This is a genomic window from Cupriavidus sp. 8B, assembly GCF_054589115.1.
Map to the genome: position 1 here is coordinate 58,700 of NZ_BAAILO010000036.1, position 57,265 is coordinate 115,964.

Below are 57,265 nucleotides of genomic sequence, written 5' to 3' on the forward strand. Positions count from 1 at the left end.
GGGCGTGCGCCTGTTCGTGCGCTCCACGCGTAGCATCCGGCTGACTGAAGGTGGCAAGGAATACTTCGAGCAATGCCGCGCCGCGCTCAATCAGCTGGTCGAAGCCGAGCGCAAGGTCACCGGCGAGCAGGTGCAGCCCTCGGGCACGATCCGCATCAGCGCGCCGACCACTTACGGGCACCATCGCCTGTTGCCGCTCCTGCCCGCGTTTCGCGCCAAGTACCCGCTGATCAAGGTGGAAGCACATATCAGCAACCGCAACGTCGACTTCCATGAGGAAAACTTCGACGTGGCGATCCGCTTCCGCGCGCAGCCGGACTCGCTGATGGTCTCCCGGCACCTTGAAGACGCGGCACTGGTGGTGGTCGCGAGCCCCACCTATCTGAAGCGCGCAGGGATACCCAAAACGCTGTCGGACCTGGACCAGCACGAGTGCATCCAGTTCGATCTACCGAGCAGCGGGCGGCAGATCTCGTGGCTGTTCAAGGAAGGGGGGCACGAGAAGGAGATCTTCTCGACGGGCAACTACATGTGCGCGGAAGACGTGCTGGCCGGCGTGACGCTGGCCAAAGCGGGCGCAGGGCTGTTCCAGACCTACCGATTCGTCGTCGAGCGGGACCTGGCGCAAGGCGAGCTGGTCGAGGTCCTGCAAGCTTTTGCCGGGCGCATGCGCCCCGTCAGCCTGATGTATCCGCACGGCCGTTTGCTGCCATTGCGCGTGCGGGCGTTCGTCGAGTTCATGATGGAACAAGCGCGAGGGCCAACTGCTGATCAAAGCGGGGCTCGCCGACGTTGAAGTCCGGCGCAGGCGTAGCAAGAGCGCTCGCGTGCAATCTCGCGCTGGTGTAGCTCTTCACCTTGGGCGAGCGCCCACCCTCTCCCCCGGCCCCTCTCCCATTTCATGGGAGAGGGGAGCAAACCAGCGCATTGCATCGTCTCGCTCTCGCATCGGGCTCGGGCAGCTAGCGCTTTCTCCCGTTTGGAGAGTGGCGCGATGGCGTCCCGGCGACGGGGCAGAACGAGTGTTGGCAGATCAATGGAGCTGGAGCGAGAGCAACCGCCTGGCCAGATCTTTGCATGGGTGCATCAGCCTTTCGTGTGGGTCCTCCATCCGAACGCATGCCGGCCACGCCTCCCAAAACAAATTACACTTCACCCCATCAGATCAGGTCGCGAGGACAGCGGCCACGGGAGACAGGATGGACCTGTTCATGTCGATGGAGGCCTTCGTGCGGGCCGCGGAGGCGCAGAGTTTTGCCAGTGCCGCGCGCCAGTTGGGCGTCGCCAAATCCGTGGTGACCACGCGCGTCAAGCAACTGGAAGAGCATTTCGGCGTGCCGCTCTTTCATCGTTCGACACGGGCGGTGCGCCTCTCGGAACTCGGTGAGACCTATTACCGCGATTGCGCCGAACTGGTCAACAGGGTCCACGATCTGTCGGGGCGCTCGCGCGGCGAGCCCCACTCGCTATCCGGCACGCTCAACATCCACGTGCTGCCCGGTTTCGCTCTTGGGCATTTCTCGCAGACGCTGATCGAATTTCGCGCGGCGTACCCGCGCGTGGAGTTCGTCGTCACGGTCAACGACCGGGTTATCGATCCGGTTCAGGAGGGTTTCGATCTCGCGCTCCAGATCTATCCGCCGGCGTCGAACCTGCTCGTCGAGCGGCGGCTGTTTCCGGTGCGCGGCGTGCTGTGCGCGGCGCCCGGTTACCTGAAGGAAGAGCCCGTGATCGAGACACCGCTCGATCTGCTGCGGCACGACTTTGCGCGCTACTCCTACTACCCGTGGGGCGACAAGTGGCCGCTGATGCGGGGCAACGAGTGCTTCGAAATCGCCCTTAATCCGGTGCTGAAAACCAATAGCGTGCATCTTCTGCTCGAGTTCGCGCGAGCCGGCGCGGGCGTGGTCTATCTGCCGACGATGGTCGCCGCCGCCGATCTGCTCGAGCGGCGCCTGGAGCGCGTGTTGCCGGAGTATGCGGCGCCGCCGTTGTGGCTCTCGGCCGTCTACCCGGCGTCGCATCGCTCGACGACCAAGGTGAAGGCGTTTGTCGATTTCCTGCGCACACGCTACCCGCGCGAGCCACAGTGGGACAAGGCGCTAGGCATTGCGCCGCCGGACGACGAGACGAAGAGCGTCGGCGAGGAACTGGCCGAAGATTGAGCTTCGGCCTGCCTCCTGGGGTTACCCTCTAGGTACTTTCCCTGGGGCCCTTTTGACGCACCCATGGTTCGCGATTCCCGACCCTCGGATCATTGCTGTCCAGCCTGTCGCCACTTAATCTTCGATGCAAGCAACAACGCATTCAAGGATCAACGGAGGCAGACATGCAACAGACCTGGTTCGGCAGCCTGGACAATTTTCGGAAGGGCTCCATCGAAATCATCAAGGGCAAGCCGGAGCATTACGCGATGTCGAACGTGTTCGAAGTCGCGAGCCGCGCGCAGCCCTATCAGAAAGTCGTGGTCGGCAAGAATCTCAAGTACGTGATCGAGACGCTGCGCGCGGAAGGTTCGTCGCCGTGGTTTGCTGCATCGCACGATGAGTTCGCGGTCGTGCTCGACGGCGAGATCGACGTGTACTTCATCAAGCCCTCGGGCGGGCCGCTCGTCGATGCAAAGACGGAAGGCACGGTGCGCCTGGACGGCGAGCCGGCGGGCCAGCCGATGGGCTACGTGCGCCTCAGGCGCGGCCATCAGGCGCTGCTGCCGGCGGGTGCCGCGTACCGCTTCGAAGCGGTGACGAAGGGCGTGCTGCTCGTGCAAACGATCCTTGGGCAATGCTCGGTCGAGAAGTGGGCCGAAATCTGCATCCAATGACCCTTTCTACGCGATCTACGCGACCTATCAACGACTGGAGTCAATCATGGACAAAGTAACCGGGCTGCAAAACGTCACCGCGACCGAGCCCGATCCGACCACCGGCTATCGCGTCTTCCATCTCGGCGATTTCGAGTTCAGCCGCGATGCGTATTTCGCCACCGTCAAATGGCCTGCGAACGGCCAGACGCGTTCGCACCAGATGCACGCCGACGACTTCCTGCGCGCGATGATGCGCGACGTGGCGTGGGGCTTCTTCTACGGCTGGGTCAATTTCGACGAAGTGATCGGCACGCGCAATCACTACGGCAAGGTCGACATGTATGCGGGCTCGTACAACGCGAGCTACAAGGATGCGGGCATCGATCATGCGCAGCAGTTCGATACGCCGCTCATCATGGCAACGTTCAAGGCGATCCTGCGGGACTGGGTCAACGAAGGCTTCGACCCCTTCGCCGCGCCCGAGGAAACCGGCTCCGCGTTCGGCGCGAAACATGGCGACAACATCGCGGCAATCGAGCGCACGCGCATCGCCACCAAGCGCATGCCGGGCCTCGAAGGTGATTCGCCGTTGCGCGACGACCTGCCGGTCAATCGCCAGTTTGCGGACGTGGTCCAGGACGAGCCGGAGATTCATGCGGAGCCGGGCTTCGAGGGCGCGCTGCATGCGTTCAGCCTGTTCAAGTATCTGTCGCGATCGGATGTGACCTGGAATCCGTCGGTCACGTCGGTCTGCCAGCAGAGCCTGTTCTGCCCGACCACCGAGGAATTCGTGCTGCCGGTGTTCCACGGCAACGACCGCGTCGAGTGGTTCCTGCAACTGTCCGACCAGATCATCTGGGACGTCGCCGACAAGGATAGCGGCGAGCCGCGTGCACGCATCACGATGAACGCGGGTGACATCGCCGCCATGCCCGCCGACATCCGTCACAAGGGCTATTCGCAGAAGCGTTCGATGTTGCTGGTCTGGGAGAACGCCACGCCCGATCTGCCGAAGCGCTACGAAAGCGGCGAGCTGCCGCCCTACCCGATCCAGATCTAACTCTCCGGCATTCCCCCGATCGTCGATCGAACGGCGCCAGACCGCTGGCGCCGCGGGGGATGTCACGTCCAGGTTTTACCGTTTTACTGTTTTCCTAGTGCAGGACCAACATGCAAACTCAACTCTTCATCGGCGGCCGCTTCGTGCCGGCTGCAAGCGGCGAAACCCTCGCCACCCTGAATCCTCACGACAACTCGGTGATCGCCGACGTTGCGATGGCCGGAGCCGCCGATGTGGACCGCGCCGTCGCGGCCGCGAAGGCGGCGTTTCCGAAGTGGAGCAATCTCGCCGCGATGGAGCGCGGCCGGCTGCTGCTGAAGCTGGCCGATGCGATCGAGGCGAATGCCGACGCGCTGGCCCGGCTCGAATCGCTCGACACCGGCCATCCGATTCGCGATACGCGCAATCTCGACGTGCCGCGCACGGCCGCCACGTTCCGCTATTTCGGCGGCATGGCCGACAAGTTCGAAGGTTCGGTGATTCCGGTCGAGCAGGGCTTCCTGAACTACCTGACGCGCGAGCCGGTGGGCATCGTCGGGCAGGTGGTGCCGTGGAATTTCCCGCTGATGTTCACGAGCTGGAAGATGGCGCCGGCGCTCGCCGCCGGCAACTGCGTGATCATGAAACCGGCGGAACTGACGCCGCTGTCGAGTCTTGCGATTGCCGAGCTGATGGCGGAGGTGGGGTTTCCCGCCGGCGTCGTCAATATCCTGCCAGGGTTCGGCAATGTGGCCGGTCAATACATCGCGGAGCATCCTGAGATCAGTAAGATCGCTTTTACGGGTTCGACCGCGGTGGGCCGCAAGATTGTGCAGGCATCGAGCGGCAACCTGAAGAAGGTGCAGCTCGAACTCGGTGGCAAAGGCGCGAACATCGTATTCGGCGACGCCAACATCGATGCCGTTGTGCAAGGGTCTGCATTCGCGATCTTCCACAACCAGGGACAGGCGTGCATCGCGGGTTCGCGGATGATCGTGCATGAGTCGATCGCCGACGAGGTGCTGGAGAAATTCACTGCGTTGAGCCGCACGATCAAGATCGGCGATCCGCTCGACCCATCGACCGAGATGGGCCCGCTCACGTCGCGCCAGCATCGCGACCGCGTGCTGTCCTACGTGGACATTGCGCGGGAGCAGGGCGGCCGCGTGCTGGCCGGCGGCAAGGCACCGGAGGCGGCGGCGCTGGCGAACGGCTGCTACGTGGAGCCGACCATCGTCGCGGCGAAGCCAGAACATCGGGTGTCGCAGGAAGAGGTGTTCGGTCCGTTCATGACCGTCACCACGTTCCGCACGGACGAGGAAGCGCTCGCCATCGCGAACGGCACCGAGTACGGTCTCGGCGCGGGTCTCTGGACTCGCGATCTGCAACGCGCGCACCTGGTGGCCCGCGAGATCCGCGCCGGCATGGTGTGGATCAACTGCTACAAGCGCGTCAGCCCAGGATCGCCGTTCGGCGGTGTCGGCGCAAGCGGCTATGGCCGCGAGATGGGCTTCGAAGCGATGCGCGAATACACGCAACCCAAGTCGGTCTGGGTCAACGTGGATGCGCAGATACCGCCTTACTATCCGCGCTAAACCGCGCTAAACCGCGCTAAACCGCGCTGAACCGCCATGAACCCCTTCGTCTACAACGGCTTGCCATCGCGCGTGGTGTTCGGCGCGGGCAGTCTCGACCGGTTGGGCCGCGAGATCGAGTTGCTCGGCGCGACGCGCGCGCTCGTGCTGTCCACCCCGCAGCAGCGCGCGCAGGCGGAAGCGCTGGCCGCGCAACTGGGCGCGCGTGCGGCCGGCGTCTTCGCCGAAGCCGTCATGCACGTGCCGGTCGAGACCGCCCGCCAGGCGCGCGCTTTCGCAGCACAGGTCGGCGCCGACTGCGCGATCGCGATCGGCGGTGGATCGACGACCGGGCTCGGCAAGGCCATTGCGCTCGAAACGTCGCTGCCGATCATCGCCATCCCGACCACTTATGCGGGTTCCGAGATGACGCCGATCTACGGCCTCACCGAGGGCGGCGTGAAGAAGACCGGGCGCGACCTGCGCGTGCTGCCGAAGACGGTGATCTACGATCCGGCGCTGACGACCTCGCTGCCGCCCGCGCTGTCGCTCACCAGCGGCATCAATGCCATCGCCCATGCGGCGGAAGGACTGTACGCGCAGGACGCCAACCCGATCATCAGCCTGATGGCGGAAGAGGGCATCCGGGCACTGGGAGACGGTCTTCCACGCGTGATGGACGAGCCAGCCGATCTCGCCGCGCGCTCGGACTGCCTGTATGGCGCATGGCTGTGCGGCGCCGTGCTCGGCAGCGTCGGCATGGCGCTGCACCACAAGCTATGTCACACGCTAGGCGGCACGTTCAATCTGCCGCACGCGGAGACGCACACGATCGTGTTGCCGCATGTGCTGGCTTACAACCGCGGCGCCGCCCCTGAGGCGATGAAGCGCATCGCCCGGGCCCTGCGCGCCGACGATGCCGCGCAGGCGGTGTTCGATCTCGCGCACAACCACGGCGCGCCGACTGCCCTAAAGGACATCGGCCTCACCGCGGCGGATCTGGACGTGGCGCTCGATCTCGCCTTGAAGAATCCGTACTGGAACCCGCGGCCGGTCGAACGCGCACCGCTGCGAGCGTTGCTGGAAGCCGCCTTCGAGGGGCGACCACCGACGTAGCTGCACGCACTGACACATCGACACATCGACACATCGACACAAAAAAACAGGAGACAACCATGGACGGACATTCCTTCGATGCCGGACGCCGCCGCTTCGTCACGCTGGCGGCGGGCGGCGCGCTCGCCGCCTCGACCTCGGCGCTGTCGCCGCTGGTGTTCGCAGCCGGCCCGCGTACCTTGAAGATCGGCTACGTATCGCCGCAAACTGGCCCACTCGCGCCGTTCGGCGAAGCCGATCGCTTCACGATCCAGCAGATGCAGACGGCGCTGAAGAGCGGCATCGTGATCGGCGGCAAGCCGTACCCGGTATCGATCGTGGTCAAGGACAGCCAGTCGAATCCGAATCGCGCCGGCGAAGTGGCGAACGACCTGATTCTCAAGGACAAGGTCGACATCATGCTGGTGTCGGGTACGCCTGAGACCGCGAATCCCGTCAGCGATGCGTGCGAACTGAACGAGATGCCGTGCGTGTCGACCGTGGTGCCGTGGCAGCCGTGGTTCTTCGGCAGGAAAGGCGATCCGAAGAAGGGCTTTCGTTTTACCTATCACTTCTTCTGGGGATTGGAGGACGTGATCGCCGTCTACACCGGCATGTGGCAATCGGTGCAGACCAACCGTAGCGTGGGCGCCCTGTTCCCGAACGACGGCGACGGCAACGCATGGGGCGATGCCAAGCTTGGGTTTCCGCCCGTGCTGGCGCAAAAGGGTTTCACCCTGAAAGACCCGGGTCGTTTCCAGAGCATGACGCAGGACTTCTCCGCGCAGATTTCGGCATTCAAGCAGGCGAATGCGCAGATCGTCACCGGCGTCGTGATCCCGCCCGACGCCAAGAACTTCCTGGTCCAGGCGCGCCAGCAAGGCCTGAAGCCCAAGGTGATCTCGATCGGCAAGGCGCTGTTGTTTCCGACCTCGATCGAAACGCTGGGCGATCTCGGCGACGGTCTGTCGACCGAGGTGTGGTGGTCGCCGTCGCATCCGTTCAAGTCGTCGCTGACGGGACAGAGTGCGCGGCAGGTCGCCGACGATTACGAGCGCGTGACGTCGAAGCAGTGGACGCAGCCGATCGGCTTCGCGCACGCCCTGTTTGAAATCGCGGTCGATGCGTTGAAACGCGCCAAGGATGTCGACTCGAACGAAGCGATTCGCGACGCGGTCGCGTCGACCAAGCTCGATACGCTGGTCGGCCATGTCGCGTGGGGCAGCGGCCCGGTGAAGAATGTTGCGAAGACGCCACTCGTCGGCGGCCAGTGGGTGAAGGGCCAGAAGCATCGCTTCGACCTGGCGATCGTGAACAACCAGCTCGCGCCGACCGTGCCGCTAAGCGGCCCGCTCAAGCTGATCGCGTGACCTGTGCGTGGAGAACTGCCATGAGCCCTGTCCTGAAACTGACCGGCGTCTCGAAGCGCTACGGCGCGTTGCTGGTCACCGACGATATCAGCTTCGCGGTCGAGCGCGGGGAGACCTACGGCATCCTCGGCCCCAACGGTGCCGGCAAGACGACGCTGTTCAACCTCGTCAGTGGCGACGTGCGGCCCGATAAGGGTGGCATCGAGTTCGACGGTGCCGACGTCGGGCACCTGCCGCCGCATCGCCGCTGCGCGGCTGGCATTGGCCGCTCATATCAGGTGCCGCGGCCGTTCGGCGGCATGACCGTGTTCGAGAACCTGCTGGTGGGAGCGACGTTCGGCGGTCAGCTGACGGAGCACGCCGCTTACGAGGTTTGCGTCGACGTGCTGGAGCGCACCGGCCTCAAGGCCCGCGCCAACCAGCTGGCCGGAACGCTCGGCCTGCTCGATCGCAAACGCCTGGAGCTGGCGCGGGCGCTCGCCACGCAGCCGCAATTGCTGTTGCTCGATGAGATCGCGGGCGGCTTGACCGAACCCGAAACGCATGAACTCGTCGATGAAATCCGCCGGGTGAAGGAGCACGGCGTGACCATCGTGTGGATCGAGCATGTCGTGCATGCGCTGCTCGCGGTGGCCGACAGGCTGTTGGTCATCAACTTCGGCAAGCGGCTCGCCGAAGGACTGCCCGCCGCCGTGATGGAGGATCCAGAGGTGCGGCGGGTGTATCTCGGACTGGAGGCATGACCATGTCGACACTATTGGAGACGCGCGGCCTGACCGCGTTCTATGGCGATTTCCAGGCGCTGTTCGGGATCGACGTGACGGTGGCGCAAGGCGAAGTGATCGCGCTGATCGGCTCGAACGGCGCGGGCAAGTCGACCTTCCTCAAAGCGGTGGCCGGGCTGCTGCGCGCGCGCGCCGACCAGATCCTGTACCGCGGCGAACCGCTCGGCGGGGCGGCTGCGGAGGGCATCGTCGGCAAGGGCATCGCGCTGGTGCCGGAAGGGCGACGTCTGTTTGCGAGCCTCACGGTCGAAGAAAACCTCCTGCTCGGCGCGTATTGCAAGCGGCCCGGACGGTGGAATTTGCAAACCGTCTATGCGCTGTTCCCGGCGTTGCGGGAACGCCGCCACCACGCCGCCACGGCACTGTCGGGCGGTCAGCAGCAGATGGTTGCCATCGGCCGCGCGTTGATGAGCAACCCGGATCTGCTGATGTGCGACGAACTCTCGCTCGGTCTCGCCCCGGTCATTGTGCGCGAGATCTATGCGGCGTTGCCCGAGATTGTCGCGGGCGGCATGAGCGCGATCGTGGTCGAGCAGGACGTGCAGCTTGCACGCCGCGTGTCGTCGCGCTTCTATTGCTTCCAGGAGGGGAGGGTGTCGCTGTCGGGCGTGTCGGCCAACGTCTCCGACGAGGCGATCACGCAGGCGTACTTCGGAGCCGTCGCATGAATACCTTGATCAACATCGTCGTCCAAGGCGTGCTGCTGGGCGCGCTATATGGGCTCTTCGCCATGGGCCAGTCGCTGGTGTTCGGCGTGATGCGGCTGACCAATACCGCGCACGGCGACTTCATCGTGCTGCTGGTCTTCGTGCTGTTTGCGCTGACGGGCCTGGCGCATCTGCCGCTCGCCGCCGCGATCGTGCTGCTGCTCGTGATCGCATTCGGTGCGGGCTACGCGGTGCAATACACCATCCTCAACCGGGTCAGCAGCCGCGACCCGCTGCCCTCGCTGATCGTCACCTTCGGGCTGTCGATCGTGATCCAGAACGTGCTGCAGCAGGTGTTTTCCGCGGACCCGCGCTCGATCGCGACGGGTAGCTTCGAAGCGAAGAGCATCACGCTCGCGGGCGGCATCACGCTCGGCTATCTGCCGCTCGTCGCGCTGGCCGCAACCATCGCGCTGGCGTTCGCGATGCAATGGCTGTTCGGCCGAACGCCGCTCGGCCGGGCTTTTCGGGCGACCTCCGACGACCGCGAGATTGTCCAGTTGATGGGCGTCTCGTACCGCCGCACCTACGCGCTGGCGATGGGCATTGCGTTCGTGCTGATTGCCGTCGCCGCCGCGCTCTATTCGATGCGCACCGCGGTCTCCCCGACGGATGGACCGGCCTTGCTGCTGTACGCGTTCGAGGCCGTGATCATCGGTGGGATGGGCTCCTTCTGGGGGACGTTCGTGGGCGGCATGGCGCTGGGCATCGCGCAACAGGCGGGCTTTTACTTCGACCCTGGCTGGGGCATCTGGCTCGGCCACGTGGTGTTTCTTGCCGTGCTGGTGGCCCGGCCGCAGGGCTTGCTGCCCAAAACCGCATAGAGGTATCGACATGACCACGTACTTGAACAGACCTGCGCCAGGCTTCGAGGTGCAGCGCGCGACCCGCGCGAGCCGGGTGGCCGTAGCCGGCTTGCTGATCGTCGCACTGGCGGTCGCCAGCGCGCCCTGGTGGGCCGGACGCGATGCGTTGCGCGATTTCGTGCAGCTTGCGTCGTATCTCGTCTTCGCGATGATGTGGAACCTGCTCGCGGGGTACGGCGGCATGGTGTCGATCGGCCAGCAGGCGTTCTTCGGCATCGGCGGCTATGGGATGTTGATACTCGCGAACTATTGCGGCGTCTCGCCGTTCATCGCGGTGCCGCTCGCCGCGGGAATCGCCACTGTCGTGGCGATTCCGGTGTCGCTGGTGGCGTTCCGTCTCGAAGGCGGGTACTTCGCGATCGGCACGTGGGTGATCGCCGAAGTGTTCCGCCTGAGCGTGGCGAACGTGTCGGTGTTGGGCGGCGGCTCGGGCACCAGCCTGACCGCGCTGCGGGACGTGCCGCGCGCGCTGCGCGAGTCACTCACGCTCTGGCTCGCGCTTGCCATCGTCGCGGCCGCAGTCGGTCTGCTCTACGTGTTCCTGCGCTCGAAGGCTGGCCTTGCGTTGACCGCGATGCGCGACAACGCGGTTGCGGCCAGCAGCCAGGGCGTGGATGTGAAGCGCGTGCGGCTCATCGTCTATCTGGTATCGGCATGCGGCGCGGCCCTGGCGGGCGGCCTGTATTTCCTTGGCAACCTGCGCATCTCGCCTGACGCTGCGTTCTCGGTGAACTGGACCGCATTCGGCATCTTCATCGTGATGATTGGCGGTTTGGGGACGCTCGAAGGGCCGATAGTCGGCGCGCTGATCTTCTTCGTCTTGAACAAGTTCCTGTCCGACTACGGCACCTGGTACCTGATCGGGCTCGGGGTCCTGGCCATTGTCGTGACGATGTACTTTCCGCAGGGCCTGTGGGGCTTCGTGTCACGCCGCTTTGGCCTGCAACTGTTCCCGGTGGGCCGGCGCGTGGTGTTCGACGAGACCGCGCCGCCGCAGAAGCGATCGCCCGGCGGCATGGCGGACTCGCTCGATACGCCGCCGGCCACGCATCGTGCATGAGGTGAGCGATGAACACGGCCATTTCCGAACGGCAGCCAGGCTTCCTGTGCGCGCTCGACGACATTCCCGACGGCGGAGCGCTGGAAATTCCGGCCGAGCAGGCCGGCGTGCCTGGCATCGTCTTGCTGCGCCGCGGCGATGACGCCTGGGCGTATCGCAACGTCTGCCCGCATTTTTCGATTCCGCTGAACTACGAGCCGAACACGTTCTGGGCCTATGACCCCGGCTTGCTGATGTGCGCGCATCACAGCGCGATGTTCCGCTTCGAGGACGGGCTGTGCGTGGACGGGCCATGCGAGGGCGCGGCACTCACGCCGGTTGCCATATGCATCGAACAAAGACAGATCTTCAACCACGACAAGAGCGGACAGGCCTGAAGAATGCGCGGCGCGCCTCGATATCCGCGGACGCTTGCGGGAAGTGCGCTACGACTTCGTCCTGGCCGGGGAGGGGCAATGATGGGTTACTACTTCGCGGTATTCGCCACCGACAAGCCAGGCATTGGCGCCGTGCGCGAGCGCGTGCGCCCGGCGCACCGGGCCTACCTGCGGGCGCCATCCGCCCAGCGGGTGATCGTGCGGCTGGGCGGGCCGACGCTCACCGAAGACGGTGCCGGCATGAACGGCACCCTGCTGGTGGTGGAAGCCGAGGCGCTGGCCGACGTGGAGCGCTTTGTCAACGCGGATCCCTATGTGCGCAACGGCATCTTTGAGCGCGTTGAAATCCGCCCGTGGCAATGGGGGTTGGGAAATCCGGACAAACCAGCATGAGCGGCACCGATGCAACGCTTCGTACCGTCGCCGAGAGTGCGGCGGCGACGCGCCGCGCAAACCAAAAGAACCCATATCGGGACACCACAATGGAGGAAGCAATGAAGTGCTCACGGATTGAATGGCGCATTGCCTTGCGCCGCGGCGTGTTGGCCTCCACCCTAGCCGCCGCCGCGGGCGGCGCAACGGCCACCGAAAACGGCGGCTCCATCTACCCGATGGGCGCGGAGAACTACATGACCGGCGCGCTGCCGCCGCCGGGCCTCTACGGCATGGTATTCCTGAACCGCTACGAGGCGGATTCACTTCGGGACAACAACGGCAATCGCGTGCCCCTGGACTTCAGTGTCCGCGCCAACGCGATCTCGCCACGCCTCGTGTGGGTGCCCGGCGTGAAAGTGCTGGGTGGCGACGTGGTGCTGCACACGATCCTCCCGCTGGTGAACCTGCGGGTGCAGGCCGGCAACGCCAGCCAGACCAAGACAGGCATCGGCGACATGGTGTTCGGGACCGGCCTTGGCTATCACTACAGCCAGAACCTGCACGCCGTGTTTGGCGTGGACGTGTTCGCCCCCACCGGCCAGTACAACAAGAACGATCTGGCCAATATCGGCCGCAACTATTGGGCCGTCCAGCCGCTGGCGAATTTCTCCTACGTGGATCCCACCGGCCTGAACGCCGATATCAAGGCGATGTACACCTACAACTTCAAGAATCCTGCGACCAATTACAAATCGGGGCAGGAATTCCACTTCGACTACGCATTGGGATGGGGCGTAGGCGGCGGGTGGGTGCTCGGTGCGGGCGGCTATGCCTATTGGCAGGTCAGCGATGACAAAGTCAACGCCCAGACGGTGCCGGACAACAAGGGACGCGCCTTCGCAATCGGCCCCTCGCTCAAGTACGACAGCGGCAAAGGCTGGTTCGTCACGGCGAAATGGCAGAAGGAACTGGGCGTGCGCAACCGGGCGCAGGGCAACGCGTTCTGGGTCAAGGTGGTGTTTCCTTTGTGAGCTTCCATGCAAACGGTGGTGCCCGGTTCCCGTATCAGTCCAAGCTGAGTTGCGACGTTCTGAAGGTTTTCTCCCAGCGTGCACGTTCTGCCGTGACAAAGGCTGCGAACTCCACTTGCGACTGCCCGCCCGGAATGCCGCCGATCTGTTTGATTTGCGCAATCAGGTCGCGATCGCGCATCACTGCAACAAGGTTTTCCTGCAGCTTTCCGGCAATCTCCGGCGGTGTCTTGGCTCCCACGAAGATGCCTATCCAGGCCGTCGACAGGAAGTTCTCCACGCCGGCTTCCGCCATGGTCGGCACATCCGGCAGGCTGGGCATGCGCTGTGCGGCGGTCACAGCGAGCGGACGCAGCTTGCCAGCCCGGATATGCGGCAACGCCTGCGTCAGATTATCGAACTGGAAGGCCGTTTCGCCGGCCAGCAATGCCGTCGTTGCTGGCGTGGAACCGCGATAGGGAACGTGAATGGCATCCGTTCCGGTGCGCATCTTGAAAAGCTCGCCGGTGAGATGGCTCGTTTGGCCAATCCCCGCGGAGCCGAATGACAGCTTGCCTGGTTGCGACTTCATTTGCGCGATCAGGTCGGCTACGCTCCTGATCGAGGATTGCGCGTTGACGACCAGTACATTGGGAAAGGAGATGACATCGGTCATCGCGATCAGATCTTCCGGCTTGTATGAAAGGTTCTTGTAGGCACTGTAGTTGATGGCCTGCGGTCCGACATTCCCGCTAAGAAGCGTGTATCCGTCAGCTGGTGCGCGCAGCGCTGCTTGCGTGCCGATGATGCCTCCGCTACCGGGACGATTGTCAACCACGACTGGCTGACCGAGGCGGGCGCTGAGTTTTTGCGCAAACAAGCGGATAGGAATGTCGATGGTGCCGCCTGCTGCGCCCGGCACGATGATGGTAAGCGGCCGCCTGGGCCAGGCTGCATCGGGCTGCGCTGAGGCGGCCGTTGGAATGACCATCGCAGCAAACTGGGGCAGGATTGCGGCCAGCACGAGCGCCAGATGCCTTATCGAACGGTGTGTTTGCATAACCATTGTCTCCTGTCCGTTTTCTCGTGATTGGACGGGGCTCACGCCCCAGGCTGGCGACCGGCGGCGACAAAGCGCCCGAGGTGCGTGGCCGCATTGCCAAGCAGTGCATCATTGGCCATCAGGCGCTTGCTGTAGTGACTGATTGGGGTTTCGTCCTGTAGCCCCACTGCCCCGTGAAGTTGTAGCGCATCAAGTGCGATGGCGCGGCCGGCATGGCCGACCATATACTTGGCGGCGCTGACGCGACGCGAGCGCTCGGATGGCGGCACCGTGCTCCAGCCCGCCACTGCTTCCGCCACCAGGTGGCGCGCGGCGCTCCAGGCACGATATAGATCAACCACGCGATGCTGGAGGGCCTGCTGCTCCGATAGCGTGCGGCCGAACTGCTTGCGCGTCCGCATATACTCGACCGTGATGGCAAGCGAGCGTCGCATCACCCCGACGCTCTCCGCGCACAGCGCTACGGTGGCCAGCGCCAGCGCATCGTCCAGCAGCGCCTCGGCGCAGCCTGGGCCTGCGAGCAGCGCGGCCGCGGGAAGCTCGAGGCCATCCAGGCGCAGATCCGCCGCGCTGCGTCCATCGTGAAGCTGATAGATGCGCATGCCGGTGCCCACGGCGTCGCCCGGCACGTCGAACAGCGCCAGGCCGCCGCCAGCCAGACTCGCCGCCACGAAAATATGCTGCGCCTGGCCTCCGCCCATTACCAGCCGATGGGTCCCGCTCAGCCGCCAGCGTGTGCCCTCCTGCCGCGCCACCACGGTGGCATGATGGCGGTCGTGACGGCTGTAGCCCTCGCCATGGGCGAGCGCGCAGCGCGCCTCGCCGCTGGCAAGCGCAGCCAGTCTGCGATCGCTTGGTTCGCAAGCCTTCGCGCTCAGCAGGATCTGCGTTCCGAGGACCGCGCTCCAGAGCACGGGCTCTACCACCAGCACCTCCCCGAGCGCCTCCATCAGGGGCATGAGATCGGGCACTGCGCCGCCCAGGCCGCCATCCTGCTCAAGCACAAGCAGGCCAGTCAGGCCGAGCCCGGCAAGTGCGTTCCAGCCAGGCATGTCGAAGCCATCGTGGGCGCCCACGATCTCCCGCCTGCGCTCAAATCCGTAGTGCTTGTCCAACCAGCGGCGCAGGGATGCGGACATGACAGCCTGTTGCTCGTCCAGGTGGTCATCGCGCGGACGGTCGATCTCGGTCTGCCCGCTGAAAATCGCCTTGGCGATAATCTGGCGCTGGATCTCGGAAGACCCGCCGGCAAGCGTGATGCCGCGATAGCGCCAGAAGTGCAGAGGAAAGTTCTCTGAGTACGTGCTGGATATCGGCTCAGCATTTGGCTTGCCATGGATCGCGACCGGGTCAAACGGAAGCGCCTCGCAGCCGAGTGCGTCCATCCTGAACAAGTGCAGGTCCTGCAACAGCAGGTTGCCATCGAGCTTGAGCAGCGAAGCCTCAAGTTCCGGGCTACCGCCTTGCTCGGCAAACCTTACGGCCGGCCACCAGGCGGCTTCGAGCGCGCGCATGCGAATGTCCAGCTCGGCATGGCGGCGCGCCAGCAGCGGGTCCTCGATCTGCGGCAGGGGACCCGAGCCCTGCCTACTGGCGAGGGCGGCTACGCTGGCCAGCTCCGCCTTGCAGTCACCCACTCGGGCAACGAACAAGCGCTCGATCACCAGCAGCCCCTTGGCAATGGACCAGCTGGCGTGTTCGGTGCCGACCAGATTGGCCGCCGGCACCCGCACATCATCGAAGAACATCTGGACGTGGAAGTGCGAACCGTTGATGAAGCGAATCGGACGCACCGTCACGCCGGGCGCGCGCAGGTCCATCAACAGCACCGAAATGCCCTCCTGCTTGCGTGGGGCCGCCGGGTCGGTGCGCACCAGCACCAGCGCCCAGTTGGCCCACTGGCCCAGGCTTTGCCAGATCTTGCTGCCATTGACGATCCACGCGTCGCCGTCGCGCCGTGCAACAGTGCGCAGCGAAGCCAGGTCGGAGCCGGCGTCGGGCTCGGAATAGCCTTGCGCCCAGAAGTCGTCAAACGACAGCATGCCGGGCAGCCAGCGCTGGCACTGCTCGGGCGTTCCGTAGCGGATCAGCGTGGGCCCGATGGTATCGATGCCGAGGTTGTCATAGCAGGGCGCGTCGCTGGCCGCCAGTTCTTCCCGGAAAATTGCCTGCTCCATCAGCGACCAGCCTGGGCCGCCATGCTCTCGCGGCCAGCCGGGAGCGGCCCAGCCTCGCGCATGCAGGATGCGCTGCCACCGCACGGCCTGCTCGCGCGTCACCAGGCAATGGGCGCGCGTGGCGGCGCGGATATCGGCCGGCACGGCGTCGCGAAGAAAATCCCGAACCTCGATGCGGAATCGTTCTAGAGGATCGGTGCGGAAATTGTGTGGCATTGGCAGCCCCTGTTGAGAGCAATGGAAGTTCCGTGTTCCTCGCCGCTGCGATTCGCGCGATGCGCCAGGCATGGTGGATGGCCGGGATCATGCCCACGTCAATCTCCGGGTACGGCGGTTGACTCTCATGGTGTCTCCGCGAGAAAAACATGGGCCGGAACCCGCGCAAGTTGCGCATGGCAGAAAGGACTCACTATGTCTGTGCCAACTCCATAAGTCGAAGACAATTTTTCTATGCCCGGCATATTGTTCGCGTTATGGCCAAAGCGGTCGGGCCCCGACGCACGGTAGTAAGATAGCAACCCAAGGCAAACTATCCGGCGCGCGCCCGTTGCATCAGCATGACCATGAAGATCCTCGAATACATCGGCCTCGATACATCCGGCGTCAAGAGCACCTATCGCAAGATCACGGAAGCCATCAGCCGCGGCGATTTCCGCGCGGCACAAGTCAAGAAGCTGACTGGCCCTACGCATGGCAAGTTTTACCGCGCCCGCCTGGACGATGCGAATCGCCTCCTGTTCTCGCTGGTACGCCACGACGGACAGGCCTGCGTGCTGATGCTCGAGGTGATCGAGAACCACGATTATCGGAATAGCCGCTTCCTGCGTGGCGCGGAAATCGACGAAAGCAAGATTCCCGACATCGATGCGGCCGACGCGGCGCGCGAGGCTGAGCCTGTGCGCTACCTGCATCCCGAACGTACCGACATCCACCTGCTGGACAAGCCGATCTCGTTCGATGATGCGCAGGAGGCGGTGTACCGCGAGCTTGCGCCTCTTGTCCTGGTCGGTTCCGCCGGCAGCGGCAAGACCGCGCTGACCCTGGAAAAGCTCAAGCACGCGGAGGGCTCGACGCTGTATGTCACGCATTCAGCTTTCCTTGCCCGCAATGCGCGTGACCTTTATTACGCCAACGGTTTCGAGCATCCAGCCCAGGAGGCGGAGTTCCTCTCCTACCGCGAGTTCGTCGAGTCGATCCGCATGCCGGCAGGCCGGGAGGCAGGCTGGCGCGACTTCTCGGCGTGGTTTGAGCGCCAGCGCCAGCATTTTCGCGATATCGATGGTCACCAGGCCTTCGAGGAGATTCGCGGCGTGATTACCGCCGGGGCGCACGGTGTGCTGACGCGCGACGCCTACCTCGCGCTGGGCGTGCGCCAGTCAATCTTTGCGGCGGACATGCGCGGGCGCATCTTCGACCTGTTCGAGAGGTATCGCAAATGGCTCTCCGACAGCGGCCTCTATGATCTCAATCTGGTGGCGCGGGAGTGGCAATCGCTGGCGCAGCCCCATTACGATTTCATCGTGATCGATGAGGTCCAGGATCTCACCATGGTGCAGCTGGCCCTGGTGCTCAGGACGCTCAGGAAGCCAGGCCAGTTCCTGTTGTGCGGCGACTCCAACCAGATCGTGCATCCGAATTTCTTCAGCTGGAGCCAGGTCAAGAGCCTGTTCTGGCATGACCCGCAGCTCGCGGAGCAACAGGCGCTGCGCGTGCTTGCCGCCAATTTCCGCAACGGCAGCGAGGCCACGCGCGTTGCCAACACGCTGCTCAAGATCAAGCACAGCCGCTTCGGCTCCATCGATCGTGAGAGTAACTTCCTGGTCGACGCGGTGGGCGGCGACGCCGGCCAGGTGCTGCTGCTGCCGGACAAGGACAACGTCAAGCGCGAACTTGACCAGAGCATCCGCCAGTCGACGCAGTGCGCCGTGCTGGTCTTGCGCGACGAGGATAAGGCCGAGGCGAGAAAGCACTTTTCCACGCCATTGCTGTTCTCCATTCATGAAGCGAAGGGGTTGGAGTACGAGAATATCGTGCTCTATCGCTTCGTCTCCGACCAGCGCGGCGAGTTTGCCGAGATCGCGCAAGGCGTCGACAAGCAGGACCTGGCCGCGGATACGCTGGCCTACCGGCGCGCCAAGGACAAAGGCGACAAGTCGCTGGAGGTCTACAAGTTCTTCGTCAACGCGCTATACGTGGCGCTTACGCGCGCGATCAAGAACCTCTATCTGATCGAGTCCGATACCGCGCATCCGCTGTTCGGCTTGCTTGAACTGACGGAGGGCGGCCAGGCCAAGGTCGAAACGCGGCAGGCCACGCTCGAAGACTGGCAGAAGGAGGCACGAAAGCTCGAACTGCAGGGCAAGCAGGAACAGGCCGACGCGATCCGCAGTGGCATCCTAAAGCAGGTGCCGCCGCCCTGGCCGGTGTTCGACCAGGCCAAGGTGCAGGAGCTGCTGTTCAAGGTGTTCCAGGAGCAGTTCCCCGGCTCCAAGCCCAAGCAGCAACTCTACGAGATTGCCGCCAGCCATGACGAGCCTGTGCTCGCAGCGTGGCTCGTGCAGGAGGCCGGCTTTGCCGCTGCGCAGCATTTTTCCGGGCAACGCAGCGGCCTCGCCCGCAAGAGCTTTGCCTCCTATTTCGCCGGCAATTTCAAGGAGGTCCTGCGGCAATGCGAACGCCATGGCATCGAGCACCGCTTGCCAATGAACCAGACGCCGCTCATGGCCGCGGCTGCCGCCGGCAACGTGGCGTTGGCCGAGGCGTTGCTGGAACGCGGCGCGGATCGCGATAACGTTGACCACTATGGCCGCAATGCATTGCACTACGCGATGCTGGAAGCGTTCCGCTCGCCTCAGTTTGCCGCGGGTCCTTTCGCGGCGCTCTACGAATTGCTGGCGCCGCCGAGCGTCGATGTCAACAACGGTGAGCGGCTGGTGCGCATCGACCGGCATTTGTCCGAGTATTTCCTGTTCCAGACGATGTGGGCATTGTTCAAGTCGCGATTTACACACATCCACCGCAGACCCAACGGCGCCTTCGAGACGCAGGCGCTTCTAGAGGCGTGGCAGCACTTGCCCGCCAGCGTGGTGCGGCCGGAGCGCAACAAGCGCCCGCATCTGTCCGGCGTGCTGGCGAGAAACGAGGTGGATCGCGACTATGCGTACAACCGCATGCTGTTCAAGCGTTTCGAGCAAGGCTGGTACCAGTTCAACCCGGCGTTGTCCGTGCGGCGCCAGCAGGAAGGGCAAGAGACCTGGGTGCCGATCTACGAAGCGCTCAACCTGCCATGGATCAACGAATCGTCGTGGGAGAACGTCTGGCGGTACATCGATCTTTACCTGGGGTTGGCCAGATTGCCTGACCGCACCATCCCCATCGCCGCCGAACGTGCCCTGGCGCGGGTGAACGGGATGGCAACGGGCGGGAGAAAATAGACCTGAAGATCTTTGCGAAATCCCGATTGTGCTGATCAATCCGATGTGCTGACGCCCAGGGAGAGCACCGATGGCAAGAAGCAAGAAGACCAGCGCATTTGAAGACGTGTTCGGGATTGCCGCAATGCTGCCCTGGTGGGCGGGCCACTATGCCAAAAATGCAAGCGCATTCCATGACGCGGCTTCCGCCGATTCAATCCTCGCCAAGCTCAGTAGACTTTGCGAGCGAATCAACGGAACAGGGCACTGATAGGTATTGACCTGCCGCACCTCAAGCGGCTGGATTAGGCTTGAGGTGCGGCAGGTCAATACATTCTGTCTAGCCAGAGTGCGGGCGCGACCAAGTTGCCCCAACCCGCAATTTCATATGTGAACAGATCCCAGTGTCGCCAGTGGGCCCAGGCCGGGGCTGCAGCGCAAAGCCGGCTGACGGTCGCGGGCAGGGTAGCTCGGCCCAGACAGTTTCCGGAGACCTTCCCGCCTCTCTCGCGAGCGACTGCAATAGCTGACGACAACGCTCAGACAGCCGCCTTGGCACTTCCCACTCTGGGTCACAAATCGGTCACGATTCCTTCCTATGCTGGCTAGGCTCGGATGCATTGCATCGTTGCGCGAGCGCCCACATCGCCGGAGAGCCATCGTGTCGATCAGCCAGGACAGAAGCCGCAGGCGGCGAAGCAAGGGATTGCCAGTGGCGTGCCGACACGGCCTTGTGGTGTCGGTCATCGCGGTCGGCTCGGCGATCGTCGGCGCGTGCGGCGACCGCGGCAGCGCGCCCACCGCAGTATCTTCTGGCAACACGCAGGGCGCGCAACGCGCACAGGACGCGCCCGCCATGCGCGCGTCAGCGGATGCCCAAGCGGCACCCGAGCCGCCGGCCTCCGCCTCGAGCCAGCCGAACCAACCGTTTGACACCACCGCCGCACCCGCCTCCGGCGGACTCGCTCCGCCTGTGATTCACAGCGCTGACTGACCACGTTTGCGCAGCCTCCACGGACGCATGCCGCCCGCCGGCAGGTTCGTGTCCTTCCTCCCCACCTATTTCGCCGGAAGACCGCATATGACATCCAACAGCCGACGTGAATTTCTGCGCTCTGCCGCCCAGGCGGCGGGAGCCGCCGCCGCGATGGGCGTACTGCCCGAGGGCATTCGCAATGCGCTAGCGATCCCTGCTCACGATGCAAGCCGCAGCATCGAGGATGTGAAGCACATCGTTGTGCTGATGCAGGAGAACCGCTCCTTCGATCACTATTTCGGCACGCTCAAGGGCGTGCGTGGTTTTGGCGACAAGCGCACCATCACGCTGCCCAACGGCAAGCCGGTGTGGTACCAGCCGGTCGCCGCGGGCGCCGGCTATGTGTTGCCGTTCCGGCCCAGTGCGCCGGACCTGGGCATGCAGTTCCTGCAGGATCTGCCGCACGACTGGAATACCACGCACACGGCGTGGAACGGTGGCCGCTACGATCAATGGGTGCCGAGCAAGGGAACGACGACGATGGCGTACCTGACACGCCAGGACATCCCGTTCCACTACCAGCTCGCAGACGCATTCACGATCTGCGACGCCTATCATTGTTCCGGGATGACGCCGACGGATCCGAACCGCTATTACATGTGGACCGGCGGGCTTGGCAATGACGGCAGCGGCGGCGGGCCCGTGATCGACAACGCGGAGGCCGGCTACGGCTGGTCGACCTATCCGGAAGTGCTGGAGCGCGCGGGCATCTCGTGGAAGATCTATCAGGACATCGGCACCGGGCTGGACGCCAAGAACTTCTGGGGCTGGACGGATAACGCCTACATCGGCAACTACGGCGATAACGCGCTGCTCTATTTCAACCAGTACCGCAACGCGCAGCCGGGCAGCGCGCTCTATGAAAAGGCTCGTACCGGCACCAACGTTTCGGCAGGCGAAGGCTATTTCGACATCCTGAAGCGCGACGTGCAGAACAACACGTTGCCGCAGGTGTCGTGGATCGTGGCGCCGGAGGCTTACACGGAGCATCCGAACTGGCCCGCCAATTATGGGGCGTGGTACATCGATCAGGTGCTGCAAGTCCTGACGTCGAATCCCGAGGTATGGAGCAAGACCGCGCTCTTGGTCACCTACGACGAGAACGACGGCTTCTTCGATCATGTGGTGCCGCCGTTTGCGCCGGCGTCGAATGCGAACGGCTTGTCGACGGTAGACACGACTGGCGAGATCTACCCGGGGGACGCCAAGAATCTGGCCGGGCCCTATGGTGTCGGGCCGCGTGTGCCGATGATCGTCGTCTCGCCGTGGTCGAAGGGCGGGTGGGTGTGCTCGGAAGTCTTCGATCACACCTCGATCATTCGTTTTATCGAAAGGCGCTTTGGGCGCCATCACGATCTGGCGGAGCCGAACATCACCCGCTGGCGTCGCGCGATTTGCGGGGATCTGACGGCTGCTTTCGATTTTGCCAACCCGAACGACACCATCCCTGCATTGCAGGGCACAAGCGCCTATGCGCCGCGTGACCAGCTACGTCATCCTGACTATGTGCCGCTGCCCCCGGCAGTCCAGGCGGTGCCGAAGCAGGAGCCGGGCATGCGGCCGGCGCGCGCGCTCCCCTATGAGTTATTCGTTCGCGGGCGGCCGGACGAGTCGCTTGGCAAGTTCCAGCTCGCGTTCATCAACACGGGCCGTGCCGGCGCAACGTTCCTGGTCTATGCGGCAAATAGTCTCGAAGCGCCGCGCGCCTACACGGTTGAAGCGGGCAAACGCCTCGCGGATCGGCTGCTGCCCAGCCCCGGCGGCGTTTATGACTTCACGGTGCACGGGCCCAACGGCTTCGTGCGTCGCTTCGCGGGCCGACTGCCCCTTGCAGGCGCATCGATCAAGGGCGAGCGTCCTATGCCGGAGGTAACGGAGGGATACGACGTGGCCAACGGTAACATCCGGCTGCGTCTGAAAAACCCGGGCGACGTGCGCTGTGAGTTCACCGTTGTCAACGGCTATGACCCACAGACCACCATCAAGCAAGCGGTGCCCGCGGGCGACAACTTTGACCTGTACATCGATCTGCGGCGGTTCTACGGCTGGTACGACTTGTCCGTATCGGTTAGTTCAGACGTAGAGTTCAGGAGGCGACTGGCCGGGCATGTCGAAACCGGCCGCAGCAGCATGAGCGATCCGGCGCTTGGGGTGTGACATGAAGCGCCATGGCGTTTGATGCGTGGCTGAGGGGGGGCGCTGGTGGCGCCAGCGGCCCCCCCTTGGGTTCGATGATGATGACTGGCCGGGCAGTCTGCGCATTCCCGGCGGTGTTCAGATCGTCGCTGTCGATGCACAAGCCGCCCGTACAGCTTTCACCGGATGTTCTTCTTGCACGCGTTGATGTGACGCTGCTTCAGTTTCGCCGGCGACATTTTTGGCATGTCGTACGCAATGTTCGTGGCCTCGGTGGTGGTCGTGAGATAGATCAGGTCGCCCCCGCCGAGCTCGCTCACTCTCTTCAATACATCGTCCCTGGGCACCCCCATGTCGCGTAGTTGCGCGGCCATGAACAGAAGGTCGGCGACGCACTGGCAGACTGACATTTTTTCCGCCTTGCTTGCCTCGCTTTGCCGCTGCTGCATTTGCGCATGGGCTTCGGCAGCGGCAAGCAGGGCGAAGGCTGCAATCACTCCGGCTCGTACAGCTTGGTGTTGCATGCTGTTTCCCCCCTTCTTCTTATGAGGGGTCTGGTCTTGTCAGCCGGATTCCCCCTTGTGACTGTTATTTTTTCTCATGTGCAGGAAGCGATCTGTTTGGAACCGAACATTGGGTGCAGTGTTCTACACGCAAGCCGAAAAGGCCCTGCAGCCCGGTCGACGGCGGTCGCTCGCAAGCGCCAGAGACCTCAGGGAGTTTCTCGGCCTTATCCATTGCCACCGCGAATAACTTCTGCTGTCGCAGAGGCGTCATCGCTTTCACGGAGTTCAGACACACCAGTCCTGCATGCAATGGCTGCCGCGCGTGGTGACCACCTGGTGGTCCACCGAGCGGCCCGCGAAAATCCGCGGCGTTATGCGTGACGAGCGTGTAATCGTGATCGACTGCATACCGGATTAACTCATGGTCCTTTATTCCACGCAGGTGGCGATCGCGAACACAGGTCGTGTCCCAGTGGCCTCTTCGAACCGCTTGCTGAACGAGATTTGGCCATAGGCACTCGTCGATCAGGAACCGGTACCTTGCCGTCACCCGTTGTGCCCTCGCGCCGGCCCGCTGGAAGCTTCGGTTGCAAGTCGCAAGTCAGGATGTGCCTCAGTCAAACGCCGCGGCCGTCCGGGGCGCGGATGCGCTTTGAGATAGATCTCCGCGTCCTCGATCAGCCGCTCCGTCAGGAACGGATAGCGTAGGGGTCCAGTCCACGAGAACGACCCGTCCCGGGCGATGCCCCCGCATGCCTTTGCGAGCCCGGGGCCTGTGCAAGCGTTCCAGTTTCCGTTATCCCGGGTCCGACAACCTCTCGCCGCCACGGTTGTGGTGCGGCACCGCACCACAACCGTGCCTCCCCCGCGCCATTCCTGCGCGCAACGAGCTTTTCCCCCGCCGACCTGCCCTCCAAACGCCGCTTACGACTGGCACGCTTGTTGCATCGCAAAATTCAAGTAACTTGAATTTAGGGAAAGGCACATGTAATTTTGCTCGAGTTACTTGAATACCAACCGTTTGTCCACGTGTCGAAGGGGATGAGAGTGCGCAAGAAGAACACCGTAGTTGCCGCAGCCATGTTGCTGGCCTCGGCCGGGTTGGCGGGGATGTCCGCGCCGGCTGCAGCCAAGGACGTCGTCAAGATTGCCTTCGTGGGGCCGCTGACTGGCGGCGTGTCGTCCATTGGCCTGGGCGGGCGCAACTCCGCCGACCTGGCGGTTCGCTTGCGCAATGCTGACCCGAAGTCCAAGTACACCTATGAGCTGGTCACGCAGGACGATGAGTGCCGCCCCAACGTGGGCGTGCAGGTGGCCACCAAGATCGCTGCCGACAAGAGCATCGTGGCGGGCGTGACGCATTTCTGCTCGGCCGTGGCGATGGGTACGGTTGGCGTGTACAACCGCTTTGGCATGCCGGCCGTGGTGTGGGGCGCGGTGCTGCCGGATGTCACTTATGGCAATAACTTCAAGGAGATCCATCGCGTCAACGGCACGATGATCAACCAGAGCGAGGTTGCCGCGAAGTTCATGACTGGCCTTGGCTACAAGAAGTGGGCGATCATCCATGACACGACCGATTACGGCAAAGGCCATAACAAGTACTTCAGCGAGTTCCTGAAGAAGGATGGCGGCACCGTGGTGGGTACCTTCGGCGTGACGGCCGACCAGCAGGATTTCACGACGGAGCTGACCAAGATCCGCGAGCTGAAGCCGGACGTTGTCTACTTTGGTGGCCTGACACCGCTGGGCGTGCGCATCCGCACGCAGATGGAGAAGCTGGGCATCAAGGCGCAGTTCGAGGGTACTTCGGGCATCAAGTCCGACGCTTACATCCAGGGCACGGGCAAGGAGCAGGCCGAGGGCTCGCTGGCCTTTATCGAGGGCGCGCCGTGGGAGAAGCTGCCTGGTGGCTTGTTCTTCGCGGGCAAGTATTCCCAGCAGAAGTACAGCGATCCGCCTGAGGCGTATGGCCCGTTTGCGTTTGCCGCGGCCAACCTGATCATGGATGCGGTGGAGAAGGTGGGGCCGGATCGCAAGAAGGTGCGCGATACGCTCAACGCGACCAAGGATGCCGACACCATCATCGGCAAGGTTACGTTCGATGACCATCGCCAGAACATCGTGCCGCTGGTGACCAAGTATGTGGTCGAGGACGGCAAGTGGGTGATCTGGGAGGACAGCACCTACGGCAAGGGCAAGAAGAAGCTCGCCGGTCTGTAAAACACCGAAGCGCTAAACGACTTGAAGCACGATCCCACGGGTCCGCGGCCGCATGGCGCGGCGGCCCGTGGCGGACTGCGCGTGGCGTCTGGCTACTTGCCAGGATGGGGAAGGGGAACTCGATGAGTGTGATTGGCCAATACGTTTTCAACGGTTTGATGCTCGGCATGATCTATGCCATGGTCGCCGTTGGATTTACGCTGTTCTTCGGCGTGCTTGACGTGATCAAGTTCTCGCACGGCGACACGTTGATGGTCGGCGCCTTTGCCGGCCTGGCGGCGTCCACCGGCGTGCTGATGCTCGACATCCAGTCGCCGTGGATCCGCTTGCTGGCGGTGGTGCTGTGCGCGATCTGCGTGACCGGCTTGCTGGGCGCGGCGATTGCTAAATTCCTGATCCTGCCGCTGCGCAAGGCGGCACCGCTCAATACGCTGCTGGCCACGCTGATGCTGGGCACGGTGATGCGCGAATCCGTGCGGCTGTTCTATCCGGATGGCTCCAACCCCAAGCCTTTCCCCGCGCTGCTGCCGACGGCCTCCATTGAGCTGGGCAGCCTGTCGCTGCGTGCCGACAACCTGATCCTGCTGGCTACCGGCATCGCGATCATCGTCGGCGTGCACCTGCTGATTACGCGTACCCGTTTCGGCATGGCGATCCGCGCCGTGGCGCAGGATGGCGAGACGGCGCGGCTGATGGGCATCAACTTCGAGGCGGTGGTGCTGATGACGTTCGCGCTGGGCTCGGGCATGGCCGCCCTGGCGGGCGTGATGAACGGGCTGTACTACAACGAGATCAATTTCAATGTGGGACTGCTGCTTGGCGTGATCGGCTTTGCCGCGGCCATTCTGGGCGGGCTGGGGAACATCTACGGCGCCATCCTCGGCGGCTTCCTGTTTGCGGCGCTGCAGGTGCTTGGCAGCGCCACCTTGCCCGCGTTGATTCCTGATATCCCTAGCGAGTACAAGGACGTCTTCGCTTTTGCCGTCGTGATCGTGCTGATGGCCTGGAAGCCGACCGGCCTGATCGCAGAAAAATCCAGTGAGCGGGTCTGACACCATGAACTCCATGAAAAGTCACACATCAAGCAAGCGCAATCCCGCCGTGGTGCTGGCGCTGGCCGGCATCGCGCTTACCGTCTACATGTGGTTGTTCCTGCATGCGGAGTCGCAACTCAGCGTGGGCATCTTGCTGGCCGTTGCCATCGCGGCCGTCATCGTTGGCCGCAAGCTGGGCGCCAACCGTTCGCTCGAGGAGGCTGGCGCCAGCCGTCCCGGCCTGGCTCGCCTGTGGGCGGTGGGCGGCTCGCTGGCGCTGATCGCTGCGTTTTACGACTCGCACTTCGCGCTGCTGATGATCTGCTCGGTGCTGCTGTACACCACGGCCTGCCTCGGCCTGACGCTGCAGTTCGGTTTCTCGGGGGTGGCCAACTTTGCCGGCGCCGCGTTCTTTGGCATCGGCAGCTATGCCACCGCGGTGATGGCCACGCACACCGGTATCCCGCATTTGCTGATCATCGTGATCTCGGGCGTCATCGCCGCGCTGGTAGGCTCGATGCTGATCACGCCGGTGCTGCGCACGCGCGGCCACTATGCGGCGTTGGTGACCATTGCCTTCGGCATCCTGTTCAAGACCTTCATCGAGGTCAACGACGTGCTGGGCGGGCCGCAGGGCCTGCAGGTGCCGGGCATGACGATCTTTGGCTACGCGCTTAACGACGGCTTTTCCGTGTCTGGTGTCGACGTGTCGTTCTACGTGAGCTACGCCTTGATCAGCCTCGGCATCTGCGCCGGCGTGTTTGCGACGGTGAAGGCGCTGGAGCGTTCGTGGGTAGGCCTGAGCATGGACGTGGTGCGCACGGACGAGACGGCTGCCGCCACGTTCGGCCTGCATATCGCGCGCTGGAAGGTGGTGGCCTTCATGCTGGGCAACTTCTTCGCGGGCATCGCGGGCAGCCTGTACGGGATGATCACCGGCTTCGTGGCGCCGAACAACTTCACGTTCTCCGATTCCCTGCTGATGCTGTCGATCGTGATCCTGGGCGGGCTGGGCAATGCGGTGGGCCTGATCCCGGCGGCGATCATCGTGCTGGTGCTGCCGGAGAAGCTGCAGTTCATCCAGGAGTACCGCTTCCTGTTTTATGCGGCGCTGGTGATTGCGATCCTGCTGTTCCGCCCTGACGGGCTGCTGCCGCGCAAGACGCGCTTGTTCTTTGGCCGGGAGACTTCGCGATGAGCGACAAGACCATGATCGAAGTCAGGGACCTGACCATGCGGTTCGGCGGCTTGACGGCGCTGGACAGCCTGAACATGACGATCCGCGAGGGAGAGATCCTCGGGCTGCTCGGCCCTAACGGTTCCGGCAAGACGACCTTCTTCAATGTACTGACTGGCCTGTACAAGGCGAGCAGCGGCACCATCACCTACGACGGCGAGAACGTCATCGGCAAGACGCCGCAGGACATCTACCGCAGCGGCGTGGCGCGGACCTTCCAGCGCTCGCGCTTGTCGTTGCCGCTCACGGTATTCGACAACATTGTCATCGGCGACTACCAGCATATGCAGCACGGTCTGGTGTTCAACCTGTTCCGGCGCAAGGCCTTCCGCGCGGAGTACGACGCTTATGTGGAAAAGGTGAAGGCGCTGCTGAATATCTTCAGCCCGCCGCTGGTGGCGCGGCTGTTCGAGCCCGTGGAGACGTTCACCATGATCGACCGCCGCCGCATCGAGGTATGCCGCGCGCTGATGAGCCAGCCGCGCCTGCTGTTGCTCGACGAGCCTTCCGCCGGCATGACCCATGACGAAACGCATGCGCTGATGAGCGACATCCTGGATGTGCGCGGCAAGCTGCCCAACTTGTCGGTGGTGCTGATCGAGCATGAGATGAATGTGATCGAGCGCATCACAGACCGCTGCGTGGTGCTGAACTACGGCAAGAAGATCGCCGAAGGCACCTACACGGAAATCACCGCCGATCCCAATGTGCAGACCGCCTACCTTGGAGAGGAAGCCGCATGAGCACGCTCAATTGCCCCGGCACGCTCAGCGTGAAGGGGCTCACCACCGGGTATGACAAGGTCAACGTGCTGCACGACGTTTCCATCGACGTGGCCCCTGGCAAGATCACTTGCATCCTCGGCGCCAACGGCGCGGGCAAGAGCACGCTGATCCGTGCCATCCTCGGCCTCACGCCGCCGCGCCTGGGCCAGGTCTTGTGGGATGGCAAGGACCTTGCCGGCGAGAAGACGCACAACATCATTGCCACCGGCATTGCCTGCATTCCGGAGGGCCGCAAGATTTTTCCGCGCATGACGGTGGCGGAGAACCTGGCGCTGGGCGCGTACCTGGAGACCGATGCGGCGCGGGTGCGCGAGCGGCTGGCCAAGGTCTACGATATCTTTCCGCGCCTGAAGGAGCGCGCTGCGCAGCTGGCGGGGACGATGTCGGGTGGCGAGCAGGCCATGGTGTCGATTGGCCGGGGCTTGATGGCGCAGCCCAAGCTGCTGGTGATCGATGAGCCGTCGCTCGGGTTGTCGCCGCTGTACGTGAAAGAGAACTTCAAGGTCATCAAGCAGATCAACGCGCTGGGCATCACCGTGCTGCTGGTCGAGCAGAATGCGCGGCAGACGCTGGCGATTTCGCACTACGGCTATGTGTTGTCGCAGGGGCGCGTGGTGGCGCAGGGCACGGCCGAGGCGCTGGCCAGCAACGACGAAGTGCGCTCGGCGTATTTTGGCTGACGGAGAACTGACATGAACGATTTCCTGGCACTGCCGGCGCGCGAGCTGGCGGCGCGCATGGCGCGGCGCGAACTCAGCGTGGAGGCACTGGTACGCGCGTATATCGAGCGCATCGAAGCCGCCGAGGCGGGCATTCTGGCCTGGCAGCATTTTGATGCGGCGCAAGCGTTGGAGCAGGCACGGTGGCTGGATGCCGGGCCTGCGAGGGGCGCGTTGCATGGCTTGCCCATCGGCGTGAAGGACCTGATGGACACCGCCGACATGCCGACCACCTACGGCTCGCCGATCTACGCGGGGCATCGGCCCGGCATGGATGCTGCCTGCGTGGCGATGGCGCGCGCTGCGGGTGCCGTGGTGATGGGCAAGACCGTGACCACCGAGTTCGCGACCTTCCAGCCGGGACCGACGCGCAACCCGCGCGCCCCTGCCGATGCGCCGCGCACGCCGGGCGGCTCATCCAGCGGATCGGCGGCGGCGGTGGCCGCGGGCATGGTGCCGATTGCCTTCGGCACGCAGACCGCCGGATCCATCATCCGCCCTGCAGCCTATTGCGGCGTGGTGGGCTACAAGCCAACCTACGGCACGCTGCCGTCGGCCGGCATCAAGTCCCTCGCGCCCAGCCTGGATACCGTGGGCGTGCTGGCGCGCTCGGTTGACGATGCGGCGTTCTTTATCGGGGCGTTGGCGCGCTTGCCGCTCACGCCGCAGGAGACCGGGCAGGCGCGGCCATTGCGCGTTGGCATTTGCCGCACGCCGCATTGGGAGCGTGCGGGGGATGACAGCCGGCGCGCGCTCGATGCAGCCGCGCGCTTGCTCGAGGGCCAGGGCGCCGTGTTGAGCGACCTGATGCTGCCCGCCGAGTTCGACGAACTGACGCAGGCCCAGATCGACATCATGGCCTACGAAGCCGCCGCCGCCTTCGCGCCGGAAATGCGTGCGCGGCCGGATGGTTTCAGCAGCGGCTTTGCTACGTTGCTGGCGGCAGGCCGGGGCATCGACGGCAGCCGCTTCTTTGCCGCGCAAGCGCTTGCCAGTTCCGCGCGCGGGGCCTTCGAACAGAGGTTCGGCGCCGTCGACATCGTCCTGGCACCAAGCGCGCAGGGCGAGGCCCCCGCCGGCCTGGACGCCACGGGCGATCCCATTTTCAACCGCATGTGGACGCTCCTTGGCAATCCCTGCGTCCATGTGCCCACCGGCACGGGTACGCATGGCATGCCGGTGGGCGTGACGCTGATCGGCCCGCACCGGGGCGATGCACGCGTGCTGGCGGCGGCGCATGTCCTTGAGCGCAGCGTGGCTTGATGTGACGTGATGTGACGTGGCAGACCCGAATCCCAGGAGAATCGATTGACTCAACAAGAGCAACTGGCGCAGCACGCGGCAGAACAGGCGCAGGACCATGTCAACAATGGCCGCTTGCAGGCGGCCATCGCCGGGCTGGCTGCTTTCGGCGGACGCGACGATGGCGGCGTCTCGCGTGAAACGCTGACCGATATCGATCTTGCCGCGCGGCGCTACCTGATCGAGCAGGCGCGCGCGCTGGGTTGCGAGGTGAGCACGGACGATTGCGCCAACCTGTTCTTCCGCCGCCCGGGCAAAGCCGATCTTCCACCCGTGCTGACCGGCAGCCATGCCGACACGCAGCCGGTCGGCGGCAAGCTGGATGGCGCCTACGGCGTGCTGGCCGGCCTGGAAGTCATTGCCGCCCTGAACGACGCCGGTATCGAAACGCTGCGCCCGATCGAAGTGGTGACATGGACCAACGAGGAAGGCAGCCGCTTCGGCCCCGGCGCGATGGGGTCGAGCGCGTTTGTGGATCCGGCCTGCCTGCCGGCGTATCGCGCGTCGGTGGACGGCGCCAACGTCCGCTTTGGCGATGCGCTGGACGCGGCGCTTGCCGCCACGGATGATGTGCCGCGCCGCCCGATGCAACGGCCCATGTCGGCCTGCGTGGAGTTGCACATCGAACAGGGCCCGGTGCTGGAGCGCGCAGCGGTACCGCTGGGCGTGGTCACCGGCATCCAGAGCGTGCGGTGGTACCGCGTGGAATGCACCGGCATGATGGCGCATGCGGGCACCACGCCCATGGACGAGCGTAGCGATGCCATGGCCACCGCGGTCGGCATTGCCCACCCGTTGTACGCCTACGCCGCCGCCGAGGCCGCCAGCCAGCTGCGCCTGACGCTGGGCCGCTGGCAGGTCGGCCCCAACTCCGTCAACACGATTCCCGGCAAGGTAGAATTCACGATCGATGTGCGCTGCGTGGATGAGGCGGTGCTGGAGCGTTTCGAGGCAAAGCTGGATGCCGTGATCGCGCGGGCTCGGCCGCGCCAGGGCGCTATCACGTACGAATGCTTTTTCCGCCGCCCGCCCACCCACTTCCCCGCAGCCATGCTGAACCTGATCGAGCGGGCTTGTGCGCGGGCCAGCGAGCAGGCATCGCAGGGCAAGCCGCTGCACCTGACGTCCGGCGCGTTCCACGATGCCATGTACCTGGCGCAGCATTGCCCAACGGCCATGATCTTTGTGCCCAGCAAAGGCGGGATCAGCCATAACGCAGCAGAGGAAACCGCGCCGCACGAGCTGTTCCTTGGTGCGCAGGCGCTGGCCTATACGGTGGCCGCGCTCGCAAACCAATAGCCCCCAATGGCCCCCAATAGCCCGGGTTCTTCATCTTCAACTTGTCTTGCACGGAACGTGATTTGAAAGCCAAAAGCGCCCTGGCGGTTGACCAGAACGATCCAAAGGATCAAAGCGACCCGAACCTCCAGAACGACAAGAAGACGCCTGCCGCCAGCCTGGGCGTGCGGCTGCGCCATGCGCGCCTGGTGTCCGGCTACACGTTGCTGCAGCTGGCGCAGAAGGCCGGCTGCTCGGAAAGCCTGATCTCCAAGCTGGAGCGCGGCCTCGCCTCCCCGTCGCTCGCCATGCTCCACCGGCTCGCGGTGGCGCTGGACACCAATATCGCCGCGCTGACGAGCGAGGACAACCCAAGCGAAAGCCCGATCAAGCGCCAGGGCGAGCGCCCGGTCATCAAGGCCGGCGGCATCGCGCTGGAGCGCCTGGTGCTGGCCAAGCGCGGCGGCTTGCTGCAGGCCAACATCCACATTGTGTCGCCGGGCGAAGCCAGCGATGGGCAGATCGAGCACGTCGGCGAGGAAGTCGGCTATGTGCTCGAAGGCACGCTTGAGCTGACGCTGGGCGATACGAGCTACACGATTGGCGTGGGCGATGCTTTCACGTTCCCGAGCAGCGTGCCGCACGGCTACCGAAACGTCGGCACGGGCGTGGCGCGGGTGTTGTGGGTCAATTCGCCGGCCACCTTCTGACTACCACCTTGACACCCCCCAACCCCCCATGTTCCAATCCGCCCACATTCTGATTTGGGTCGACGCCCAAGCCAACCTGCCTTCCCGGGCAAGGTGGATCGCGAAAGCGGATGTGGCTCCTTGCGGAGCAACCAAACGGGCCATGCGTCGACCCTCCTTGCACGGAGGGTTTTTTGTTTTCTGCCTCGGTCTCAGTCATTGATCGCGATATCACACGCAGCCGCTTCCAGGGCTGCCTGCTCGGCGGCGCTGTGGGCGACGCACTGGGTGCTCCCGTAGAGTTCCTGTCGCTAGCGGAGATCCGCGAGCGCTTCGGCAAAGACGGCATCACCGGCTACGCCCCCGCCTACGGCGGCATCGGCACCATCACCGATGACACGCAGATGACGCTGTTCACGGCGGAGGGCTTGCTGCGGGCATGGGTGCGCGGCGCGAGCCGGGGCATCAGCAGTGTTCCTGGCGTGGTCTCGCGCGCTTATCTGCGCTGGTTGCTGACGCAGGGGATCCGGCCTGCGTTCCAGCGCGACGTGCTGTCGGACAAGCCGGGATGGCTGTACCAGCAGGCGGCGCTGCACAGCCGGCGCGCGCCGGGAAACACTTGTTTGTCGGCGCTGGAGGCCATGCTCAAGCCGGGAGAACCCGCGCGCAACGACAGCAAGGGCTGCGGCGGCGTGATGCGTGTGGCGCCGGCCGGCCTGTTTGTGTGGCGGCGGCCCGGGCAGCGATCCCCTCAGGATGCCTTTGACCTGGGAGCGGAGCTGGCCGCGCTTACCCATGGACATCCAAGCGGATCGCTGACGGGCGGCGTCCTGGCCGTGTTGATCCGCGAGCTGGCCGACGGCGCGGCGTTGCCCGCTGCTTTGTCGACCGCCAAGGCGTGCCTGTCCGCACAGCCGGATCACGAGGAGCCGCTGCTGGCCATAATCCACGCGGAGGCGCTGGCTGTCTCTGGCGTGGCGCATGATGACGCTATCGCGCGGCTGGGTGAGGGGTGGGTGGCGGAGGAGGCGTTGGCGATCTCCGTCTACTGCGCGCTCGTCGCGCGTGATTTCCGTCATGGTGTTGTGCTGGCGGTGAACCATGATGGCGACTCGGATTCGACTGGCGCCATCACGGGCAACTTGCTGGGCACGCTGCTTGGCGTGGAGGCGATCCCGCCGGAGTGGCTGGCGCCTTTGGAGCTGCGCGAAGTAATCGCCGAGCTTGCCGACGACCTGAGCGTGTTCCCTGAGTGGGACGTGGGCATCGATTCGGCGGACGAGGAACTGGTTCAGCGGATCTGGACGAAGTATCCTGGGTGTTGAATTTTTGAGTGCTTCGGTTTTCTCTTCTCCGATGAAATGGGAGAGGGGCCGGGGGAGAGGGCGGGCGATTGCTCAACGTGATGCGCCTCGCTCTTGCGAATGCCCGCCCTCTCACCCAACCCCTCTCCCGCCGCGCGGGAGAGGGGAGCCAGGGCGGCGCCGGATTTAGCCCAGCGAGGAATCGACCAACGCAGCAGTCCCATGAACCAACTTCAAATCGCCGATCCCATGAATCAGGAAGAAGAACTCAGGGTCGCAAAGCGCAAGGCATTGGCTTTGCTGCTGTTCGCGTTTGCCGTCTTCGTGGCCACCATCCTCCTGCCGCGCGTGCCGCTGACGGATGGCGTGCGGGCGGCGGCGGAGGCGGCGCTGGTTGGCGGGCTGGCGGACTGGTTCGCCGTGGCGGCGCTGTTCCGGCGGATTCCGTTGCCGGGCTTTGCACGCCACACCAACATCATCATCCGCAAGCGGGACGATATCGCGGATGGCCTTGCGGTGTTCGTGAAGGAGAAGTTCCTGGATGTGCAGTCCGTGGTCGCGCTGATCGAGCGGCACAATCCGGCGCTGGTGGTCACCCAGTGGCTGGATTCCGCCGCCAACGCGCGGCAGATCGGCGACATGGTGGTGACGTTCGCATGCGGCATGCTGGATGTGATGGACGAGCGGAACATCCAGTCGCTGTTGAAGCGGGCGGTGGATACGATGATCGACAAGGTCGATCTGTCGGAGTCCGCGGCGACGATCCTCGATAGCCTGACCAAGAACGATCGGCACCAGGCGCTGCTTGATGAGACCATCGCGCAGTTGATCGCCTTGCTCAACGAGCCTTCCGCGCGCGCCTTTATCTCGGAGCGGATCGTGGAGTGGCTGAAGAGCGATCACCCGATGAAAGAGCGGCTTCTTCCCACCGAGTGGATCGGGAGCAATGGCGCGGACCTGATTTCCGAGGCGCTGAGCCGCGTTCTGACCCAGATTGAAGAGGATGCCAATCATGAACTGCGCAAGCGCTTCGATGCAGCCGTGCAGCGCCTGATCGCGCGGCTGAAGCATGATGCGTCGTTCCACGCCAAGGCCGAGGAACTGAAGGCGCACCTGAAGCAGGATGGGGCGCTGAATGCCTACATCGGCGAGCTTTGGGCCGAGTGGCGCGATTGGCTGAAGCGCGACCTGGCGTGCGAGGATTCCGCCACGCACCGCAAGGTGGTGGCGGCGGGCCAGTGGATCGGCGCGGAGCTGGCGCGCAACGAGTCCCTGCGCGCGTCGCTGAACGATCACCTGCGCGAGGCGGCTCGCAACATGGCGCCGGACTTCGCGGAGTTCATCACGCGGCATATCAGCAACACCATCCGCAGCTGGGATGCGCGCGACATGTCGCGGCAGATCGAGCTGAACGTGGGCAAGGACCTGCAGTACATCCGCATGAACGGCACCATCGTGGGCGGGCTGATTGGCGCAGCGCTCTACCTGCTGGCGCAATTTCCGGCCTTCCTGGGGCGTTAGGGAACCCCGGCTCCCGAACGTCATGGTCATGCCGATCGCAGAGCCAAAGCGTGGTTCAATACGCGCAGTACCGATTCCTGCGCAGTGACCCATCATGACCCTGATCGACATCAAGAACCTCCAGCAAGCCGCCGCCGCATTTGGCGAGGCGCGCGGCTGGGGCAAATATCACAGTCCCAAGAACCTCGCCATGGCCCTCAGCGTGGAAGTGGCCGAGCTGGTCGAGATCTTCCAGTGGAAGACCGAGGGCGAAGCGCGCGAGATCATGTCCACCGACGAGCGCGAGCATGTGGAGCAAGAGCTGGCGGATATCACGATCTACTTGTCGCAGTTGCTGAACGCGCTGAATGTGGACCTGGATGCAGCAGTGAAGGCCAAGATGGAAATGAACGCGCTGAAGTATCCGGCGAAGACGGGTGGCGCGGCTTGAGGTAGCGAAGCGCCTAAGGCAAGGGCGCCGCCCTTTGGGGCTGCGGCGTTTCTTCTGAACGATGGAGGGGGAGGCCAGCGGCTGCTAGCCTCCCCCGCTTCGTTCAGAACGCGTACAGGCGTGCTGGATTTTCCACCAGGACCTGCTGCCTGAACCTAGCCGTGGGAAGCCAGTCCCGGAGGGAACGCGCGAGCGTTCCCTCCGGCAGTCGCGGCGCGTCCGAAGTGGACCTGCGAAGTGCAGCATGTACCGGCGCTAGTGAGCTTGATCGAAGCCGGTATCGGGGTGGGTGCCGTGCCCGCCTACGCGGTGCCCGGCGGTCATCAGGCCAGCCTGGTCAGCGTCTCGCTGGTCGAGCCGGAGATTTTTCGCACCATAGGCATAACAAGGCGTCGCGGGCGGCCACTGACTCCGGCCGCGCAAGCCTTCCACGATATATTGGTCGCCTCCCATGGGCAGCCTACCCATCAGGGAGCTCGCAAGAAGAGGGAAGGGGCCACGGGGGCAGGTTTGCAAAAATGACTGCAAATTTATAGAATGCATGCAATGAAAGCATTGCTATGAGGTGAAGTATGCCAGTCATTACCGTTCGCAACGTACCCGACGAAGTGCATCGCGCGCTGCGGGTGCGCGCAGCGATGCATGGACGCAGCACCGAGGCGGAAATCCGTGACATTCTCGAGCAGGCCGTGCATCCAGAGGGGCGCGTCAAGCTGGGTTCGCTACTGGCCGAAATCGGCCGAGAGGTCGGCGGCGTCGATCTCGAGATCGAGCGCGACAAGATCGCGACTGAGCCGCTGAGCTTCGAATGATCCTGCTCGATACCAATGTCGTATCCGAGCCGCTGAGGGCGGTCGGCGATCCGTCGGTGCTGGCGTGGATCGATGCGCAGAATATTGAAACGCTCTACCTGGCGGCGATCAGTCTGGCGGAGTTGCGTTTCGGTATCGCCGCGATGCCGGCGGGCAAGCGTAGGGAGATCCTGCAAACGAGCCTGGAACGGCGCGTTTTGCCATTGTTTGCAGGCCGAATCCTGTCATTCGACGCCGCGGCATCGAGTGCCTATGCGGAAATCCGCGCGCGAGCAAGGGCCCAGGGCATGGCGATCGCGACCGCAGACGGGTATATCGCTGCCACGGCTGCCGCCAATGGCCTGACTGTGGCGACGCGGGATACCGCCCCATTTGAGGCGGCTGGCCTTGAGATAATTAATCCCTGGGCCAACGCTTAAGTCCGCAGCAGCCCCCATCCCAATGCTGGCCGGCAATTCCGGCCACTTCCATGCTGGAGCACTCGCACCGCCATGAAGATCCTGATCGCCAGACTGAACCACGAAACCAATACCTTCTCACCGGTGCCGACGCCGCTGTCGTCGTTTCATCCGCACTATGGCGAGCAGGCGTATCGGGCCAGCAAGAACACGCGCACGGCAATTGGTGCCCTTATCGATCTGGCGGAGGCGGCGGGTGCCGAGTTCGTGGTGCCGGTCTCGGCTGGCGCTAACCCGAGCGGCCGCGTTGCGGCGCAGGCCTATACCGCGCTATGCGATGCCATCGTCGACGCGGCGCCCGGCTGCGACGCGGTGATGCTGGACCTGCACGGCGCCATGGTGGCGGAGAACAGCGACGACGGCGAGGGCGACCTGCTCGAGCGGCTGCGCGCAGTGCTGCCCGACGTGCCGATCGCCATCGCGCTCGACCTGCACGGCAATGTCACGCAGAAGATGATCGAGCATGCCGACATCGCGGTCAGCTTCAAGACCTACCCGCACGTGGATATGTACGAAACCGGCGAGCATGCCGGCCGCCTGCTGATGCGCATGCTCGAGCAAAAGACGCGGCCCGCGCTGGCCTGGCGGCGCTTGCCGATGGTCACGCACACGCTGCGCAGCAATACGGGCGAAGGCGCGATGCAGCGCGCGGTGGCGGCGGCCAGGCAGGCCGAGGCCGATGGCATGCTGGCGGTGTCGGTGCTGGCCGGCTTCGGGCTGGCGGATATCGCGGCGCCCTGCCTGAGCGTGCTGGTGGTGGCCGACGGCGACCAGGCCGCGGCGCAGGCGGCAGCCGACAAGCTTGCCGCGCAGATCTGGACAGAGCGCGCCGGCTTTGTCTATGAGAGCGAGCCGCTGGCTGAATCGATTGCGCGCGCCGGGCAACTGGCCGCGCAAACCGGCAATGGGCCGGTGCTGCTGCTGGACCACGGCGACAACTGCATGTCGGGCGGCACCTGCGACGATATGCAGGTCCTGCGCGAAGCCTTGCAGCAAGGCCTGTCCGGCATCGCGGTGGGGCCGGTATGCGACCCGCAGGCCGTGGCCGCGATGATCGAGGCCGGCGTGGATGCCACCGTGACCTTGCCGGTGGGCAACAAGGTGCCGCTGACCCAGCTGGGCATCTACCCCACGCCACTGACCCTGACCGGCCGAGTGGCCGCCATCAGCAACGGCGAATACGTGATCAGCGGCCCCACCTACACCGGCGAGCGCATCCGCATGGGCCGCACGGCGCTGCTCGATATCGGCGCGGCGCAGGTGGTGGTGACCGAGACGCCGCAGGAGCACTGGGACCTGGGCATCTTCACGCATATCGGCGTGGATCCGCTGGCGCAGCGTTTCCTGCTGCTGAAGTCGCGCATGTATTGCCGGCCTGTGTTCGTGCCAATCGCGAAGGCGGTGGTGGAGTGCGATGGCGGCGGCGTGACGAGCTCGCGCTATGCGCAGTTCCCGTTTCAGCGATTGGCGCGGCCGGTGTATCCGCTGGAGGCGGACGTTGCCTTGCCCGCGTAGCCAGCCGCCCGACCCGCTCACGCGATATACGAAACCTCGGGCAGCGCGAACGTTTCGCGCACCAGTTCCGCGCGCTGGGTCACTTTCTCGCAGGATAGTTCGAGGTGGTCGCGCAGCAGGTCGGCCGCCTTGCGCGGCGCGCCATCGGCGGCGGCCTGCAGCACGGCGATGTGCTCGGACATGAACGGGTCCGCTTCGGGCATCGGCGTGGAGACGCCCAGCACGTGCTTGCTCAGCGTGAGGATGCAGCGCGTGCGCTGCAGGCTGCTGAGCAGTTCCTTGTTGGGGCACTGCGAGAGCAGCTGCACGTGCAGGTCGTGCTCCAGGTTGTCCATGGCGGTGCGGCTGACCTTGGGGTAGACGCGCTGCACCTTGTGCAGGTCGCCGATCATCCGCTCGATCTCGGCCCGGTCGGCGTGGCCGATGGCGGCGCGCAGCGCGGCGGGTTCCACCAATGCGCGCAGTTCGTAGAGATCATGGATGCGCTTGGCGTCCAGCGGCGTGATGACCCAGCGCAGGCGCTCGTCTTTTTCCAGGATGCCCAGGCTTTCCAGGCGCAGCAATACGTCGCGCACCACGGTCCGGCCCACGTTGAAGTGGCGGGCCAGTTCGATCTCGTTGACGCGATAGCGGCCGAACACCGACAGGTGCACCAGGTCGCGCTCCACTTCGTCGTAGATCACTTCCCAGCCCAGCGTCTTGCGCGCGACATCCGGCTCGCGGTCCACGCCCAGCATGGCGGGGTCCAGCGGGATGCGCCTGGGCGCCGTGCCCGCGGGCCCGGCCACGAAGCCGCGCCCTTCGAAGCGGCTGACCACGCCATCGGCTTCCAGCTCGCGCAGGGCCTGGCGCACCGGCGAGCGGGTGGAGCGCAGGATCTCGGCCACATGGCCTTCCAGCAATACCGTGCCCTGCTCCAGCGAGCCTTCCACGATGGCCTTGCGCAGCAGCTCGACGATGACGGCGTAGATCGGCGCGTGCCGTTGCGCTTCGTCGGCTTCCTGCATGAGTGCGAAGGGGGCGGTGCGCTTGTCTTGTCGCGCGGCCGTCGATGGACTCGGCACGTTATCTCCGGATCGGTTGGCGGGTTTGGGTGGTGTTGGGTATTTCGTCAGGTACTTCGTCGGGTGCGTCGCTCGTGGCGTCGGCATGGCGCCAAGTATCGGGCGGCGCATGAACGCGTGAACGCATGAACATATGATACACGGGTATCTCCATATATTGACGTTTGTCGGCAATAGTCATATATTTCGATCCATGCCGGCGCAAGGCCGCATCGAGACGAGAACAAAACACCGAGACAGGGTGGCGGCCAAGCCGGCGCTGCCCACAAAAGAGCGATAGGGCGCACCCCCGATGGACTACCAGTTCGATTTCAGCTTCCTGTCCGCCAACTGGCGCGAACTGCTCGACGGGGCATGGCTGACCCTGCGCATGTCTGTTGCGACCATCGTGCTTGGCTTTGTGCTGGGAACGGCGCTGGCGGTGGTGCGCACGCAAGGCCCGGCCTGGGCGCGCCGCTGCGTCACCGGCTATGTGGATGTGATTCGCAATACGCCGCTGGTGATCCAGGCGTTCTGGCTGTTCTTCGGGCTGGCGGCGGTGCATGTGCGCGTGCCGGCGATGGCGGCGGCGGTGCTGGCGCTGGTGGTCAACGTATCGGCCTACACTACGGAGATCGTGCGCGCGGGCATCGAGTCGGTGCCGCGCGGCCAGTTGGAGGCCGCATCGTGCCTGGGGCTGTCGCGCTGGCAGGTGCTGCGCCTGGTGGTGCTGCCGCAGGCGGTGGAGCGCATGTACCCGGCGCTGATCAGCCAGTTCGTGCTGATGATGCTGGCCACTTCCATCATGTCGCAGATCTCGGCGGAAGAGCTCACTGCGGTGGGCTACCGCATCCAGTCGGAGACATTCCGCGGCTTTGAGATCTACATCGTCATTGCCGTGGTGTACCTGGTGCTGTCGTGGCTGTTGCGGCTGTCGATGGCGGGCGTGGGTGCCATCGCCTTCACGCGCCGCCGGCGCCTGAAGACGGCGCTCTGATTCCGCACGCTTCCTCTTTTCCCTTCTTCTACTTTCCTACTTCCTTTCGACGCGGAGCCAAGCATCATGTCCAGCCTTTCCCTGGATCAAGTCTTGTTCATCCTGCGCGGCGCCGGCTGGACGCTGTTGCTGTCAGCCATGGGCTTTGTCGGCGGCGCGCTGGTGGGCCTGCCGCTGGCACTGGCGCGCAGCCGCGGCGGCCGCGTGCTGCGCATGGTCACCGGCGCCTTCGTGCAGCTGGTGCAGGGCGTGCCGCTGCCGGTGATCATGTTCGTGGTGTATTTCGGCATCAGCGTGGGTGGCTTCGACCTGCCCGCGCTGGTGGCCGCCGGCATCGCCATGACGGCGTATTCCAGCGCCTACCTGGCCGAGATCTGGAAGGGCTGCATCCAGGCCGTGCCGCGCACGCAGTGGGAGGCGGCCGAGTGCCTGGCGCTCACGCCGCTGCAGCGCGTGGTGCACGTGATCCTGCCGCAGGCCGCGCGCATCGCGGTGGCGCCCACGGTGAGCTTCCTGGTGCAGATCGTGAAGAACTCCTCGTACGCGGTGGTGATCGGCTTCTTCGACCTGACCTATTCGGCACGGGTGGTGAACAACTCCACCTTTGAGCCCTTCGTGGTGTTTTCCATCGCGGCGGTGCTTTATTTCGCGATCTGCTATCCGCTGTCGACGCTGTCGTACAAGCTGGAGCGCCGCTTCAAGCGGGTTTGAATGTGGCTGTGAGAGCGGACCCGAATCAGCGGGAAACACAAGACATCAAGGAGACAAGCATGGAAGACATCGTCCGCTTCGACAAGGTGAGCAAATCCTTCGGGCAGGTGGAGATCCTCAAGGGCGTGAGTTTCTCGGTGCGCGCCGGCGAGGTGGTGGTGCTGATCGGCCGCAGCGGCTCGGGCAAGAGCACGGCCCTGCGCTGCATCAACGGCCTGGAGCGCGTGAACGGCGGCGCGTTGCACGTGTGCGGCCGCGCCATGCACGAAGACAACGTGCCGCTGGGCGAGCTGCGCAAGGAAGTGGGCATCGTGTTCCAGAGCTACAACCTGTTCCCGCACCTCACTGTGGAAGAAAACGTCATGCTGGCGCCGCGCAAGGTCAAGGGCGTTGGCAAGAAGGAAGCGCGCGAGCTGGCCATGCACGTGCTCAAGCAGGTTGGCATGGAGGAGCGCGCCGGCTACTACCCGGAGCAATTGTCCGGCGGCCAGCAGCAGCGCGTGGCGATTGCGCGCTCGCTGGCGATGCGGCCGCGCCTGATGCTGTTCGATGAAGTCACCTCGGCGCTGGATCCCGAGCTGACCGGCGAGGTGCTCAAGGTGATCGAGCGGCTGGCCGAAGACGGCATGACCATGGTGCTGGTCACGCACGAGATGGCGTTCGCGCGCTCGGTGGCGGACCAGATCATGTTCATGCACCAGGGCATCGTCTGGGAAGGCGGCAGCGGCAAGCTGCTGGATGAACCTTCGACGCCGGAGCTCAAGCAGTTCGTCGGCAACGGCCTTTGATTTCCCGCTAGCCGGCACGACTCAACCTACACACACACGGAGACACCCCATGCACCTCAACCGCCGCTTGCTCGGCTCGCTCGCCGCCCTGCTGCTCGTTGGCGCATCCGCCAGCGCCTGGTCCGATACGCTCGACACCATCAAGCAACGCAAGAAGATCCTGGTCGCCGTGGATATCGGCGCGCCGCCCTATGGCATGCTCGACAGCCAGGCAAAACAAAGCGGCTCCGATGTGGAGACCGCCCGGCTGCTGGCCAAGGACCTCGGCGTGGAACTGGAGATCGTGCCGGTGACCGGGCCGAACCGCGTGCCCTTCCTGCTGACCAAGAAAGCGGACGTGGTGCTGGCCTCGTTCTCGGTCACCGACGAGCGCAAGAAGGTGATCGACTTTTCCGATCCCTATGGCGTGATCCCGGTGGTGGTAGGCGGGCCCGCGAAGACCAGCCTCAAGAGCTTTGCCGATTTGTCCGGCAAGACCATCGCGGTCACGCGCGGCACCACCAGCGACCAGGAACTGAGCCGTGGCGCCAAGGAAGTGCCGGGCGTGAATATCGTGCGCTACGAGGACGACGCCACGACCAACACCGCCGTCTCCACCGGCCAGCAGGACTATCTCGCCGCCGCCATCAGCGTGATTCCCGCGGTGAAGAAGAGCAATCCCACGCGCGACCTGGAAACCAAGTTCGTGATGAAGGCCTATCCCTATGCGATCGGCCTGCGCAAGGGCGACACCGCGCTAAAGGCGTGGCTCGACAACTGGGTCAAGGCCAACCTGAAGAACGGCAAGATCAACAGCATCTACAAGCAGTACTTCGGCATCGCGCTGCCGGACGAAATGATCAAGTAAAGCCCGCACGAACCGGCAGGGCGACCTTTCAACCGCGAGAAACCACCCCATGAGCACAGACAGCATTGTCGCCGCCCCCGCGCAGCTTCCCCGCACGCCGCGCACCATCCGGCTGCATCCCGATGACGACGTGGTCATTGCCCGCGACCAGATGGTGGCCGGCACGCCGGTCGCCGACGAAGGCGTGACCGTGATCGGCCTGGTCCCGCCCGGCCACAAGATCGCCACCCGTGCGATCGCCAGTGGCGAAGCGGTGCGGCGCTACGGCCAGATCATCGGCTTTGCCAGCCAGGACATCCGCGCCGGCCAGCACGTGCATACGCACAACCTGGCCATGGGCGATTTCACGCGGGACTATGCGTTCAGCGCGGAGGCCCGCGCGGTGCAACCGGTGGCGCAGCCGGCCACGTTCGATGGCATCAAACGCGCCGACGGCGGCGTGGCCACGCGCAACTACATCGGCATCCTGACCTCGGTGAACTGCTCGGCCACGGTGGCGCGCGCCATCGCGGATTATTTTCGCCGGGACATCCATCCGGAGGCGCTGGCCGCCTATCCCAATGTGGACGGCGTGGTGGCGCTCACGCACGGGGTGGGCTGCGCGGTCGATCCGCAGGGCGAGGGGCTGGCGGTGCTGCAGCGCACGCTGGGCGGCTATGCCTGCCATCCCAACTTTGCCAGCGTGCTGGTGATCGGCCTGGGCTGCGAGACCAACCAGATCTCCGCGCTGCTGGCGACACAGGGGCTCATGCACAGCGACCGGCTGCAGACCTTCACCATCCAGGACACCGGCGGCACCACCAAGACCATTGCCCACGGCATCGAGCTGATCAAGGCGATGCTGCCGAAGGCCAACGCGGTGGAGCGCCAGCCGGTGCCGGCGCACCATCTGGTGGTGGGCCTGCAATGCGGTGGCTCGGATGGCTACTCGGGCATTTCGGCCAACCCGGTGCTGGGCGCGGCGGTGGATTTGCTGGTGCGCAATGGCGGCACCGCGATCCTCTCCGAGACGCCGGAGATCTACGGCGCCGAGCACTTGCTGACGCGCCGCGCGCAAACGCCCGAGATCGGCCAGAAGCTGGTGGCGCGCATCCGCTGGTGGGAGGCCTATTGCGAGCGCCACGGCGCCAGCATGGACAACAACCCCTCCGCCGGCAACAAGGCGGGCGGCCTGACCACGGTGCTGGAAAAATCGCTGGGCGGCATCGCCAAGGGCGGCTCCACCAATCTCGCCGAAGTGTACGAGTACGCGCAGCCGGTGCGCGTGCGCGGCCTGGTCTTCATGGATACGCCGGGCTACGACCCGATCTCCGCCACCGGCCAGGTGGCGGGCGGCGCCAACCTGATCTGCTTCACCACCGGGCGCGGCTCGGCCTACGGCTGCGCGCCCTCGCCCTCGGTCAAGCTCGCGACCAACACGGCGCTATGGCAGCGCCAGTCGGACGACATGGACCTGAACTGCGGCACGGTACTGGACGGCAGCGCCACCATCGCCGAGCTGGGCGCGGCGTTGTTCCAGCTGATGCTGGACACGGCCTCCGGCAAACGCTCGCGCAGCGAGCTCCATGGCTACGGGCAGAATGAGTTCGTGCCCTGGCAGCTGGGGGCGATTACCTGAACGTGGATGGCTGCCCGGGCGAGCCCCGGGCAACAGCCGGCGCGCCGTGCGATCCCGGTTGCCGGCGTGGCGGACCGCCTCGGTCGCCATGTGCCTGGCCTGCTCAGACCGTTCTACGCCCGCCGCTTGCGGCCGCGCGGCGCGCGGTCTTCGAGGCCGGCTTGCCCGCGTCGGGCACCGGCTCATCAAACGCATCGGCCGCCAGTAGCACGCCCGCTGAGACGATGTACTCCGCCGCGCTTTCGATATCTCCCTGCAGCGCGGCCCGTGCCGCAACGCCATCCCTGCGCTTGAGCGCCGCAACCAGCCGCGCGTGATGATTGACCGCTACCTGCTCGCCCACGCGGCGGGAGCCGGAGCGCAGATCGTGATTCAGGATCGGGCCGATACGCAGCCACAGCGCTTCAATCATCTGCAGCAGGATCGGCATGCCGGCGCCCTTGTAGACGGCGAAATGCAGTTCCTTGTTGACGGAGATCAGCTTTGAGCTGTCCGGCCTGGACCGGGCCATCTCTTCCGCGAAGCGGTCATGGAGGGCGGTGACCTGCACGATCGCAGCGTCGCTCAGGTGCTCGGCCGCCTGCTCTGTCGCCAGTCCTTCCAGATTGACTCGGATACTTGTGATCTCCCGGAACTGGCTCACGCTCATGATCGGCACGCGCAACGCGCGGTTAGGCGTCAGTTCCAGTGCCTGCTCCGCCACCAGGCGATGCACCGCTTCGCGCACCGGCATCACGCTCACACCCAGCGCAGCGGCAGTGCTGCGCAGCGAGATTTGTTCACCGGGCATCATGTGGCCGCTGATCAACAATTCGCGCAATTGTGCGTAGACGTCTCCACTCAACGTCTGGCGCTTCAAAGGGGTCACAAGTTCGGGTAGGGACATGCGGAAATCATAGCACTTCATAGCACATAGGGTATTCCCGATTTGAGATCTGTGATCACAGATATAACATGGCGGCCATGGAGGTAAATCGCCTCATGCATGGAGCTGACCAATATGTGGAATGACAACTCTCTCGCGGGCAAGCGAGTCCTGGTGACCGCTGGCGCCGACGGCATCGGGCTGGAAATCACCCGCGCCTTCGCGCAGGCGGGCGCCAACGTGCTTGTGTGCGATGTCCAGGGCGCCAGCCTGGAGCGCCTCGCGGCCGAGCTGCCGGCGGTGCATGGATGCCGGGCTGATGTGTCGAGCGAGGCCGACGTGGCCGCCATGTTCGAGACCGTCGATCGCACGCTCGGCGGCCTCGACATCCTCGTGAACAACGCCGGCGTGGCGGGCCCCACTGGTGGCGTCGAGACCCTGACCCTGGCCGATTGGGAGCGCACGCTCGCGGTCAATATCACCGGTCAGTTCCTGTGCACCCGCCTGGCCGTGCCGCGCCTGCGCCAGGGAAAGAGCCCCGCCATCGTCAACCTGTCATCGGCTGCCGGCCACCTCGGCATGCCCGGGCGTTCGGTCTACTCGGCGTCCAAATGGGCGGTCATCGGATTCACCAAATCGCTGGCACTGGAACTCGGCGCCGACGGCATCCGCGTGAATGCCATCCTGCCCGGCGCGGTCGATGGCCCGCGCATCCGCGCGGTCATCGCGGCAAAAGCCGAGGCGCTGGGCAAGCCCCTGGAAGACGTCACGCGGGCCTACACGTCGCAAGCCGCGCTCGGGCGCATGGTGACGGCGCGCGACATCGCCAACATGGTGCTGTTCGCGTCCAGCGACCTGGCCGCCAACGTCACCGGCCAGGAGCTGGCGGTCGATGGCCTGACGCAAGCGCTTAGCTGACCTCACCTCCACCAACCGATTTCACACGGAGCCCGCCATGGCCGCCCGATCCAAAGCCATCATCACCTGCGCCCCCACCGGCGCGATCCACACCCCCAGCATGTCGCCGTACCTGCCGGTGACCGCCGACGAAATCGCCACCGCCGCCATCGATGCGGCCAAGGCCGGCGCGGCCATCCTGCACCTGCACGCGCGCGATCCGAAGGACGGCCGGCCGTCGCAGGACCCGGCGCTGTTCCGGCCGTTCCTGTCGAAGATCAAGGCGGCCACGAACGCCGTGATCAACATCACCACCGGCGGCAGTCCGCACATGACCGTGGAGGAGCGCATGCTCCCCGCCACGACGTTCAAGCCGGAACTGGCCTCGCTGAACATGGGCTCGATGAACTTCGGCCTGTTCCCGATGCTGGATCGCTTCAAGGAGTTCGCGCACGAGTGGGAGCGCGAGCATCTGGAGAACAGCCGCAACCTGATCTTCAAGAATACCTTCAGCGATATCGAGAACATCTTGAAGATCGGCAACGCCAACGGCACGCGCTTCGAGTTCGAGTGCTACGACATCAGCCACCTGAACAACCTGAAGCATTTCCTGGACCGCGGCCTGGTCAAGGCGCCGGTGTTCGTGCAGTCGGTCTTCGGCATCCTGGGCGGCATCGGTGGCGATCCGGAAGACCTGATGCATATGCATCGGACCGCGAACCGGCTGTTCGGCGACCAGTACCGCTGGTCGATCCTCGGCGCCGGCCGCAACCAGATCCCGCTGGCCACCATCGGCGCGGCGATGGGCGCCAACGTGCGCGTCGGCCTGGAGGATTCGCTGTGGATCGGCCCGGGCCGGCTGGCGGCATCGAGCGCCGAGCAAGTGCTGCGTATCCGCAGCGTGCTTGAGGCGTTGAACATCGATGTCGCGACGCCCGACGAGGCTCGCGAGATCCTCGGTCTGAAGGGCGCGGCGAACGTGGCCTTTTAAAGGCCCGCGCCGCGAGCGCAGGCACGCAAGACAACATGCGCACGCCGGAGGCCTTGATGCCTCCGGAACATAAACAGATACCGCCGACAGGAGATCCAGGCCATGTCCACCACTTATGTGCAAACCGCGCGAGAAGCGCCGCTAGCCGATCAGCGCTCGTTGAACGCGCTGTTGTTCAGGAAGCTGATGCCGCTCCTGGTGATGGCCTACGTGATCAGCTTTCTCGATCGCACCAATATCGCGCTGGCAAAGAGCCATATCGCGGTCGACCTGGGCATCTCCGCGGCGGCCTATGGGCTGGGTGCGGGCCTGTTCTTTCTCAGCTACGCGCTGCTGGAGGTCCCCAGCAACCTGATCATGCACAAGGTGGGGGCGCGCTTCTGGATCACGCGCATCATGATCACCTGGGGCTTGCTGTCCGCGGGCATGGCCTTTGTCAGCGGCGAGGCCTCGTTCTATGTCATGCGCCTGTTGCTGGGCGCGGCGGAAGCGGGACTGTTCCCCGGTGTGATGCTTTACCTGACCTACTGGTTCGGCCGCAAGGAGCGGGCGCGCGCGACGGGATACTTCCTGCTGGGCGTGTGTATTGCCAACATCCTTAGCGGGCCGCTCGGCGGCGCGCTGCTGCAGATGGACGGCGTGCTGGGATGGCGGGGCTGGCAATGGATGTTCGTGCTGGAAGGCCTGCCGGCGGTGGCGTTTGCCTTCGTCGTGTGGAAGAAGCTGCCGGACGGCCCTGGGAGCGCAACCTGGCTGTCGCCAGAGGATGCCCGCGAGGTGGAGCGCCGGCTGGCGGCGGAGCAAGCCGAGGAAGCGGCTGCCGGACACGTCGGCCACTCGTTCCGGGGCTGCCTGGCCGATCGCCAGATCTGGCTCGCGATCTTTGTGTACTTCTGCCACCAGATCAGCATCTACACAGTCATCTTCTTCCTGCCGGGCATCATCGGCACCTATGGCAAGCTGTCGCCGCTGCAAATCGGCCTGCTCAACTCCCTGCCATGGATCGCGGCGGCCATCGGCGCCGCGGCGCTCCCGCGCTTCGCCAGCAACCCGCAGCGTTGCCGCCGCATGCTGATTGCGGGGCTTGCCGTGATGTCGGCCGGCCTGCTGCTCGCGGCCTATGCCGGCCCGGTGGTCGCCATGGTGGGCTTCAGCCTGACGGCATCGATGTTCTTCGTGGTGCAGTCGGTCATTTTCCTTTTTCCGTCGTCGCGTCTTGCTGGCGTGGCGCTGGCGGGCGGGCTCGCGCTGGTCAACACCTGTGGGCTGGTCGGCGGATTTATCGGCCCGTCGGTGATGGGCGTGATCGAGCAGACCACGGGCAGTACGAAGAATGGCCTGCTGATCATTGCGGGGATGCTGGTCCTTGCCGCGCTCGTCAGCTCGCGGCTGCGGCAGGGGCAGGAAGGGAAGTCGCGCCTGAGCGGCGATCGCTGAATGCCATGCGCCGCACTGCCGGATGCATTGCACTGCAATTGTGCGGCTCGTGGCTGGATTGCACTTCAATAGCGTTTCTTGCACCGTAAAAAGGCGATGTCGCGATGATGCGGTGCGTTAGTGGGGATATGCAGTGTAATTAGTGAAAGTACCTACGCCAAAAGCAAAACCTTATGCTATAAATCCTCCTAGACGAAATTTCGTCATTCGACATTTAGCGCTCGCTGCCAATATCGCCAGCGGAGCGCAAGGCAAAAAAGCCCGACCCGGTTCTCTACCGGTTCGGGCTTTTTGCGTTTTGTCGTTTCAATTGGAATTTTTCGAATGGACGCCAAGGCGGCCAGTGGCGGCGCTTTGCCTGAAGAAAACGTATCGAGCATCCGGTTTGGAGTCGCATTGCGTGCGTTTAAAAAAGCACGAGGGTGCTTTCTCTGAATAGTACATCAATCGCCATTTATACGGACCAAGGAGCATCTAATGAGCCAGTTCAATCGCCGGAGATTCGTGCAAGCCGCCGGATCCATGATCGCCTTCGGTGCCGCGTCCAGCGCACTGCTTGTACCTCGCCTCGCCAGGGCCGACGGCCCCGTCAAGCTCGGCCTGCTGCACTCGCTGTCAGGCACCATCGCCATCGCCGAAGCCTCGCTCGTCGATGCAGAAAAAATGGCGGTCGACGAGATCAACGCGTCGGGTGGCGTGCTGGGCCGCAAGATCGAAATCGTGGTGGAAGACGGCGCGAGCGAGAACCCGATCTTCGCCGAGAAGGCGCGCAAGCTGCTGGAGCGCGACAAGGTCGCGGCAATCATCGGGTGTTATACGTCCGCCTCCCGCAAAGCGGTGTTGCCCGCCCTGGCTCGCGCCAACGGGCTGCTCTTCTATCCCACCTACTACGAAGGGCAGGAGCAGGACAAGCACGTGATCTACCCCTCGCAGGAGGCAACGCAGTCGGTCGTGGCCGCCGTGGACTGGATGGCGCGCGAGAAAGGCAAGACGATCTTCCTGGTGGGTTCGGACTACATCTATCCCCGCACCTGCAACAAGATCGCCAAGGCGACGATTGCGCGCCTGAATGGCAAGCTCGCGGGCGAGGAGTACGCCCCGCTGGGCCACACGGAGTTCTCCTCGATCATTAACAAGATCAAGGCGGCTCGCCCCGATTGCATCTACAGCACGGTGGTGGGCGGCTCGAACGTGGCCTTCTACAAGCAGCTGCGCGCGGCCGGCCTGGACGGCAGCAAGATCACCCTGCTATCGACCGTGGTGTCCGAGAACGAAATCGAAGGCATCGGCAAGGACAACGCGGTTGGCTACTACGCGTGCATGGGCTATTTCCAGAGCCTCAAGAATCCGGCCAACGAGCGTTTCGTCAAGGCCTTCAAAGCTCGTTACGGCCAGGACCGCGTGATCGGCGATCCGATGGAGGTGGCGTACAACAGCGTCTACCTGTGGAAGCTCGCCGTGGAGAAGGCCGGGTCGTTCGATGCCGACAAGGTGCGCGCGGCAGCCGCCGGCATCCTCTTCGAGGCGCCCGAAGGACCCGTGCGCATCCACGCCACCAACCAGCACGTCTGGAAGAAGGTCCGCGTGGGCAAGGCGCGGCCGGATGGCCAGTTCGACATCGTCTGGGAATCTCCCATCCCGATCGAGCCCAACCCGTTTCCGAAACTCTGAGCCCGCCGGCCCGGCCGTGCCGCGCCATGGCTGGCGGCACGGCGGCAACCCGCTGGCGATGCCCCCTTATATTTCCAGAGAACGAGCATGGACATAGACATCGTAGCGATGCAGGTCTTCAACGGCATCAGCTTGTTCACGATCCTGTTCCTGATGGCGATTGGCCTGGCCATCGTGTTCGGGCTGATGGGCGTCATCAATATGGCGCACGGCGAGCTGATGGCGCTTGGCGCCTACATGACCTACCTGACCGCAAGGTTCTTCGAGATGCATGCGCCGCAGTGGATGGACGGCTATCTCTTCGCGGCCATTCCGGTTGCATTCTTGAGCACCTTTGCGCTGGGCTATGTGCTGGAACGCGGCTTTATCCGATTCTTCTATGACCGGCCGCTGGATACCCTGCTCGCCACGTGGGGCCTGAGCCTGATCCTGCAGCAGACTTACCGCTCGGTGTTCGGGCCTCAGGAAGTCAGCGTGCCGCTGGCCACCTGGCTGAGCGGGGCATGGGAGCCGGTCCAGGGGATACAGCTGCCGCTGACCCGCATCTTTGTGATCGGCCTGACGGCGCTGGTGTCGCTGGGTGTGTACCTGCTGCTCTACCGCACCCGCTGGGGCCTGCGTGTGCGGGCGGTGACGCAGAACCGGGCCATGAGCAATGCGGTAGGCATCAACACGAACCGGGTGGATGCGGCGACGTTCGCGCTCGGATCGGGGCTGGCAGGGATCGCGGGATGCGTCTTTACCATGATCGGTTCGACCAACCCCGGCACCGGGCAACTCTACATCGTCGATTCCTTCATTGTGGTCGTCTTTGGCGGTGTGCAAAGCCTGATCGGCACCGCACTGTCCGGATTCGCCATCGCGCAGTCCCAGACCACGCTGGAGTACCTCATGAGCGGTTCGATGGCGAAGGTGGCAATCCTGCTGCTGGTGATCACCGCGCTGTATTTCCGGCCGAACGGCCTGTTCGCAAGAAAAACCCGCGGGTGATGCCATGACCTTTCCCTTAAGAAAATCGGACGCGTTGCCGCTGGCATGCGTGGTACTGCTGCTGCTAGCCGTCCTGCCGCTTGGCCTGGATGATTTCCGGCTGAATCTGGTGAGCAAATACCTGTGCTTCTCCTTCGTGGCGATCGGGATCGTGCTGACATGGGGCTACGGCGGCATTCTCAGCCTCGGGCAGGGGATCTTCTTCGGGCTGGGGGGCTACATGATGGCGATGTTCCTGAAGCTCGAAGCCTCGGCGCCGGAGTTGCCGGATTTCATGGTCTGGAGCAGCGTCGACAAGCTGCCGTTCTGGTGGGAGCCCTTTCATGGCATCGGCTTTACGCTGCTGATGATCCTCGTGGTGCCGGCGCTACTTGCCTATGGCTTGTCGTACGCGATCTTCAGGCGGCGCGTCAGCGGCGTGTACTTCGCCATCGTCACGCTTTGCCTTGCCATGACGCTGACGGTGCTGATCATCGGCCAGCAGGGCGACACCGGCGGCGCCAATGGCATCACGGACTTCCGCACCTTCCTTGGCATGGATATCGTCGGTGATGCCGCCAAGCGCAACCTGTACTTCGTGCAAGCCGCGGCGGTCTCCGTGCTGATGCTGCTGGCGGTGCTGCTCCTGCGCAGCCGCTTCGGAAAGATCCTGATCGCCATCCGCGACAGTGAGGACCGGGTTCGCTTCAGCGGCTACAACACGGCGCATATCAAGGCCTTCGTCTTCATGCTGGCGGCCGTTCTTTCTTCCATCGGCGGCGCGTTCTACACGCTGCAGGTCGGATTGATCTCGCCGAACGTGGCGGGCGTCGTGACCTCGATCGAGATGGTGATCTTCGCCGCGGTGGGTGGACGGCTCTCGGTGCCGGGGGCGGTTGTCGGTGCCTTGCTGGTTGGCTTTCTCAAATCCTACCTTTCCGAAACCTTCCCGGAGATCTGGCTGTATTTCCTGGGGGCCGTCTTCATCCTTGTGGTCGTCGCCATGCCGAACGGACTGGCCGGGCTGATGGCCGGCATGAGCAAGGCGCAGCCGGATGCAGGAGGTGTCAAATGAACGCGGAGCTTGATATGGACCGTCTAGCGCCTATGCCAGGCGGCGTGCAGGGTGTCTCTACCGATATTTCCACCATCCTGAGAGTGGATGCGCTTACGGTGTCGTTCGATGGCTTTCGCGCTGTCGACCAGTTGAGTTTGCAGGTTGATCCTTGCGAGTTGCGAGTGATCATCGGCCCCAACGGGGCGGGGAAGACCACGCTGCTGGACATGATCTGCGGCAAGACCCGCCCGTCTTCCGGCAAGGTGTGGTTCGAGGGGAAAGACCTGACCCAGCTCTCCGAGCACGAGATCGTACGCGCGGGGGTGGGGCGCAAGTTCCAGACGCCTTCGGTGTATGAAGATCTGACCGTCTTCGAGAACTTCGAAATCTCGATGCCCAACGGGCAGGGCGTGTTGCAGTCGATCTTCTTTCGCCGCAGCCAGGCTGTGATCGAGGAGATCGAATCCTTGGCGGATCTCGTCTTCCTGCGCGATCACCTCGACCAGAAGGCCGGCAGGCTCAGCCACGGCCAGAAGCAGTGGCTGGAAATCGGCATGCTGCTGATGCAAGGGCCGAAGCTGCTGCTGCTGGACGAGCCCGTTGCCGGCATGAGCCCGCGCGAGCGCGAGCTGACGGCCGAATTGCTCAATCGCATCGCGCAAGGCAAGGCGGTCATCGTGATCGAGCACGACATGGATTTTGTCAAGCGGATTGCGAGGAAGGTGACCGTGCTGCATCAAGGGCGCTTGCTCAGCGAAGGCACGGTGTCGGAAGTCCAGGACGATCAGCGCGTGATCGACGTGTATTTGGGTCACTAGGAGTACGCCGTGCTTGAAGTCAATCGGTTGAATGTTGCGTACCGTGAATCGCATGTCATCAAGGACATCTCGTTCTCGCTGAAGGAAAGGGAATCCGTCGCCATCATGGGGCGCAACGGCATGGGCAAGACCACCTTGCTCAAGGCGCTGATTGGCATGTTGCCGGCCAGGTCCGGGAGCATCCAGCTGAACGGCAAGGAACTCATCGATGCGCGTGGATACGAGCGGGTGCGGCATGGCCTCGCGTTCGTGCCGCAGGGCCGGATGATCTTTCCGCAGCTGACCGTGGAGCAGAACATCCTGACCGGCACCGAGTACTCCGGGTATCGCGCCGTGCCGGAATACATTTATCGCTTCTTCCCCGTGCTGGAAGAGATGAAATCCCGCAAGGGCGGAAACCTGTCCGGCGGGCAGCAGCAGATGCTGGCGATCGCACGCGCGCTGGTTTCCGATCCCAAGGTGCTGATTCTCGACGAGCCGACCGAAGGCATCCAGCCGTCGATCATCAAGGACATCGCCCGCACGCTCAACATCCTGCGCAAGGAGAGGCAATTCGCCATCGTCGTCTCCGAGCAGGTCCTCAGCTTCGCGCTCGATCTTGCCGATCGCTTCCTGGTCATCGATGGCGGAAGGATCGTCCATGAGGAAGCGCGCGCCACTCTCGATCAGGACAAGGTCAGGTCATTCCTGACGGTTTGAATTTCCCCCCCCCACTGGACAGGAGCATTGCAATGAGACACGGAGATATTGGCAGCACCAGCGATTGCGTCGGCGTAGCGGTCGTCAACTACAAGATGCCCCGCCTGCACACAAAGGCCGAGGTGATCGATAACGCGCGCAAGATCGCGGACATGCTGGTTGGCATGAAGCAGGGCCTGCCGGGCATGGACCTCGTGGTGTTCCCAGAGTACTCGACCCACGGCATCATGTACGACGCCCGCGAGATGTACGAAACGGCATCCGAGATCCCCGGCGCCGAAACCGAGATCTTCGCCGCGGCATGCCGCAAGGCCAACGTCTGGGGCGTGTTCTCGCTCACCGGCGAGCGCCACGAGGAGCACCCCAACAAGGCGCCGTACAACACGCTGATTCTGATGAACAACCAGGGCGAGATTGTGCAGAAGTACCGCAAGATCATGCCCTGGGCGCCGATCGAAGGTTGGTATCCGGGCGACTGCACCTATGTCTCGGAAGGGCCGAAGGGGATGAAGATCAGCCTGATCATCTGCGATGACGGCAACTACCCTGAGATCTGGCGCGACTGCGCCATGCGCGGCGCCGAGTTGATCGTGCGCTGCCAGGGGTATATGTATCCGGCCAAGGAGCAGCAGGCCATGGTGGCGAAGACCATGGCCTGGATGAACAACGCCTATGTGGCGGTCGCCAACGCGACGGGCTTCGACGGTGTGTATTCCTACTTCGGCGGCTCCTCGCTGATCGGATTCGACGGGCGTGCGTTGGGCGAATGCGGTACCGAGGAGATGGGCATCCAGTATGGGGAATTCTCGCTCAGCCTGATCCGCGATGCGCGCAAGAATATGCAATCGAACAATCATCTGTTCAAGCTGCTGCATCGTGGCTACACCGGCAAGCTCAACTCCGGGGAAGGTGCCCAGGGCGTGGCTGCCTGCCCCTTCGAGTTCTATGGCAAGTGGATCAACGACCCGGACGGCACGCGCAAGATGGTCGAGTCGCTGACGCGCTCCACGCTGGGAACACCCGAGTGCCCGATCGAGGGCATTCCGCACGAAGCGGCGGCCCACCGCTAACCCAACCCCTGCGCGCCTGATAAGGCGGCCGGCGCCGGGCGCGCTGGCCGCCGCCTCGAATAAGGATTCTCCCGACGTGTCATCCCACATCGATTCGTACCGGATAGAAGAAGAGCCATATTATCGATCGTCCAGCGACGAGATCTCCTGGTTCGAGCACGCGTATGCCCACCGGCTGCCAATGGTCCTGAAGGGGCCGACCGGCTGCGGGAAGACGCGTTTCATCGAGCATATGGCCTGGAAGCTGCGCAAGCCGCTGATTACTGTGGCATGCAATGAAGACATGACGGCCTCCGACCTGATCGGGCGCTACCTGCTGGATGCGCAGGGCACAACCTGGCACGACGGCCCGCTGACCACAGCCGTGCGCCATGGCGCAATCTGCTACCTCGACGAAGTCGTCGAGGCGCGGCAAGATACAACGGTGGTGATTCATCCCTTGACCGACGCGCGCCGCATCCTGCCGCTCGACAAGAAGGGCGAGATCGTGCACGCGCATCCCGATTTCCAGTTGGTGGTGTCCTACAACCCCGGCTACCAGAGCCGCTCCAAGGACATGAAGCCGTCGACCCGGCAGCGCTTCGTGGCAATGCAGTTCGAGTATCCGGAGAAGGAAGTCGAAGCGGCTATCGTTGCCGAGGAGGCTCGGGTGCCGATGGAACTCGCGGTGCGGCTCGTCGAAATCGCGCATCGCTCCCGCGCACTGAAGCACCGGGGACTGGACGAGGGCGTGTCGACCCGGATGTTGATCTATGCGGCCATCCTCATCGGTGCGGGCGTCTCGCCGCGGCAGAGTTGCGAGATGACGATGACCCAGGCGTTGACCGACGACCACGATATCACCCTGGCGCTGCGTGGTTTCGTCGATGCCTATTTTGCGTGAGGGCGGCTGCCATGCGTTCAACCTTCCCTCCGGATGCGTATGGTGCCGGCCCCACCGGTGGCTCGCTTGCATGGTCTTTCCCTAAGGACGGCTCCGGCGCCGCCGGGGGCGTCAGCGCGCCGATGCCGCATGGCCAGTCCGGCCCGGGCGAGCCCGTGGCCGATGGCGTGGCCGCACGCTGGCTTGCTGCGCTGAACGATGAAGATGCTGCCTGCGCGCAAGCGGTTAGCGTACGCATGGGTACGCTGCTTGCCCGGCTCTCCGGCGACGCCTTCGGGCGCTGGGTGCTGACCGGCGTGCGACTGTATCCGAACGAGCCGGCCCAACGCCAGCAATATTTCCGGCTGGAAGATCCCCGGGCGATAGCGGCCTTGCATGCCGAGGGCGGCGCAGGAGATCTGTCATCAGCGATGCCGTCGCTTACGCTATTGCTGGAAGGACTGTGCGGCCGGCACATGCATATCCAGCCACGGAGCCAGACCGAACTGCATGCCGCGCCGCTCCGGCCTGTCCTGACTGGCGGCCACCTGCTGCTGCCCGACGATTACACCTCGCTGGATGCGCCGGATCGTTACCAGCTTTACCGCGCCGCGGTCGCGCATGCCGTGGCCCATCTGCGGTACTCGCCGGCCGCCCTGCCAGTCCAGACGCTCAAGCCGATGAGCCTGGCGGTGATCGCGGCAGTGGAGGACGCACGCGTGGAGCGTTTGCTCGTGCGCGACTGCCCGGGCACGCGCTCCTGGTTCGTCCCCTTGCTGATGCAAGGCCTTCAGCCCCATGGGCTGAGTTTCGCGGCCTTGATATCGCGGATGAACCTGGCCTTGCTGGATCCGGCTTATCAGGACGATAACTACTGGGTGAACAAGGCGCGGACGTTGTTCGAGTCCCTTGGCGAGGACCTGGGCGACTACGCGGCATGCCGGCGGGTGGCCTCGGTCCTGGCGAACGACCTGGGCCAGATGCGAGTTCGCTTTCACCTGCAGCAATATGCCGTGCCGGCAGCGTACCGAGACGACAACTCCTACCTCTGGGACTACGGCAATCCGGCAACGCCGCCGCAGGCGCAGGAGCTGGAGCTACAGTCTCATACCGCCGTCTCGGTCGCGCCGCAGGAAGAAGCCAGTGACGATGCGCAGGAGCCGGTGGCGGTGACCGCGGTCGAGTTGCGCAGGGAGTTGTACCCGGAGTGGGACTATCGCCTGGCG

Annotated in this window: 53 protein-coding genes, 1 pseudogene and 1 riboswitch (1 of these 55 only partly in view); of the genes and pseudogenes, 48 read left to right on the forward strand and 6 right to left on the reverse strand. The window is 64.3% G+C overall.

Annotated elements, in window-relative coordinates:
* The 14 genes from ACYP5B_RS03490 to ACYP5B_RS03555 form a co-directional block, all read left to right on the forward strand.
* Positions 1-796 (forward strand): substrate binding domain-containing protein (locus ACYP5B_RS03490; protein WP_459568549.1); only part of this gene is annotated, 796 nt, incomplete at its 5' end.
* A gap of 403 nt (positions 797-1,199) precedes the next feature.
* Positions 1,200-2,165 carry a LysR family transcriptional regulator gene (locus ACYP5B_RS03495; protein WP_267604922.1) on the forward strand — a complete coding sequence of 322 codons (966 nt, stop codon included), beginning with the start codon at positions 1,200-1,202 and terminating at the stop codon, positions 2,163-2,165.
* 164 nt (positions 2,166-2,329) lie between these two features.
* Complete coding sequence (locus ACYP5B_RS03500) at positions 2,330-2,821, forward strand: cupin domain-containing protein (RefSeq protein ID WP_459568550.1); 492 nt, start codon at positions 2,330-2,332, stop codon at positions 2,819-2,821.
* 46 nt (positions 2,822-2,867) lie between these two features.
* The gene (locus ACYP5B_RS03505) at positions 2,868-3,863 is read left to right on the forward strand and encodes a hydroxyquinol 1,2-dioxygenase (RefSeq protein WP_459568551.1); all 996 of its coding nucleotides are present in this window, start codon (positions 2,868-2,870) and stop codon (positions 3,861-3,863) included.
* Between the two features lie 110 nt (positions 3,864-3,973).
* A complete protein-coding gene (locus tag ACYP5B_RS03510; protein ID WP_318231312.1) occupies positions 3,974-5,437 on the forward strand; it encodes an aldehyde dehydrogenase family protein in 1,464 nt (487 codons plus the stop codon).
* 36 nt (positions 5,438-5,473) lie between these two features.
* Positions 5,474-6,532 (forward strand): maleylacetate reductase, encoded by a 1,059-nt coding sequence (locus tag ACYP5B_RS03515; RefSeq protein WP_459568552.1) that lies wholly within the window; start codon positions 5,474-5,476, stop codon positions 6,530-6,532.
* A gap of 59 nt (positions 6,533-6,591) precedes the next feature.
* Complete coding sequence (locus ACYP5B_RS03520) at positions 6,592-7,881, forward strand: ABC transporter substrate-binding protein (RefSeq protein WP_318231310.1); 1,290 nt, start codon at positions 6,592-6,594, stop codon at positions 7,879-7,881.
* A 20-nt stretch (positions 7,882-7,901) separates the two neighbouring features.
* Entirely contained in the window at positions 7,902-8,624 is a 723-nt protein-coding gene (locus ACYP5B_RS03525; protein ID WP_459568553.1) for an ABC transporter ATP-binding protein, read from the forward strand.
* On the forward strand, positions 8,621-9,334 hold the full coding sequence (locus tag ACYP5B_RS03530) for an ABC transporter ATP-binding protein (RefSeq protein WP_318231308.1): 714 nt from the start codon (positions 8,621-8,623) through the stop codon (positions 9,332-9,334). The genes ACYP5B_RS03525 and ACYP5B_RS03530 overlap by 4 nt, the downstream gene beginning before the upstream one ends.
* Entirely contained in the window at positions 9,331-10,197 is an 867-nt protein-coding gene (locus tag ACYP5B_RS03535; protein WP_459568554.1) for a branched-chain amino acid ABC transporter permease, read from the forward strand. The genes ACYP5B_RS03530 and ACYP5B_RS03535 overlap by 4 nt, the downstream gene beginning before the upstream one ends.
* A gap of 10 nt (positions 10,198-10,207) precedes the next feature.
* A complete protein-coding gene (locus ACYP5B_RS03540) occupies positions 10,208-11,299 on the forward strand; it encodes a branched-chain amino acid ABC transporter permease (RefSeq protein ID WP_318231306.1) in 1,092 nt (363 codons plus the stop codon).
* A gap of 8 nt (positions 11,300-11,307) precedes the next feature.
* A complete protein-coding gene (locus ACYP5B_RS03545; RefSeq protein WP_459568555.1) occupies positions 11,308-11,676 on the forward strand; it encodes a Rieske (2Fe-2S) protein in 369 nt (122 codons plus the stop codon).
* Positions 11,677-11,757: 81 nt separating this feature from the next.
* The gene (locus ACYP5B_RS03550; RefSeq protein ID WP_459568601.1) at positions 11,758-12,069 is read left to right on the forward strand and encodes a YciI family protein; all 312 of its coding nucleotides are present in this window, start codon (positions 11,758-11,760) and stop codon (positions 12,067-12,069) included.
* A gap of 101 nt (positions 12,070-12,170) precedes the next feature.
* Positions 12,171-13,082: a SphA family protein gene (locus ACYP5B_RS03555; protein ID WP_459568556.1), complete on the forward strand. Its 912-nt coding sequence runs from the start codon at positions 12,171-12,173 to the stop codon at positions 13,080-13,082.
* A gap of 34 nt (positions 13,083-13,116) precedes the next feature.
* Here the strand turns inward: ACYP5B_RS03555 and ACYP5B_RS03560 are convergent, their stop codons facing one another.
* Complete coding sequence (locus ACYP5B_RS03560; protein WP_459568557.1) at positions 13,117-14,121, reverse strand: Bug family tripartite tricarboxylate transporter substrate binding protein; 1,005 nt, start codon at positions 14,119-14,121, stop codon at positions 13,117-13,119.
* 41 nt (positions 14,122-14,162) lie between these two features.
* Entirely contained in the window at positions 14,163-16,517 is a 2,355-nt protein-coding gene (locus ACYP5B_RS03565) for an acyl-CoA dehydrogenase family protein (RefSeq protein WP_459568558.1), read from the reverse strand.
* A 347-nt stretch (positions 16,518-16,864) separates the two neighbouring features.
* Between ACYP5B_RS03565 and ACYP5B_RS03570 the strand changes: the two genes are divergently transcribed.
* From ACYP5B_RS03570 to ACYP5B_RS03580, 3 genes are all read left to right on the forward strand, one after another.
* Entirely contained in the window at positions 16,865-19,735 is a 2,871-nt protein-coding gene (locus tag ACYP5B_RS03570) for an ankyrin repeat domain-containing protein (protein WP_459568559.1), read from the forward strand.
* Between the two features lie 70 nt (positions 19,736-19,805).
* Positions 19,806-19,985 carry a hypothetical protein gene (locus tag ACYP5B_RS03575; protein WP_459568560.1) on the forward strand — a complete coding sequence of 60 codons (180 nt, stop codon included), beginning with the start codon at positions 19,806-19,808 and terminating at the stop codon, positions 19,983-19,985.
* An 810-nt stretch (positions 19,986-20,795) separates the two neighbouring features.
* Complete coding sequence (locus tag ACYP5B_RS03580; RefSeq protein WP_459568602.1) at positions 20,796-22,907, forward strand: phosphocholine-specific phospholipase C; 2,112 nt, start codon at positions 20,796-20,798, stop codon at positions 22,905-22,907.
* Positions 22,908-23,065: 158 nt separating this feature from the next.
* On the opposite strand, the gene ACYP5B_RS03585 is transcribed toward ACYP5B_RS03580, so the two are convergent.
* Together ACYP5B_RS03585 and ACYP5B_RS03590 are read right to left on the reverse strand one after the other, a co-directional pair.
* The gene (locus tag ACYP5B_RS03585; protein ID WP_459568561.1) at positions 23,066-23,410 is read right to left on the reverse strand and encodes a hypothetical protein; all 345 of its coding nucleotides are present in this window, start codon (positions 23,408-23,410) and stop codon (positions 23,066-23,068) included.
* A 64-nt stretch (positions 23,411-23,474) separates the two neighbouring features.
* A complete protein-coding gene (locus ACYP5B_RS03590; RefSeq protein ID WP_459568562.1) occupies positions 23,475-23,942 on the reverse strand; it encodes a DUF5615 family PIN-like protein in 468 nt (155 codons plus the stop codon).
* A gap of 497 nt (positions 23,943-24,439) precedes the next feature.
* Between ACYP5B_RS03590 and ACYP5B_RS03595 the strand changes: the two genes are divergently transcribed.
* The 15 genes and pseudogenes from ACYP5B_RS03595 (at position 24,440) to ACYP5B_RS03665 (ending at position 38,699) form a co-directional block, all read left to right on the forward strand.
* Positions 24,440-25,615, forward strand: a complete 1,176-nt coding sequence (locus ACYP5B_RS03595; protein ID WP_318231296.1) for a branched-chain amino acid ABC transporter substrate-binding protein — start codon at positions 24,440-24,442, stop codon at positions 25,613-25,615.
* Between the two features lie 122 nt (positions 25,616-25,737).
* Complete coding sequence (locus tag ACYP5B_RS03600) at positions 25,738-26,667, forward strand: branched-chain amino acid ABC transporter permease (protein WP_459568563.1); 930 nt, start codon at positions 25,738-25,740, stop codon at positions 26,665-26,667.
* 4 nt (positions 26,668-26,671) lie between these two features.
* A complete protein-coding gene (locus ACYP5B_RS03605; RefSeq protein WP_459568564.1) occupies positions 26,672-27,847 on the forward strand; it encodes a branched-chain amino acid ABC transporter permease in 1,176 nt (391 codons plus the stop codon).
* Positions 27,844-28,629 (forward strand): ABC transporter ATP-binding protein, encoded by a 786-nt coding sequence (locus tag ACYP5B_RS03610; protein ID WP_459568565.1) that lies wholly within the window; start codon positions 27,844-27,846, stop codon positions 28,627-28,629. The genes ACYP5B_RS03605 and ACYP5B_RS03610 overlap by 4 nt, the downstream gene beginning before the upstream one ends.
* On the forward strand, positions 28,626-29,351 hold the full coding sequence (locus tag ACYP5B_RS03615) for an ABC transporter ATP-binding protein (protein ID WP_459568566.1): 726 nt from the start codon (positions 28,626-28,628) through the stop codon (positions 29,349-29,351). Before ACYP5B_RS03610 ends, ACYP5B_RS03615 begins: the two co-directional genes overlap by 4 nt.
* 12 nt (positions 29,352-29,363) lie before the next feature.
* A complete protein-coding gene (locus tag ACYP5B_RS03620; RefSeq protein WP_459568567.1) occupies positions 29,364-30,653 on the forward strand; it encodes an amidase in 1,290 nt (429 codons plus the stop codon).
* Positions 30,654-30,698: 45 nt separating this feature from the next.
* Positions 30,699-31,991 (forward strand): M20 family metallo-hydrolase, encoded by a 1,293-nt coding sequence (locus ACYP5B_RS03625; RefSeq protein ID WP_459568568.1) that lies wholly within the window; start codon positions 30,699-30,701, stop codon positions 31,989-31,991.
* A gap of 158 nt (positions 31,992-32,149) precedes the next feature.
* Positions 32,150-32,680 carry a helix-turn-helix domain-containing protein gene (locus ACYP5B_RS03630; protein ID WP_267606546.1) on the forward strand — a complete coding sequence of 177 codons (531 nt, stop codon included), beginning with the start codon at positions 32,150-32,152 and terminating at the stop codon, positions 32,678-32,680.
* Between the two features lie 39 nt (positions 32,681-32,719).
* Positions 32,720-32,825: riboswitch (SAM-I-IV-variant riboswitch) on the forward strand.
* 28 nt (positions 32,826-32,853) lie between these two features.
* Positions 32,854-33,984, forward strand: coding sequence for an ADP-ribosylglycohydrolase family protein (locus tag ACYP5B_RS03635; RefSeq protein ID WP_459568569.1), 1,131 nt, complete (start codon positions 32,854-32,856; stop codon positions 33,982-33,984).
* A gap of 228 nt (positions 33,985-34,212) precedes the next feature.
* A complete protein-coding gene (locus tag ACYP5B_RS03640) occupies positions 34,213-35,484 on the forward strand; it encodes a DUF445 domain-containing protein (protein ID WP_459568603.1) in 1,272 nt (423 codons plus the stop codon).
* A 94-nt stretch (positions 35,485-35,578) separates the two neighbouring features.
* Positions 35,579-35,914: a nucleotide pyrophosphohydrolase gene (locus tag ACYP5B_RS03645; protein WP_318231287.1), complete on the forward strand. Its 336-nt coding sequence runs from the start codon at positions 35,579-35,581 to the stop codon at positions 35,912-35,914.
* Positions 35,915-36,136: 222 nt separating this feature from the next.
* A pseudogene (locus ACYP5B_RS03650) lies at positions 36,137-36,436 on the forward strand (LysR substrate-binding domain-containing protein); the annotation flags it as partial.
* Between the two features lie 50 nt (positions 36,437-36,486).
* A complete protein-coding gene (locus ACYP5B_RS03655; protein ID WP_267604950.1) occupies positions 36,487-36,726 on the forward strand; it encodes a FitA-like ribbon-helix-helix domain-containing protein in 240 nt (79 codons plus the stop codon).
* The gene (locus tag ACYP5B_RS03660; RefSeq protein WP_267604951.1) at positions 36,723-37,145 is read left to right on the forward strand and encodes a type II toxin-antitoxin system VapC family toxin; all 423 of its coding nucleotides are present in this window, start codon (positions 36,723-36,725) and stop codon (positions 37,143-37,145) included. The genes ACYP5B_RS03655 and ACYP5B_RS03660 overlap by 4 nt, the downstream gene beginning before the upstream one ends.
* 72 nt (positions 37,146-37,217) lie before the next feature.
* Positions 37,218-38,699: a M81 family metallopeptidase gene (locus tag ACYP5B_RS03665; protein ID WP_459568570.1), complete on the forward strand. Its 1,482-nt coding sequence runs from the start codon at positions 37,218-37,220 to the stop codon at positions 38,697-38,699.
* Positions 38,700-38,716: 17 nt separating this feature from the next.
* Here the strand turns inward: ACYP5B_RS03665 and ACYP5B_RS03670 are convergent, their stop codons facing one another.
* Entirely contained in the window at positions 38,717-39,763 is a 1,047-nt protein-coding gene (locus tag ACYP5B_RS03670) for a GntR family transcriptional regulator (protein WP_459568571.1), read from the reverse strand.
* Between the two features lie 292 nt (positions 39,764-40,055).
* Here ACYP5B_RS03670 and ACYP5B_RS03675 point away from each other — a divergent pair, with 292 nt between their 5' ends.
* The 5 genes from ACYP5B_RS03675 to ACYP5B_RS03695 all read left to right on the forward strand — a co-directional run bounded on the left by ACYP5B_RS03675 (position 40,056) and on the right by ACYP5B_RS03695 (position 44,703).
* Positions 40,056-40,739 carry an amino acid ABC transporter permease gene (locus ACYP5B_RS03675; RefSeq protein WP_267604954.1) on the forward strand — a complete coding sequence of 228 codons (684 nt, stop codon included), beginning with the start codon at positions 40,056-40,058 and terminating at the stop codon, positions 40,737-40,739.
* A 66-nt stretch (positions 40,740-40,805) separates the two neighbouring features.
* The gene (locus ACYP5B_RS03680) at positions 40,806-41,450 is read left to right on the forward strand and encodes an amino acid ABC transporter permease (protein ID WP_459568572.1); all 645 of its coding nucleotides are present in this window, start codon (positions 40,806-40,808) and stop codon (positions 41,448-41,450) included.
* 59 nt (positions 41,451-41,509) lie between these two features.
* Complete coding sequence (locus ACYP5B_RS03685; protein WP_459568573.1) at positions 41,510-42,238, forward strand: amino acid ABC transporter ATP-binding protein; 729 nt, start codon at positions 41,510-41,512, stop codon at positions 42,236-42,238.
* Between the two features lie 49 nt (positions 42,239-42,287).
* Complete coding sequence (locus ACYP5B_RS03690; protein ID WP_459568574.1) at positions 42,288-43,085, forward strand: transporter substrate-binding domain-containing protein; 798 nt, start codon at positions 42,288-42,290, stop codon at positions 43,083-43,085.
* 49 nt (positions 43,086-43,134) lie between these two features.
* Complete coding sequence (locus tag ACYP5B_RS03695; RefSeq protein WP_459568575.1) at positions 43,135-44,703, forward strand: UxaA family hydrolase; 1,569 nt, start codon at positions 43,135-43,137, stop codon at positions 44,701-44,703.
* A gap of 103 nt (positions 44,704-44,806) precedes the next feature.
* Here ACYP5B_RS03695 and ACYP5B_RS03700 read toward each other — a convergent pair whose 3' ends face one another.
* Complete coding sequence (locus ACYP5B_RS03700; protein ID WP_459568576.1) at positions 44,807-45,589, reverse strand: GntR family transcriptional regulator; 783 nt, start codon at positions 45,587-45,589, stop codon at positions 44,807-44,809.
* 114 nt (positions 45,590-45,703) lie between these two features.
* Between ACYP5B_RS03700 and ACYP5B_RS03705 the strand changes: the two genes are divergently transcribed.
* The 11 genes from ACYP5B_RS03705 to ACYP5B_RS03755 form a co-directional block, all read left to right on the forward strand.
* A complete protein-coding gene (locus ACYP5B_RS03705) occupies positions 45,704-46,486 on the forward strand; it encodes an SDR family oxidoreductase (RefSeq protein WP_459568577.1) in 783 nt (260 codons plus the stop codon).
* 37 nt (positions 46,487-46,523) lie between these two features.
* A complete protein-coding gene (locus ACYP5B_RS03710; protein WP_459568578.1) occupies positions 46,524-47,456 on the forward strand; it encodes a beta-keto acid cleavage family enzyme in 933 nt (310 codons plus the stop codon).
* A 102-nt stretch (positions 47,457-47,558) separates the two neighbouring features.
* Complete coding sequence (locus tag ACYP5B_RS03715) at positions 47,559-48,893, forward strand: MFS transporter (protein ID WP_459568579.1); 1,335 nt, start codon at positions 47,559-47,561, stop codon at positions 48,891-48,893.
* Positions 48,894-49,370: 477 nt separating this feature from the next.
* Positions 49,371-50,564: an urea ABC transporter substrate-binding protein gene (urtA, locus tag ACYP5B_RS03720; RefSeq protein ID WP_459568580.1), complete on the forward strand. Its 1,194-nt coding sequence runs from the start codon at positions 49,371-49,373 to the stop codon at positions 50,562-50,564.
* 87 nt (positions 50,565-50,651) lie between these two features.
* Positions 50,652-51,554: an urea ABC transporter permease subunit UrtB gene (urtB, locus tag ACYP5B_RS03725; RefSeq protein WP_267604962.1), complete on the forward strand. Its 903-nt coding sequence runs from the start codon at positions 50,652-50,654 to the stop codon at positions 51,552-51,554.
* Between the two features lie 4 nt (positions 51,555-51,558).
* Entirely contained in the window at positions 51,559-52,608 is a 1,050-nt protein-coding gene (gene urtC / locus ACYP5B_RS03730) for an urea ABC transporter permease subunit UrtC (protein WP_459568581.1), read from the forward strand.
* 32 nt (positions 52,609-52,640) lie between these two features.
* Positions 52,641-53,408, forward strand: a complete 768-nt coding sequence (urtD, locus tag ACYP5B_RS03735) for an urea ABC transporter ATP-binding protein UrtD (RefSeq protein WP_318231334.1) — start codon at positions 52,641-52,643, stop codon at positions 53,406-53,408.
* A 9-nt stretch (positions 53,409-53,417) separates the two neighbouring features.
* Complete coding sequence (urtE, locus tag ACYP5B_RS03740) at positions 53,418-54,107, forward strand: urea ABC transporter ATP-binding subunit UrtE (RefSeq protein ID WP_459568582.1); 690 nt, start codon at positions 53,418-53,420, stop codon at positions 54,105-54,107.
* Between the two features lie 32 nt (positions 54,108-54,139).
* Positions 54,140-55,177, forward strand: coding sequence for an aliphatic amidase (locus ACYP5B_RS03745; protein ID WP_267604964.1), 1,038 nt, complete (start codon positions 54,140-54,142; stop codon positions 55,175-55,177).
* Between the two features lie 76 nt (positions 55,178-55,253).
* Positions 55,254-56,060, forward strand: a complete 807-nt coding sequence (locus ACYP5B_RS03750; RefSeq protein ID WP_459568583.1) for an AAA family ATPase — start codon at positions 55,254-55,256, stop codon at positions 56,058-56,060.
* Between the two features lie 11 nt (positions 56,061-56,071).
* Positions 56,072-57,265, forward strand: partial view of a VWA domain-containing protein gene (locus ACYP5B_RS03755; RefSeq protein WP_459568584.1) — the 5' portion only. It continues 843 nt past the right edge of the window; the window shows 1,194 of its 2,037 coding nt (coding positions 1-1,194); the start codon lies at positions 56,072-56,074; its stop codon lies beyond the right edge, outside the window.

Excerpts from the sequence above, each read along its gene's own strand:
- ACYP5B_RS03495 (WP_267604922.1), top strand. The coding sequence starts at position 1,200 with ATGGACCTGTTCATGTCGATGGAGGCCTTCGTGCGGGCCGCGGAGGCG.
- ACYP5B_RS03500 (WP_459568550.1), top strand. The coding sequence starts at position 2,330 with ATGCAACAGACCTGGTTCGGCAGCCTGGACAATTTTCGGAAGGGCTCC.
- ACYP5B_RS03505 (WP_459568551.1), top strand. The coding sequence starts at position 2,868 with ATGGACAAAGTAACCGGGCTGCAAAACGTCACCGCGACCGAGCCCGAT.
- ACYP5B_RS03510 (WP_318231312.1), top strand. The coding sequence starts at position 3,974 with ATGCAAACTCAACTCTTCATCGGCGGCCGCTTCGTGCCGGCTGCAAGC.
- ACYP5B_RS03515 (WP_459568552.1), top strand. The coding sequence starts at position 5,474 with ATGAACCCCTTCGTCTACAACGGCTTGCCATCGCGCGTGGTGTTCGGC.
- ACYP5B_RS03520 (WP_318231310.1), top strand. The coding sequence starts at position 6,592 with ATGGACGGACATTCCTTCGATGCCGGACGCCGCCGCTTCGTCACGCTG.
- ACYP5B_RS03525 (WP_459568553.1), top strand. The coding sequence starts at position 7,902 with ATGAGCCCTGTCCTGAAACTGACCGGCGTCTCGAAGCGCTACGGCGCG.
- ACYP5B_RS03530 (WP_318231308.1), top strand. The coding sequence starts at position 8,621 with ATGACCATGTCGACACTATTGGAGACGCGCGGCCTGACCGCGTTCTAT.
- ACYP5B_RS03535 (WP_459568554.1), top strand. The coding sequence starts at position 9,331 with ATGAATACCTTGATCAACATCGTCGTCCAAGGCGTGCTGCTGGGCGCG.
- ACYP5B_RS03540 (WP_318231306.1), top strand. The coding sequence starts at position 10,208 with ATGACCACGTACTTGAACAGACCTGCGCCAGGCTTCGAGGTGCAGCGC.
- ACYP5B_RS03545 (WP_459568555.1), top strand. The coding sequence starts at position 11,308 with ATGAACACGGCCATTTCCGAACGGCAGCCAGGCTTCCTGTGCGCGCTC.
- ACYP5B_RS03550 (WP_459568601.1), top strand. The coding sequence starts at position 11,758 with ATGGGTTACTACTTCGCGGTATTCGCCACCGACAAGCCAGGCATTGGC.
- ACYP5B_RS03555 (WP_459568556.1), top strand. The coding sequence starts at position 12,171 with ATGAAGTGCTCACGGATTGAATGGCGCATTGCCTTGCGCCGCGGCGTG.
- ACYP5B_RS03560 (WP_459568557.1), bottom strand. The coding sequence starts at position 14,121 with ATGCAAACACACCGTTCGATAAGGCATCTGGCGCTCGTGCTGGCCGCA.
- ACYP5B_RS03565 (WP_459568558.1), bottom strand. The coding sequence starts at position 16,517 with ATGCCACACAATTTCCGCACCGATCCTCTAGAACGATTCCGCATCGAG.
- ACYP5B_RS03570 (WP_459568559.1), top strand. The coding sequence starts at position 16,865 with ATGAAGATCCTCGAATACATCGGCCTCGATACATCCGGCGTCAAGAGC.
- ACYP5B_RS03575 (WP_459568560.1), top strand. The coding sequence starts at position 19,806 with ATGGCAAGAAGCAAGAAGACCAGCGCATTTGAAGACGTGTTCGGGATT.
- ACYP5B_RS03580 (WP_459568602.1), top strand. The coding sequence starts at position 20,796 with ATGACATCCAACAGCCGACGTGAATTTCTGCGCTCTGCCGCCCAGGCG.
- ACYP5B_RS03585 (WP_459568561.1), bottom strand. The coding sequence starts at position 23,410 with ATGCAACACCAAGCTGTACGAGCCGGAGTGATTGCAGCCTTCGCCCTG.
- ACYP5B_RS03600 (WP_459568563.1), top strand. The coding sequence starts at position 25,738 with ATGAGTGTGATTGGCCAATACGTTTTCAACGGTTTGATGCTCGGCATG.
- ACYP5B_RS03605 (WP_459568564.1), top strand. The coding sequence starts at position 26,672 with ATGAACTCCATGAAAAGTCACACATCAAGCAAGCGCAATCCCGCCGTG.
- ACYP5B_RS03610 (WP_459568565.1), top strand. The coding sequence starts at position 27,844 with ATGAGCGACAAGACCATGATCGAAGTCAGGGACCTGACCATGCGGTTC.
- ACYP5B_RS03615 (WP_459568566.1), top strand. The coding sequence starts at position 28,626 with ATGAGCACGCTCAATTGCCCCGGCACGCTCAGCGTGAAGGGGCTCACC.
- ACYP5B_RS03620 (WP_459568567.1), top strand. The coding sequence starts at position 29,364 with ATGAACGATTTCCTGGCACTGCCGGCGCGCGAGCTGGCGGCGCGCATG.
- ACYP5B_RS03640 (WP_459568603.1), top strand. The coding sequence starts at position 34,213 with ATGAATCAGGAAGAAGAACTCAGGGTCGCAAAGCGCAAGGCATTGGCT.
- ACYP5B_RS03645 (WP_318231287.1), top strand. The coding sequence starts at position 35,579 with ATGACCCTGATCGACATCAAGAACCTCCAGCAAGCCGCCGCCGCATTT.
- ACYP5B_RS03655 (WP_267604950.1), top strand. The coding sequence starts at position 36,487 with ATGCCAGTCATTACCGTTCGCAACGTACCCGACGAAGTGCATCGCGCG.
- ACYP5B_RS03660 (WP_267604951.1), top strand. The coding sequence starts at position 36,723 with ATGATCCTGCTCGATACCAATGTCGTATCCGAGCCGCTGAGGGCGGTC.
- ACYP5B_RS03665 (WP_459568570.1), top strand. The coding sequence starts at position 37,218 with ATGAAGATCCTGATCGCCAGACTGAACCACGAAACCAATACCTTCTCA.
- ACYP5B_RS03675 (WP_267604954.1), top strand. The coding sequence starts at position 40,056 with ATGGACTACCAGTTCGATTTCAGCTTCCTGTCCGCCAACTGGCGCGAA.
- ACYP5B_RS03680 (WP_459568572.1), top strand. The coding sequence starts at position 40,806 with ATGTCCAGCCTTTCCCTGGATCAAGTCTTGTTCATCCTGCGCGGCGCC.
- ACYP5B_RS03685 (WP_459568573.1), top strand. The coding sequence starts at position 41,510 with ATGGAAGACATCGTCCGCTTCGACAAGGTGAGCAAATCCTTCGGGCAG.
- ACYP5B_RS03690 (WP_459568574.1), top strand. The coding sequence starts at position 42,288 with ATGCACCTCAACCGCCGCTTGCTCGGCTCGCTCGCCGCCCTGCTGCTC.
- ACYP5B_RS03695 (WP_459568575.1), top strand. The coding sequence starts at position 43,135 with ATGAGCACAGACAGCATTGTCGCCGCCCCCGCGCAGCTTCCCCGCACG.
- ACYP5B_RS03700 (WP_459568576.1), bottom strand. The coding sequence starts at position 45,589 with ATGTCCCTACCCGAACTTGTGACCCCTTTGAAGCGCCAGACGTTGAGT.
- ACYP5B_RS03705 (WP_459568577.1), top strand. The coding sequence starts at position 45,704 with ATGTGGAATGACAACTCTCTCGCGGGCAAGCGAGTCCTGGTGACCGCT.
- ACYP5B_RS03710 (WP_459568578.1), top strand. The coding sequence starts at position 46,524 with ATGGCCGCCCGATCCAAAGCCATCATCACCTGCGCCCCCACCGGCGCG.
- ACYP5B_RS03715 (WP_459568579.1), top strand. The coding sequence starts at position 47,559 with ATGTCCACCACTTATGTGCAAACCGCGCGAGAAGCGCCGCTAGCCGAT.
- urtA (WP_459568580.1), top strand. The coding sequence starts at position 49,371 with ATGAGCCAGTTCAATCGCCGGAGATTCGTGCAAGCCGCCGGATCCATG.
- urtB (WP_267604962.1), top strand. The coding sequence starts at position 50,652 with ATGGACATAGACATCGTAGCGATGCAGGTCTTCAACGGCATCAGCTTG.
- urtC (WP_459568581.1), top strand. The coding sequence starts at position 51,559 with ATGACCTTTCCCTTAAGAAAATCGGACGCGTTGCCGCTGGCATGCGTG.
- urtD (WP_318231334.1), top strand. The coding sequence starts at position 52,641 with ATGCCAGGCGGCGTGCAGGGTGTCTCTACCGATATTTCCACCATCCTG.
- ACYP5B_RS03745 (WP_267604964.1), top strand. The coding sequence starts at position 54,140 with ATGAGACACGGAGATATTGGCAGCACCAGCGATTGCGTCGGCGTAGCG.